Source organism: Paraburkholderia unamae (assembly GCF_003268775.1).
Lineage (GTDB): Bacteria > Pseudomonadota > Gammaproteobacteria > Burkholderiales > Burkholderiaceae > Paraburkholderia > Paraburkholderia unamae.
In genome coordinates, this window is the sequence record NZ_QLSU01000014.1 from 1 (window position 1) to 57,671 (window position 57,671).

The following is a 57,671-nucleotide window of genomic DNA, read 5'->3' on the forward strand; positions in this document are numbered from 1 at the left end:
TAGCCGACTTCGAGACCGTTGCGCACCGAATCGATGACGACCTGGCCTTGCAGGCGGAACGTGCCGAGGCCGAATGCGGGAATAGTGCTCATGAGGTTCTCCACGAGAGAAAAAGCGATGACGGGTTGACTCAAGCCTTCGCGCCAGTGCGCGAGCGGCGGTTCATGACGATCTGCGCGACCACGAGCGCGACGCCTGCGAGCGCAATGAGCGCACCGACGACCGGCACCGCGCCGTAGCCAAGACCGCCCGAGAGCGCGGCGCCGCCGGCTGCGGCGCCCAGTGCGTTGCCGAGATTGAACGCACCTACGTTGACCGAGGAGGCCAGGCCCGGCGCTTCGTGAGCGGCGCGCATCACGCGCATTTGCAGCGGCGGGACGACCGCGAAGGTGGCGATGCCCCACACGAGCAGCGCGACTGCCGCGCCCACATGCGTGGCGGCGAGCACCGGAAACGCGAACATCACGGCGATCAGCAGCGCGAGAAAGCCGAGCAGCGTGCCGTCGAGTGAGCGGTCGGCGAGACGCCCGCCCGCTGCGTTGCCGATGGAAAAGCCCACGCCGATCAGCACGAGCATGGCGGTCACGAAGCCGGGCGTCGCGCCCGTGAGGTGCGTGAGCGTGGGCGTGACGTAGGTGTAGAGCGTGAACATCGCGCCGGCGCCCAGCACCGTGGTGCCAAGCGCGCCGAGTACCACGGGGCGCGTGAGCACGCCGAGTTCCGCGCGCAGGTTGGGCATCTCACCGGGTTCGCCCTTGGGCAGCGCGAACGCGAGACCCGCGATGGCGAGCGCGCCGAGGCCGGCGGTCGCGGCGAACGACATGCGCCAGCCGATCGCCTCGCCAAGCCACGTGGCGGCGGGCACGCCGCCGATGTTCGCGATGGTGAGGCCCATGAACATCGTCGCGACGGCGCTCGCCTGACGCTCGCGCGGCACGAAGCTCGCCGCCACCACCGAGCCGATGCCGAAGAACGCGCCATGATTGAGGCTCGTGACGAGCCGCGCGAGCAGCAGCGTGGTGTAGTCGGGGGCGATTGCCGAAAGCAGGTTGCCGAGCGTGAAGATGCCCATGAGCGCCATGAGCGCGGTGCGGCGGGGCCAGCGCGCGAGGGCGAGCGTCATGAGCGGCGCGCCGAGCATCACGCCGATCGCGTAGGCGCTGATGAGCATGCCGGCCGTCGGGATCGAGACGTGGACGCCTTCGGCGATGACGGGTAGCAGGCCCATGGGCGAGAATTCGGTCGTGCCGATGCCGAACGCGCCCACGGCGAGCGCGAGGAGCGGCAGGGTGGCGCCGCTGCGCGCCACTGGGTTGGCGGGGCGCTGCGGGTGAGCCGTAGCGGGTAGACTGAGGTCGCGTTCGAGCATGGCGGTCGTGCCTTTTTTGTGCCTTTTCGTGCCTTTCCGGTGCCGTTTGGCCCGCGTGGGGCCGAAGTTGGCATCAAGTCGGCATCGAATTAGCATCAGCAAGTTGGGACCGCTGCATTGTGCGGGAATTATTTTTGACTAAAAACCGGTCTATGGACCAAAGTGTTTTGATTTCAGATCAAGAATGAAGATCACTCTGGACGAACTGCAAGCCTTTGCCACGGTGGTGGACAGCGGGTCCATCACGGCGGCCGCGCAGCAACTGGATCTCACGGTGTCGGCCACGAGCCGCACGCTCGCGCGCCTCGAGGAAAAGCTCAAGACCACGCTCTTGCGCCGGACCACGCGGCGGCTCGAACTCACCGAGGAGGGCAAGGCCTTTCTCCAGAACGCGCGCGCCATCATCGAGTCGGTGGAGGGCGCCGAGGAGCAGATGCTCGCGCGGCGCGAGATGCCCGCGGGGCGCTTGCGCGTGGATGCGGCTTCGCCGTTCATGCTCCACGTGATCGTGCCGCTCGTGCGGGGCTATCGCGAGCGCTATCCGCAGGTGGAGCTGGAGCTCAACAGCAACGAGGGCATCATCGACCTGCTGGAGCGGCGCACCGACGTGGCGATCCGCATTGGCCGGCTCAAGGACTCCACGCTGCACAGCCGCCTGATCGGCAATAGCCGCGTGCGCGTGCTGGCCACGCCGGAGTATCTCGCGGCGCGCGGCCGCCCGACACGCGTGGACGATCTGGAAAAGCACACGCTGCTGGGCTTCAATCAACCCGAGTCGCTGAATGTCTGGCCGCTCACGGGCGCCGACGGCGAGCCGCACCGCATCGAGCCCGATGTGTGGTCGTCGAGCGGGGAGACCTTGCGGCAACTGGCGCTCGCGGGCGTGGGCATGGTCTGCCTCTCGGACTTCATGACGGCCCAGGACCGCGCGAACGGCAGCCTCGTGCAGGTGCTCGCGCGTCAAACCCTGGACGTGCGGCAGCCCATTCACGCCGTCTACTACCGCAATACGGCGATTTCGGCGCGCATCGTGTCGTTCGTCGATTATCTGGTCGAGGCCGTGCGCGCGACGGAGTTTGGCGGCGCGGCGCCACGCAAGGGCGCGTGAGCGCCACGCGCGCCGCTCACTTGCCTGGCGGCTTCGTGGCGCTCGTGGCGGTGGGCGGCGGGGATTGCGGGGATTGCGGGGATTGCGTGGGGGGCGCGGGTGCCGCGCCCGACCCCGCAGTTGACCCACCAGCCGAACCGCTCCCCGCAGCGGCGGGCGGCGCGGCTGCCGCGTTGATCTTGGCTTGCGCGGCGGCCGTCGCGCTGCGGATCTCGCCGCCCAGTCCGTCCATGTCGTCGAAGTGCATCACGTCACCGCTTTCTCCGCCGAAATCCACCGCGCCCCAGCGCGACAGCACCTGGCCCATGCCGACCACCACCTCGCGCGGAATCGAGAGGAAGCCGCCCGCCGGGTCGGCGAGGCTGAAGGGCCGCGTGCCGGGCGAGGCGTTCGCCGGCGCCTGGAAGTTCTGCACGCCGCTCGGGCCCGTAGCGGGCACGTTGCCGCCTAGCGCCGCATAGTCCTCCCACATCTGCGTGAGCACGGCGTCGGGGCTCGGCGCGCTTTGCTGGGGATGCGTGGTCTTCCAGTCGCCCTTGAGGAACGCGTCGATCGCCGTGGTGCCGCCCTGCATCAGCTTGAAATACGCCTTCATCGCCTCGCTTTCCTTGTTCAGGCGATCGTAGTATTCGCCCCAGCGCTCGCTGCGCGAGAGTTTCGCGCCGGAGAGCGTCGTGCCCGTTTGCGTGATGAGCTTCGGAATCACCGACTGGTGCGGCCCGCCCGCGGGCGCGGGCAGCGTGAGCGGGTCATTGAGCATGAACTCGGCAATGCGCGTGTAGACCTCCTCCGTTTGCGCGTCGACCTTGCGCTGACCGACGTTGAGCTTCTTGTCGTTGCGGTTTTCGTGCGACAAATAAACGTTGCGCGCACCGTCGATGTCGATGGCGAGCCCCCAGCCGTGCGGCCCCGACTTCGAGCGAAAGCCGCCCACCGAACCGATTCCGTAGCCCTTGGGTTTGGTCGCCCCTGACTTCGTGAACTCGGCGTCGACCTTTTTCTCGGCAGTCCGTAGCTTGGCGAGAAATTCGCTGCGCACGCCACGGTCAATCGAATGGCCGAGGAACGTCGCGGTCGTGTCCATCGACTTGGCGAATGTTTCGTAGTCCGCATAAGGGCCGCCAAGGCCGGGGCCGATCTCCTGCACGATCTGGTCGAAGTCCGGTTTGGGCGGTGGCGGCGGGGGCGATGGCTTGGTGGGCGGCTTGGGCTGGCGGCGCAGCGCGGGCGGCCCGGCCTGCATCGTATGGGCCAGCTCGTGCGCGAGCAGGGCGCGCCCCGCGGGCGAGGACGGCGCGTACTGGCCCGCCGCGAACGCGACGTCGCGCCCCACGGTGTAGGCGAGCGCGCCCACCTCATGCGCGGATTGCGCGGCGCGGGCGTCGGTGTGGATGCGCACGTGGGAGAGGTCGCAGGCAAAGCGCGGCTCGAAGAACGCGCGGGTCGCGCGATCGAGCGGCGCGCCGCCTGAGCGCAGCGCCGGGTGTTGGCCTGGGCCGGCGCGCTCCCGCGGCGCTGCGGGTGGCTCGTGGGCGTCGCGCACTGCCGCCGCTGGCGCGGGCATGTTCAGCACGTGGCTGGCGAGACGATCGGCGTCGCGCTCCTGTGGGTCGTCGATGCCGCCGACCGCGAGCTTGGCCCGCATGCCGTACGGCAGCGGTGTCGCCGCGTCGCGCGCGAACACGGGCAGCCCGGCGAGACTGAGGCGGCGTGCAGGCGGCGCGGCCGTTACGACGTTTTCAATCGAATGCCGCCGCGCGCCCACGCCGGCGCCATCGGGCGTTGCGCGGCCGCGTGTGGCGGCGCGCTGCGCGGGCATCGGGGAGGGCGGAGCGAACATGGCGGCACGCGGGCGGGACCGAAAGGAAGGAGAAAGTCTGTCCAAACACTTTAGGTGCCGGGTTCCGCGACTTCAAGCCGCCGCGCGGCCGTTTTAATTTTTCTGTTGACACAGAAGTTTCGTATACGTACTTTTATGCAACCAAAGTTTCAAAAGGCGATGCCATGACTTCCACGTTGCACGACAGGATTCTCGAGCTTCAGGACCAGTTCACCGAAAGCGAGCGCCGGCTCGCGCAGGTCACGCTCGAATGCATCGGCAACCTCGCCGCGTATACGGGGGCGGAACTCGCGCAGCGCGCGGGCGTTTCGAAGGCGAGCGCCGGGCGCTTCTTCCGCCGCCTCGGCTACGAGAATTTCAACGAGGTGCGCGCGCTCGCGCGCGACGAGGCCGATCGCGGCTCGCCGCTGCACGAACTCGCGCAGGTGGACGGCGCGGCCGCGAATCCGGCTGCGAACCCGGCGGCGCATCACCTCGCCACCGACTTGCAGAACCTGTCGAAGACCTTCGAGCGGCTCGACCCCGCCGACGTGCGCCGCGTGTGCGCGCTGCTCAAGAGCGCGCGCACCGTTTATATCGCGGGCTTTCGCAATGGCCGCGTGGTGGCGCAGTACGCGTGGGCGCTGCTCACGCAGTTGCGCGGCGGCGTGGCGCTCGTGCCCGGCGCGGGCCTGAATCTCGCGGAAGATCTCGCCGATCTCGGCGCGCGCGACGTGCTGCTCGTCATGGACTTCCGCCGCCGCGTGTCGCTGCTGCGCCCCATGGTGGAGCACGCGAACCGCGTGAACGCGAAGGTCGTCATTCTCACCGATCCCACCGCCACGGAACTGCCCGCGCGCTCGGACGTCGTGCTGCGGTGCGTGAATCGCGGCGCGGCGCTGTTCGATTCGTACGTGGCGGCCATCAGCGTCGTGAACCATCTGTGCAGCACGTTTGCGCTCGCGCTCGGCGACACCGCGCGCGAGCGGCTCGAGGGCATCGAGGCGCTGCACGAGCAATACGGCGATCTTCATCGCTGATCCAATCGAAAGGAGACTCACTTGACTCATCCGCTTCCTCACGTCCGGCTTCAGGCCGCGCTCAATCCCGCAGTCGAGCCGCAAGCGCCGTATGGCGACGCGCAGCGCGCCATCCTCGGCGGCGACGCCTGGACGCGCGCACACGCGCAAATCACGCGCTGGCCGGGCTATGCGCCCACGCCGCTCGCGCGCCTCGACGGCCTCGCGCGCGCGGCGGGCGTGGCGCAGATTCTCTACAAGGATGAAGGCGGACGGTTCGGCCTCGGCAGCTTCAAGGCGCTCGGCGGCGCGTATGCGGTGAGCCGCCTGCTGATGCGTGAGATCGCGGCGCGCACTGGCGCGGCGAACGTCGGCATCGACGATCTGCTCAACGGCCGCTATGCGGACATCACGCGCGAGATCACCGTGACCTGCGCGACCGACGGCAACCATGGCCGCTCCGTGGCCTGGGGCGCGCAGCGCTTTGGCTGCGCCTGCGTGATCTATGTGCACGCCACCGTGAGCGAAGGCCGCAAGGCGGCGATCGAGCATTACGGCGCGCAGGTCGTGCGCACCTCCGGCAACTACGACGACTCGGTGCGCGAGGCCGCTGCCGACGCGGCGCGTCTGAACCGCTTTGTCGTTTCCGATACGTCGTACGAAGGCTATATGGACGTGCCGCGCGACGTGATGCAAGGCTACGCGGTGATGGCCGACGAGGCGATCGATCAATTGCCGGACGGCGCGTTGCCCACGCATATCTTTCTGCAAGGCGGCGTGGGCGGCCTGGCCGCCGCCGTGTGCGCGCACTTCTGGGAGCGCTTTGGCGAGCGCCGCCCGCGCGTCGTCGTGGTCGAGCCCGACAAGGCCGCGTGCCTCTACGAGAGCGCGCGTGCGGGCAAGCCGGTGGCCGTGCACGGCGATCTCGACACCGTGATGGCCGGCCTGGCATGCGGCGAGGTTTCGCTGCTCGCGTGGTCGATTCTCAAGCCGGGTGCTTTCGGATTCCTCACGATCGACGATGAATCCGCGCTCGACACGGTGCGCCTGCTCGCCTCGGGGCGATACGGCGACGCGCCGATCGTGGCCGGAGAATCCGCGGTGGCGGGGCTCACAGGCTGTCTTGCCGCGCTGGCGGACGAAACGGTGCGCGCGCAACTGGGTCTGGACGCGGCGAGCCGCGTGCTGGTGTTCGGCAGCGAAGGCGCAACCGACGCCGCGCTTTATCAGCGCATCGTGGGACGGACCGCCGAGGCGGTGAGGATGGCTGCATGAGCGCCGCGCTCGACAATCTCGACAATCCGCGTCATGTCGCGCGGGAGCGCGCTGTGCCGCGCATCGACCTGGCGCGCCTCATCGCCCGCATCGAAGCGCTTGCGCAGGTCGGCGCGATCGCAGGCGGCGGCGTCTGCCGCCTCGCCTTGAGCGACGAGGACCGCCAGGGCCGCGACCTCGTGGCGGGCTGGATGCGCGAACTCGGCCTCGACGTGACGATCGACGCCATCGGCAATGTGGTGGGCGTGCGCGCGGGGCGCGAGGCGCTGCCGCCGGTGATGACCGGCTCGCATATCGACACGGTGCGCACGGGCGGCCGCTACGACGGCAACCTAGGCGTGCTCGCAGGGCTCGAAGTGGTCGCGGCGCTCAACGACGCGGGCGTCGTCACGCGCCGCCCCATTGCCGTGGCGTTCTTCACGAACGAGGAAGGCGCGCGCTTCGCACCCGACATGATGGGCAGCCTCGTGTTCCAGGGCGGCCTCGCGCTCGACGAAGCGTTGCGCACGAAGGGCATCGACGGCACGACGGTCGGCGAGAATCTTGCGCGCATCGGCTACGCGGGGCCGCAGCCGGTGGGTGGCGCGCGCGACGTGCATGCGTTCGTGGAGTTGCATGTGGAGCAAGGGCCGCTGCTGGAGCACGAAGGGCTCACCATTGGCGCGGTGACGGGCGTGCAGGGCATTCACTGGACCGAGTTCGTGGTGGAGGGCACCTCGAATCACGCGGGCACCACGCCGATGGCGCTGCGCCACGACGCGGGCATCGTGGCGATGCAGATTGCCTGCTACGCCCGAGAAGTGGCGCGCGAACTGGGCGGCGGCCAGCTTGCGACGGTGGGGCACGTGAAGCTCACGCCCGACCTCGTCAACGTCATTCCGAACCGCGCCGAGTTCACGCTCGACCTGCGCAATACCGACGCCGACGGGCTCGCGCAGGCCGTGCAGCGCGTGTTCGCCTTCGCACAGGAGGCCGCGAACGCGGAGGGCGTGCGCATCACGCACCGGCCGCTCGCGGACTTCGCGCCGGTTGCGTTCGACGAACGCATCGTGGCGCGCGTGGAGTCGATCGCGCGCGAGCGCGGCCACAGCGTGCGGCGCATGCCGAGCGGCGCGGGTCACGACGCGCAGATGCTCGCGCGCATGTGTCCGGCGGGCATGATCTTCGTGCCGAGCGTGGGCGGCCTCTCGCACAACGTGGCGGAGTACACGCACGAGCACGATATCGAAGCGGGCGCGGGCGTGTTGCTGGATCTGCTCGTCGAACTGGCCGGCTGAGGATTGCCGCAATTTTGTTTAGTGTCTTTTGAAATTCTATTAGTACACCATAGGGACTATCAGGAGGGTTTTTCCATGTCACGCATCATCAACGTCGCCGCCGCGCAACTCGGACCGATCGAGCGCTCGCATTCGCGCCGCGAAGTCGTCGAAAGACTGCTCGCGCACTTGCGCGAGGCGCATGCGATGGGCTGCCAGCTCGTGGTGTTTCCCGAGCTCGCGCTCACCACGTTCTTCCCGCGCTGGTACGCCGAAGATATTGCCGAAATGGACGCGTTTTACGAGCGCCAGATGCCCGGACCCGAAACGCAGATTCTCTTCGACACCGCGAAGAAACTCGGCATCGGCTTCTATCTCGGCTATGCGGAACTCGCGCATGAAGCGGGGCGTGTGCATCGCTACAACACGGCCATTCTGGTTGGCCAGAACGGCGAGATTGTCGGCAAGTACCGCAAGGTGCATTTGCCGGGCCACGCCGCGCACGAGCCGTGGCGCGCTTTCCAGCACCTGGAGAAATACTACTTCGAGCCGGGCGAGCGCTTCGACGTCTGGCGCGCGTTCGGCGGCGTGCTCGGCATGGCGCTGTGCAACGACCGCCGCTGGCCGGAGACCTATCGCGTGATGGGCCTCCAGGGCGCGGAGATGATCCTGCTCGGCTACAACACGCCGGTCCACAACCCGCCCGCGCCCGAGCACGACGACCTTTCGATGTTCCACAACCATCTCGTGATGCAGGCGGGCGCCTACCAGAACGGCACCTGGGTGGTGGGCGTCGCGAAGGCCGGCAACGAGGCGGGCTGCGAGATGATCGGCGGCACCTGCATCATCGCGCCTTCGGGCGAGATCGTCGCGGCGTGCTCGACCAAGGGCGATGAACTCGCCATCGCGCGCTGCGACCTGAGCCTGTGCGACTCGTACAAGAACACCACGTTCAATTTCGAGCGCCACCGCCGCCCCGAAGCCTACGGGCTGATTACCGAACGCCGCGGGGCTGTCCTGCCCGCTCCACTCGCCGCTTAATACCACAGCAAGCGGCACACGCCCTTCTTGTTACGATGGATGCGAGCGCCTTCGGGCGCCCGCAGGGGGGCGTCTTACCTGAAAAAAGCCGAAGGAGAGCCAAAATGAGTGATTCCCTACAGGTTGCGTCGTCGCCGGGCGCCATGTCCGGTGAGCCCCATGCGGGCGTCGTGAGCGATCACGCGCTCTATCGCAAGGTTGCGCGGCGCCTCTTGCCGTTCCTGATGATGTGCTACGTCGCAGCGTTTCTCGACCGCGTGAACGTGGGCTTTGCGAAGCTACAGATGCTCGCCGACCTGAACTTCAGCGAGACGGTGTACGGGCTCGGCGCGGGAATCTTCTTCATCGGCTATTTTTTGTTCGAAGTGCCAAGCAATGTGTTCATGCACCGCATTGGCGCGCGCAAGACGCTCGCGCGCATCATGATCCTGTGGGGCTGCATTTCCGCGTTGATGATGCTCACGCGCACGCCGTGGCAGTTCTATCTGTTGCGCTTCATGCTCGGCGCGGCCGAAGCGGGTTTTTATCCCGCGATCATTCTTTACCTCACGTACTGGTTCCCTTCGAACCGCCGCGCACAGGTGATCGCGACCTTCATGGCCGCCGTGCCGCTCGCGGGCATCATCGGCGGCCCGCTGTCGGGCGGCATCATGAGCGCGCTGCACAGCCATCACGGCATTGCCGGCTGGCAGTGGATGTTCCTCATCGAGGCGGTGCCGTCCGTCCTGCTCGGCATCGCGGTGCTGGGCTACCTCGACAACCGCATTGCCGACGCGCGCTGGCTCAGCGCCGCCGAGAAGTCGCGCCTCGAACACAACCTGCAAGGCGAACGCGGCGCGCGCACCGAGCACGTTTCGCTCTGGCATCTGCTGCGCGACCGCCGTGTGCTGCACATGGCGCTGATCTGCTATTGCACGGTGTCGAGCCTCTCGGGCCTCGCGTTCTGGGTGCCGTCCATCATCAAGTCCACCGGCGTGGTTTCGCTTTTCAACGTGGGCCTGCTCACGGCGATTCCGAACGTCTGCGCGGTGATCTCGATGGTGCTCGTGTGCCGCCATTCGGATGCCACGCGCGAGCGCCGTTGGCACATGATCGTGCCGTTTCTCGTGGGCGGCATGGGCCTCGTGCTGAGCACGCTGTATAGCGACAACCCCGTGTTCGCCGTGGCGATGCTCTCGGTGGCGTCGGCGGGCTGCATGGTGTGTTCGCCGCTGTTCTGGAGCCTGCCCACCGCGTTCCTGGACGGCAAGAGCGCCGCGGCCGGGATTGCGGGCATCAACGCGTTCGCGGGGCTCGCGGCCTTTGCGAGCCCTTACGTGATCGGCTGGTGCAAGGACCTGACCGGCAGCACGAATGCGGGCATGTATTTTCTCGCGAGCTTCACGGTGCTGGGCGCGATTCTCGTGTACCTCACGCCGAGCCGTCTCGTCGACCGTTGAATGATCTTGAGGGAGTGAGGGTATGTTGAGCGATGTAGTGAGGTTGACGCAGGATATGGTGCGCGTGCCGAGCCTTTCGGGCGACGAGGCGCGCGTTTCGGAACTGGTGGCGGGGCGCATGCGCGAAGCCGGCTTCACCGACGTGCGCACGGACCGTAACGGTTCGGTGCTCGGGCTGATCGGTCCTGAGGATGCCGAAGTGGCGCTGCTCTTCGACGGTCATCTCGACGTCGTGCCCGTGGTGGGCGACTGGCGCTTCGACCCGTTCGGCGCGACGCTGCACGAAGGCCGCCTGTACGGGCGCGGCAGCACCGACATGAAAGGCGGTGTCGCCGCCGCGATCTGCGGCGTGGCGGCCGCCGCGCGCGAGGGCAAGCTCACGCGGCGCGTGGGCGTTTCGGCCAGCGTGCTCGAAGAGGTGATCGAAGGGCATGCGCTCGGTTCGGTGCTCGACCTGTGCGAGCCCGCGGCCGTGGTGATTTGCGAGCCGTCGAAGCTCGAAGTGAGGACGGGGCAGAAAGGGCGGCTCGAACTGCTGCTCACGCTGCACGGCAAGCCCGCGCACGCCGCCTCGCCGCATCTGGGCGTGAATCCGCTGCACGCGGCGGCGCGCGCGCTGCTCGCGCTGGAGGCGCTCACGCTGCCAACCGATCCCGTGCTCGGCCGCGCGCTGCTCGTGCCGACCGATATCGTGTCCTCGCCGTATCCGTCGATCTCGATGATTCCTTCGGCCACGACGATCCGCTTCGATCGCCGCACGCTCAGCGGCGAGAACGCCGACGACGTGCTCGGCGAGGTGCGTGCATGCCTCGCCGCCCACGGCATCGACGGCTATACGCTTAGTATCACTGATGATGCCGTGCAGACCTTCACGGGTCTCGAAGCGCGTCCGTCACGCTGGCTGCCGGCATGGAGCCAGCCCGAGGACGCGCCGCTCGTGAAGCAGGCGTTCGAGGCGTTGACGCGCGCGGGCGTTGCGCCGCGTTCGGGTTGCTGGCCGTTCTGCACGAACGGTTCGGAATCGGCGGGGCGCCGCCGCATTCCGACCATCGGGCTCGGGCCGGGCAACGAGGAGGACGCGCATACGATCGACGAGTCGATCGCGCTCGATCAGCTCGAAGCGGCGAAGGAGGTCTACAAGCAGCTCACGTTGCTCGCGTGCGCTGCGTGAAGTCGACTATTCGGTGAGGCACTGGCGCGCTTCCAGCGCGCCTGTCGTCGCTTCGAATTCCTCGACGCCAACCGGGCGGCAGAACAGATAGCCCTGGTACGCATAGCAGCCCGCCGAGGCGAGGAAGGCGCGCTGCTCCTCGGTTTCGACGCCTTCGGCGATCACGCCGATGCCGAGGCTGTGCGCCAGCGCCACGATGGTTCGCGCGATCACGGCGTCGTTGGGGTCGACGAGCACGTCGCGCACGAAGGAGCGGTCGATCTTGAGCTGCGCGAGCGGCAGGCGCTTCAGGTACGACAGCGAGGAATAGCCAATGCCGAAATCGTCGAGCGCGAACACGATGCCTTTCGCCTTGAGCGCTTCCATCTTCTCGATGATTTCCTGCACGTTGTTCACCAGCACGCTTTCGGTGAGTTCCAGCTTCAGCCGGTCCGGCCGCGCGCCGGTGCGCTGGAGGGTGGCGAGCACGGTGTCCACGAAATCGGGCTTGTGAAGCTGCTGAACGCTTACGTTGACCGCAATCGTCAAATGTTCGAGATCGGGCCGCTCCGCCCACCGGGCCAACTGCATGCACGCCGCGTGCAGGACCCACGCGCCCAGTTCGGCGATCAGGCCGGTATCTTCCGCCACCGGAATGAAGTCGGCCGGGTAGACAAGGCCGCGCGCGGGATGGGACCAGCGCACGAGCGCCTCCGCGCCGGTCACGCGCTCGCCGTCGATCTGCGCCTGGTAGTGCAGCAGGAACTGATCGTTCTCGATGGCGTCGCGCAACGCCGCCTCCAGCGCCGCGCGCTCCACCACCACGGTTTGCATCTCGGGATCGAACAGGCGCACGGCGTTGCGGCCGCGCTCCTTCGACTTGTACATGGCGAGGTCGGCCTGCTTCATGAGGTCGTCCGTGGACACCTGGTAGCCGTTGAACACGGTGGCGCCAATACTTGCCGAGCTGCGATAGTCGATTTCGTCGAGATGATACGGACTGCCGAGGACCGAAAGGATCGTCTCGCCGAGCGCCTCGGTTTGCCTTGCCGCCTCGCAGCGATCGGGGTTCAGGTTCCCCACGACGACCACGAACTCGTCGCCGCCCACGCGCGCCACGGTGTCGCTGCGCGGAATGCTCGCCGCAAGCCGCTTGGCCACTTCCTGCAACAGCAGATCGCCCTTGTCGTGGCCCAGTGTGTCGTTGAGCGTCTTGAAGTGATCGAGATCGATGAACAGCAGCGCGCCGCTCGTGCCTTTGCGCGCGCTCACGGCAAGCGCCTGCCGCAGGTTGTCCAGCAGCAGCGTGCGGTTGGGCAGGCCGGTCAGCGCGTCGTAGAAGGCCAGTTCCTTGATCTTCTCGTCGGCGATCTTGCGCTCGGTGATGTCGCGCCCGCTCGTGCGAAAGCCGATGAATTCACCCCGGGAATCGGTGATCGGAACCCACGAGACGGACAGCCACATGAGCGAGCCGTCCTTGCGGATGCAGCGGAATTCGAGGTTGTCGCCGCGCGATCCTTGCTGCGCGTTGCGGAACTGCGGGGCGACGAGGGCGGCGTCGCCCGGATAGATCACCGTGCAGGCGAAGTCGTCCATGACCATGCACTCGTCGACGGTATAGCCGATGTATTCCTCCACCGCGGAATTGATCCAGCGCGGTTTGCCCTCGGGGGACCACCAGATTTCCCAGTTGACCGTGCAGTCCGCAATGGCGCGGAATTTTTCCTCGTTTTCGCGCAGCTCCCTCGTCATGGAGGACGCGAGGCGCATGGCGCGGCTGCGGCCCGTGAGCATGAGCCACGTGAGGAGCGCGAGCAGCAGGCTCAGGCCCGTGCCCGTGATGGCGATGAGCGTGGCGCCGTCGCGGCCGAAGCGCGCCTTGAAGCCGTCGCGCGCCGTCATCGTCAGCATCCAGTCATGGCCGCAGACGACGAGATACTCGCGCGCGGTGAGATCCGCGCTCACGTTGTGGCCGGCCGGGCCCGACGTTTTATAGAGCAGCGCGTCGGGCGACGATTCCACGCCGTCGTAAATGGCGATCGAGAGGCCCGGCGGCTCCTCGCCATACAGGCTCGCGACGACATCGTGCATGCGAAAGGAGGCGTAGACCCAGCCGAGCAGTTGTTCGCGGCGCTCGGTGGCGTTGTCCGGCATCTGGCCGCCCGCGTACACCGGCATGTACATGACGAAGCCCGGCTTGGCGCCGGGGTCGGTGTCGACGGACAGGCGAACCTTGCCGGTGATGGTCGCCATGCCCGTGTCGCGCGCCTGTTCCATGGCGCGGCGCCGGACCGGATCGGCCCACGCGTCGAAGCCGGCCGCCGCGCGATTGGCGCCGATATGCGGCTCGCGCTGGATGATGGGCGCGTAATTGTCGCGCGGGCCATCGGGCTGGATCACATAGTCGGGCAAGCCGCGCCGGTGCATGGAGGCGATATGGGCGGCCTTTTGCGTGGCCGGCACCCACTCGACGATGCCGATGGCCTGGATGCCGGAAAAATTGGCGTCCAGATTGAGCGAGTCGACGTACGCGCGGAACTGGTCGCGATTGACCTCGCCGCTCGCGGCGAAGAGGCTTTGCACGCCGCGCAGCAGCAGCTCGTACGTGCCCATGCGCTGCTCGACGCGGCTCACCACGTCGCCGAGCGAAAAGTCGAACTGCGAGAGGATCTCGTGCCGCGTGGCTTGCCGCTCGTGATTCCAGAGCGCCCACGTCACGCCGAGCGCGGCGGCGAGGACCAGTAGCGGGAGCAGAACGAGGCGCGTCCGGTTCATGGCGGTGTCTAGAAAGGGACCATGGAGTCGGCGAGGTCGGGCTTGAAATACTTCGCGAAGATGCGGCGCACCGTGCCGTCCGCGATCATTTCGTTGACCACCGCGCGCCACTTGTCGCGCTCCTCGGGCGTGAGCGCCTTCTTCGACATGATGAGCCCATGCGGGATGGGCGGGTCATCGAACTCCACGATCGTTGTCACGTCCCGAATCTTCTTGTCGTCGATAGCGGGATAATCGAACGGCTCGATGATCATCCCCTGAATACGCCCGAGCAGCAGCGCCTGATAAAGCGGCTCCAGACCGCCTGCCTGGCTCACGCGGTTTTCGGCCGAGAGCGAGTCGACCAGACGGTTGGCCGAGTCGCTGTAGCGAAAGCTGCGAATCACGCCAAGCTGAAATTTGTTGTTGTGCTCGAAATCGGCAAGCTGATGGATGCCTGAGTCCTTGCGCACCAGCAGATAATACTTGTTGCTGAAGTACCAGGCGAAATCCGCGTATTGATTGCGCTCGTCGTTGGCGATGCCCGAGAGGCTGAAATCCAGCGCGCCGGACTCGATCAGCTTCCAGATGCGCGCGCGCGACATCAGGCTCACGCGGATCTGGCAGCCGCTGCGGCGCTCCAGTTCATCGGCGAAGTCCTTGTCGATGCCCGTGTCGGTGTCGACGGAGTAGAGCAGGCCGTGGTCGTGTAAGGCTAGCGTAAATGAACGCGTGCAGTCCGGGCCCGCGGCGAAAGCGGTGCCAAGACAGCCGAGCGCCAGCAGCAGGCCTGCGAGGCAATGGCGAATCACGGTGTCTCCGTTTTATGCGAGAGGGATAAAGCCGGTGCGTCAGGCGGAAAACTGTCTTCACGACTTATCGGCAGCGCATTGTAATTCTTGAGACGGCCCCGAATAAATTTTTTGCACGGATTTTGTGCGGCGAACGGGTGCATGGCGAAGTCCGATTTCGTGGCGGCCAAAAAAAAGCGCGTTGACGCAAGGTCAACGCGCGATTGTCGCCTGGGACTTCGTTTATGAGTAGGGCGGCGGAGGATCGAAGCGCAATGTTTTCAATCTCCTTAAGCGCCCTCCACCGGGTCACGGTTCAACATGCTCTTCGGAATCGAGAGAATGAGGACGCAACTGACCAGGAGACATGCCCCCAGCGCATACGTGCCGTTGTTGATGTCGCCGGTGAGGTCTTTCGCCACGCTCGTGATCATCGAGCCCGTGAAGCCCGAAAGATTGCCGACCGAATTGATGAGCGCAATGCCTGCCGCCGCCGCCGTGCCCGAGAGAATCTGCCCAGGGAAGGTCCAGAAGATGGGCATCAGGCCCAGAATCGCGCAGGTCGAAATAGTCAGGAATACGATGGAAACCGGCACGCTGTGCGCGAACAGCGCACTCAGGATCAGGCCGACACCGCCGATGCAGGCCGGGATGGCCGCATGCCAGCGGCGCTCGCCCGTCTTGCGCGAGTGCGAGGCGTTCCAGATCATCGCGACGACGGCGCTCAAGTAAGGAATGGCGGTCAGCAGGCCGATGTTGAACGTGCTCTTTACGCCGGATGCCTTGATGATGGAGGGCAGCCAGAACGCGAGACCGTAGAAGCCGGTGTTGAAGGTGAGCAGAATGAACGTGAGCAGCCAGACGCGCGGGCTCTTGAGCGCCGCCGCCACGCTATGCGTCTTCTTCGCGCTTTCCTGCTCCAGATTCCTTTGCAGCACGGCCTTTTCAGCGGCCGTGAGCCACTTCGCGGACTGAATGCCGTCGCCCATGCGAAAGAGCACCACGAAGGCCACGAGGATCGACGGCACGCCTTCGAGCAGCAGCATCCACTGCCAGCCGCCAAGACCGAACGCGCCATGCGTGTTTTCCATCAGCCACCCGGAGATCACGCCGCCGAGCGTGAGGCTCACGGGAATGGCGATCAGGAAGCCCGACATCGCGACGCTCTGGCGGCGCGCGGGAAACCAGTAGTTCAGGTAAAGGATGATGCCGGGAAAGAAACCGGCTTCGCATACGCCCAGCAGAAACCGGAGGATGTAGAACATCGTCGAGGTTTGCACGTGGAAGAAGCTCGCGAGCGGCGAGATGAACGCAAGCGACGAAGACACGATGCCCCACGTCACCATGATGCGCGCGATCCAGAAGCGCGCGCCGTAGCGGTGCAGGAGCAGGTTGCTCGGCATTTCGAAGAGGAAATAGCCCCAGAAGAAAATGCTCGCGCCGACGGCGTAGACGCTGTCGCTCAAGCCGAGCGAGTCGAGCATTTGCAGCTTCGCAAAGCCCACGTTGACGCGATCCAGGTACGCGACGACGTAGCACAGCAGCAACAACGGCAGAATGCGCTTGAGTACCTTGCGGTACAGCAGGTCTTCAGCCTCGTTGACGGCGGCCGGGGAGTCCGCGATCTGGGTCAGGGTTGGCATGGGATTGTCTCCATTTGCGTGTGGCTGTTCTCAACTGCGAGTTTGTGTTACCGATAACATTCGATGATGCAATAACGCACGGGAAATATGTTATCGATAACAAAGTTAGCACGGCGCGCGGTTTTCCCGCAAGCCAGGGGATTCCACCTGGGTGGCCCGCAACGACTGCCTTATGATCGGCGTTCGCCGCCGTGTGCCGTGCAATTCCAACTCTTTCGAACCTGATGGCCCATCTCCGCAATCCACCGCGTGTCGTCGGCGACGCGCCTTCCGGCCCGCCCCGCATGTCCGATGTCGCGCGCCTTGCGGGCGTATCGAAGATGACGGTTTCGCGCGTGCTCGCCGGGCACAGCGTGGCGCTGGCGACGCGCGAGCGCGTGCAGCAAGCCATCGACGAACTCGGCTACGTGGCGGACGCGGCGGCGGGTGCGCTCTCGTCGGGCCGCTCGGAATTCGTGGCCGTGCTCGTGCCGTCGCTGGCCAGTTCCAACTTCTCCGACACGGTGCGCGGCCTCTCGGCGAGGCTCGAACCGCACGGGCTGCAACTGCTGCTGGGCGACACCGACTACGACCTCGCGCGCGAGGAGCGGCTGGTTCGTTCCATGCTGCGTTATCAGCCGCGCTGCATCGCGCTCACGGGCTCGCAGCATACCGATGGCACGCGACGCCTGCTCGAACGCTCGCGCATACCCGTGGTGGAAATGTGGGACATGCCGGCGAGACCCATCGACATGGCCGTGGGCTTTTCAAACGTGCGTGCGGCCCGTGAAATGGTGCGATACTTGAAAGATCGCGGCTACCGGAAAATAGGCTTCCTCGGTGGCGCGAGCGACCTCGACCGGCGTGGTCTCGAACGCCTGAAAGGCTACCAGCAGGAGATCCGGGCGCAAGGGCTTGGCGAGCCGCGCGTCATACGCCTCGGCCAGTCGCCGATCACCATGAGCCACGGCGCACCGGCGCTCGACGCGCTGCTCGCGCAATGGCCCGACACCGACGCGGTCATGTGCGTGAGCGACATGTCGGCGTTCGGCGCGATCATGCAATGCCATCGCCGCGGCATCCGCGTGCCGCACGACATGGCCGTGGCGGGTTTCGGCAATTTCGAACTTGCCGCGTGTTGCCATCCGCCGATCACCACGGTGTCCGTCGACGCCTACGGCATCGGCTCGCGCACCGGCGAGCTGCTGCTCGCGGCCACCATGGCAGCGGGCCTCCCGCTCAAGCCCGAACACCGCAAGGTCGCGATCGATCATGCCGTCGTAGCCCGGGAAAGCGCGTAGTTCGACCTGGTGCACAGGCGCGGCGGCGCGTGATAACATCGAGAAATGTTACCGATAACAGAGCGTTGACGGAACGATAACGGAACGATCGGCAGGGCAGGCAAAAGCGGCCGCCCCAACGTCAGGACAAGGAACAACGGAGCAAGACATATGACCCAGCCCAACGCACGCCGCCTGCGCAGCCAGGAATGGTTCGACGATCCGGCCCACGCCGACATGACCGCGCTTTATGTCGAACGTTTCATGAACTACGGCCTCACGCGCGAAGAACTGCAATCGGGCCGCCCGATTATCGGCATTGCGCAAACGGGCAGCGACCTCGCGCCCTGCAACCGCCACCATATCGAACTCGCGCAGCGCACCAAGGCGGGCATTCGGGACGCGGGCGGCATTCCCATGGAATTCCCCGTTCACCCGCTTGCCGAGCAAAGCCGCCGGCCCACCGCCGCGCTCGACCGCAATCTCGCCTATCTCGGGCTCGTCGAAATTCTGCATGGCTTCCCGCTCGACGGCGTCGTGCTGACCACCGGTTGCGACAAGACCACGCCCGCGTGCCTGATGGCCGCGGCCACGGTCGACATGCCGGCCATCGTGCTGTCCGGCGGCCCGATGCTCGACGGCTGGCACCACGGCCAGCGCGTGGGCTCCGGCACGGTCATCTGGCACGCGCGCAATCTGCTCGCGGCGGGCGAGATCGACTATGAGGGCTTCATGGAGCTGACCACCGCTTCGTCGCCTTCCATCGGCCACTGCAACACCATGGGCACGGCGCTTTCGATGAACAGTCTCGCCGAAGCGCTCGGCATGTCGCTGCCCGGCTGCGCGAGCATTCCGGCGGCCTACCGCGAGCGCGGCCAGATGGCGTATGCAACGGGCAAGCGCATCGTGGACCTCGTGCGCGAAGACGTGCGGCCTTCGCACATCATGACCAAAGAGGCGTTCGAGAACGCCATCGTCGTCGCTTCCGCGCTCGGTGCGTCCACCAACTGCCCGCCGCACCTCATCGCGATTGCGCGGCACATGGGTGTCGAACTGAGCCTGGAAGACTGGCAGCGCGTGGGCGAGCAGGTGCCGCTCATCGTGAACTGCATGCCGGCCGGCGAATACCTTGGCGAAAGCTTCCACCGCGCGGGCGGCGTGCCCGGCGTGATGCGCGAACTCGACCGCGCGGGCCTCGTGCACCGCGAGTGCCTCACGGTATCGGGCCGCAGCATCGGCGCCATCGCCGACGGCACGCCCGAGCCCGACCGTGAAGTCATCAAGACTACTGACGATCCGCTCAAGCACGGTGCGGGCTTCATGGTGCTCTCGGGCAACTTCTTCGACAGCGCGATCATGAAGATGTCGGTGGTGGGCGACGCGTTCCGCCAAACGTATTTGAGCGAGCCGGGCGCGGAGAACAAGTTCGAGGCGAGGGCGATCGTATTTGACGGCCCGGAAGACTATCACGCCCGCATCAACGACCCGTCGCTCGAAATCGACCAGCATTGCATTCTCGTGATTCGCGGCGCGGGCACGGTGGGCTACCCCGGCAGCGCCGAGGTCGTCAACATGGCGCCGCCCGCGGAACTGGTGCGTCAGGGCATCACGTCGCTGCCCACGCTGGGCGACGGCCGCCAGAGCGGCACGTCGGCGAGCCCGTCCATCCTCAACATGTCGCCGGAGGCGGCCGTGGGCGGCGGGCTTGCGCTCCTGAAAACGGGCGACCGCATTCGCGTGGACCTCAACGCGCGCAGCGTGAATGTGCTGGTCGATGAAGCCGAACTCGCGCGCCGCCGCGAAACCGCGAACTTCGAGATTCCGCCCGCACAAACGCCGTGGCAGGAGTTGTACCGCAAGACGGTGGGGCAACTCTCCACGGGCGGCTGCCTCGAACCCGCCACGCTGTACCTGAAGGTGATCGCCGAGCGCGGCAACCCGCGGCACTCCCACTAAACCCGCATCGGGCCGGCGCGCGACACGCGCGGCCGGTCCCGCCGCATCGTCGGCTCCCATGAACTGGAGACACTGCGCACCATGACTTCGAACTCCCAATCAAACTGGCTTCCCGTCGATGTCGAGCAGGCCCTGCTCGTTGGCCGCGTATGGCGTCGCGCGGGCGAGCATGAAGGACCGTCCGTCGTGCTCGTTCGCCACGGCGAAGTGTTCGATATCACGCGCAGTGCGCCGACCACGGCCGATCTGTTCGATCGCGCGGACCTTGCCGCGTTCGCACGCACGGTGCAGGGCGAATCGCTCGGCCCGGTCGGCAAGCTGATCGAAGCGAACCTGCCCGCCGCGAACCTGCCCGACGGAGCGGCACCCGCGCTGCGGCTGCTCGCGCCCAATGACGTTCAGGCGATCAAGGCGTGCGGCGTGACGTTCGCGGTGAGCCTCATCGAGCGTGTGATCGAGGAGCAGGCGGGCGGCGACCCCGCCAAAGCCCAGGAGGTGCGCGCAACCATTGCGGCCACGATCGGCACGGATCTTTCGAAGATCAAGCCGGGTTCGCAAGAGGCGATGAAGCTCAAGGCGGAACTCGAGCGGCGCGGCGCGTGGTCCCAGTACATGGAAGTGGGCATCGGTCCCGACGCCGAAGTGTTTTCGAAATCGCAGCCCATGTCGGCCGTGGGCTTTGGCGCGGACATCGGGCTTCTGCCCGTATCGAGCTGGAACAACCCGGAGCCCGAAATCGTGCTCGCCGTGAACAGCCGTGGCGAGATCGTGGGAGCAACGCTCGGCAACGACGTGAACCTGCGCGACATCGAAGGCCGCTCGGCCTTGCTGCTCGGCAAGTGCAAGGACAACAACGCCTCGTGTGCGATCGGTCCGTTCGTGCGTCTGTTCGACGAGTCGTTCGACCTCGACACCGTGCGGCGCGCCAGCGTGGCGCTGCGCGTGGAAGGCGCGGACGACGGCTTCGTGCTCGAAGGCGTGAGCCACATGAGCGAGATCAGCCGCGATCCGGCCGATCTCGTCGCGCAGACGTGGGGGCGTCACCATCAGTATCCCGATGGTTTCATGCTGTTTCTCGGCACCATGTTCTCGCCGATCAAGGACCGCGATGCGCAAGGCGGCGGCTTCACGCACCACCTCGGCGACACGGTGACGATCACGACCCCGCAACTCGGTGCGCTGACCAACACCGTGCAGTTGAGCACCGAGATCGCGCCGTGGACCTTCGGCGTGCGTGCGCTTTACCGCAATCTGGCCGCGCGCGGCGTGTTGTGACGCGCGGCAGGGCCAATTAACCGATGCGCAGTTTTGGCTACTGCGCTGTCCTCAATTCGGCAGCAGCGCGCCGGTGCGAAGCGGGGTCGCCCCCGCGATCCACGCCACTTCCATGCCCGCGGTCGCGAAGCGCGCGCGCTGCCGCGCGTACAACACGCCGTTGACCGAACTCGTGAGCGTGACGACGCGATCGCCGAGCGGGTCCACGATGTCGGCGATGGGCTGGCCCGGTTCGACCCGCACGCCCACCGGCGCGCGGAATACGAGCACGCCGGAAACCGGCGCATGCAGCGTCTCGGCGCCCGCGAGCGGCGTGGCCGCGAACTCCAGTGGCGGCAGAGGCGCGGGCGTGCCGTCGATCACACCGCGATGCGTGAGGTATTCGACGATCGCGTTTGCGTCGCGCTCGGCGAACGCATAGCTCACGTCGGCCTGGCCGCGCAGCTCGATCGTCACGGAGATCGAGCCGTTCGGAATGGGGTAGCGCTCGCCGTAGCGCGCGCGCAATTCCGACCAGCAGAAGCTGTGGATCTCGTCGAATGGATTGCCGATCGAATTGAGCGCGAAAAGCGACGCTTTTGCGTCGAGGTAGCGCGCGAGCGGCTCGACATCGGGCCACAGTTCGGGGTTCGTGTAGAGATGCAGCGCGGCTTCGAAGTCGCAGTGCAGGTCGAGCACGACATCGGCGTCGTAGGCCAGGCGCTGGAGCGCGAGGCGCTGCGATGCCAGCTCGGTGGTGGGCGTCTGCGCGTCGAGTGCCTCGCGCATGGCCGCGCGCACCGCGAGCAGGTTCCGCTGCGCGTCGTCGCCCAGCCGCGACTCGACGTGCGGGATCACGAGCGTCGCGAGATCATGGAAGTGCCGATTGAAGTTCGACGCCGTACCGCTCTCGAAGCGGCCGAGCATCTGCCCGAGCAGGCGCTGGTTGAGGCCGATCGGATTCGGCACGGGCACGATGACGATTTCGCCGCGCAGCTTGCCCTCGGCCTCCAGCGCGGCCAGCCGTCTGCGCAAGGCCCAGGCGACCAGCATGCCGGGCAGTTCGTCGGCGTGCAGCGACGACTGGATATAGATCTTCTGCGCGCCGCACGGGCCATAGTGATAGCTCGTCAGGTGCCGCTCGGTGCCGAGCGCGGGGGAAATCAGCGGATGAGTCTGTATTTGCATGATGGCGTGAGCGCGCCGGGCGCATGCCGGCGCGCGCAATGAGGAGTTCAGGAGCCGTACACGTCGAACGTGAAGTACCTGGCTTCGATCTTCTTGTAGGTGCCGTCCTTGATCATGTCCGCGAGCGCCTTGTCCACCTTGACCTTGAGGTCGGTGTCTTCCTTGCGCAGGCCAATGGCGGCGCCGCTGCCGAGCGCGCCCTTCGGATCGTCGAGATTGCCGCCCGTGAACGCGAAGCCCGCGCCGCGCGCGGTCTTCAGAAAGCCCATGTCGGCCTGCACGGCGTCCTGTAGCGCGGCGTCGAGGCGCCCCGAGATCAGGTCCGCATAGACCTGGTCCTGATCCTGATAAGGCACGATCTTCACGCCGTTCGGCGCCCAGTTGGCCTTTGCGTAGGATTCCTGAATCGATCCCTGCTCTACGCCGACGGTCTTGCCCTTCAAGGCGTCCGCGGTGGGCTGGAGAGGCGAGCCCTTCTTCGCGACGAGACGGGTCGGCGTATGGAAGACCTTCGACGAGAATGCGATTTGCGCCTCGCGCTGCGGCGTCATCGACATCGACGAGAGCACGGCGTCGAACTTCTTCGCCTTCAGCGCGGGGATCATGCCGTCGAACTCGCTTTCGACCCAGACGCATTTTGCGTTCAGGCGTTTGCAGATTTCATTGCCGAGGTCGACGTCGAAGCCGACCAGCTTGCCATCGGCGCTCTTCGATTCAAACGGGGGGTAACTGGCGTCCACGCCAAAGCGGACAGTGGTCCAGTCCTTCGCGCAGGCGGAGGTTGCGATTGCGAGCATCGCCACGCACAGGGCAAGCTTCTTCATTGACGTTGAGTCTCCAATAGGTGTCGTCCACGCTGCCTCGTGGGCGGCGGCCGGGTCAACAGGAGGCTCGCTTGCCTGCCTTGTTGTATAGACAAGATAAGCAATCTCAAATATTGAAAATAGTAGGGTTTTCGCTGACGAGCGAGATGGATGTAGCGTGAAATGCGGGGGATTGGTGCGGAGGAGGGACTGGGAACTGCCGTGGGACGTGCGGCTTAAGTGTTTATTGTATAGACAACTATGGGGAGATGCGAGGTAGAGCGCCTCGCATCCGGCTGGCTGTGCCTGGGTCGCGCGGACCCGGGCACCGCTCAATCGTCGTCGTCGCCGTGCTTATGCCAGCCACGATGACGGCCGTGGTCGTGCCAGTGGCGTTCGTCCTCGTCGTCGTACCGGTAGCCATAGCCGTAGGCGGGTTGCTGGACATAGACCGGCGGCGGCGCTTCATAAACCACGGGCGGCGCTTCGACCACGGCCGGCGCCACATAGGTCGGGCCGGGAACGCCGAGATACACGCCGATATCGGCATGGGCGAACGCCGCGGTGCTGACGCACGCCCCGGCGAGTCCAGCGAAGAGAGTCAAGGTGAGGCGTTTCATGTGATTGTTTCCACTCGACGGACGCAGTTGTAATTGATGCGGATTCTAGTCGCGCCGGTCGCCAAATAAACTCATGGAATTGTCAATCGTGTAACGGGGGGTAAAACATCGGCCGTTATTGGCGGCTTAGGGGTGCCATAAGGTTCTCATAAGCTAAATCGCCTAGGCCGCGAAAACCGCCGCAACGCGCAATCCCTATTGTCGCCTTCACCCGTCACACTACCTTCAGCACCGAATGCGCGAGCCGCAGGAGATCGTCGAATTGCGTGATCAACTCGAAGCACACGAGAAACGCGATCATCGACGCGGGGCCGGGAAAGCGTAGCGTCCAGTCGAGAACCGGCGCTGCGGTTCGCTTGCGCACGGCGTCGCGCGTCATGATCCAGGTAATCGCCACGCCAATGGCGGCGCCGGCCAGCAAATCGGTCGGGTAGTGAAAGCCGAGATACGCGCGCGGCAAACAAATGAATAGCGCCGTGTAAAGCAGCGCGAGCGTGCCTATGCCGCGCCAGACCAGAAAGATCCCCGTCGCAATGGCCATCCACAGCATGGCGTGATCGCTGGGAAAGGAACTCCAGTTGCTTAGCGCGGCTTCGCGCAGCGCTTCCGAAGCGAAATGCAGATGCAGGTCCGGATTGAAAATCGGCCGCTCGCGAAATGGCAGAAAGTGCGCAAGCAGACGCCCTGCTGCAAGCGCGATCAGACCGCTCGCCACGGTGGCAATCACCATTTCGCGCTGCCAGTCGCGCCGCTTGTTCGGCTGGAACCAGATCCACAGCAATAGCGGGATCAGCAGGAAGCCCTTGAACGTATAAAGGCCCGCAATTACGCGAATCGCGTGATTGAGCAGAGGGCTGAGATGGATTTGTGTGAGGAATCCCAGAATGACGGTATCGAAGCGGGTCATTGATTGTGAGCCATTGCGCTGATTGAATTCGTGAGAAAAACGGCCGGGAACGGCAAGCCAGGCCGCCTTCGTGCGGGTTGCGCAGGGCGCTCCGCATCCTAGTTTTCAAATCACCGCGCATAGGTAAGGAATCGAAAGCAAGTGTAAATTTCACTCTGTCGCGCCGCCCTCCGGCGGGGAGCGCCAGGAAGCCGCCGTTGCGTGCAGGGCCCCGCGCGGCTGTAACTGATCGACACATATCGTTTCGTTTTCAGACGTTTCGAGGTGTCCGCATTGATTGGGGTCCGAGCACATTGGCATACGCGCGTATTTGGTCGAGGAAGGGAACAATGAAAATGACTCGTGCAGCACGGTGGACAGGCGGCGCGCTGATCGCGATCATGGCGTTTGGCGCGCAGGCGCAACCCGGCAGCGGCGTGCTGGCGACGCCGGGCGGGGCGCGGGACATGAACCGGCAACTGGAGTACGCGGTGTCGCGCTCGCTGAGCCGCACGAGCGGTCTCGACGCGACCGGCATTGCGGTGCGCGCGCACGATGGCCGTGTGACGCTACAGGGCCGGGTGCCGGATCAGTCGCAAGCGGCGCTGGCGCTGCGCACGGCGCAACGCGTGCAAGGGGTGAGGTCCGTGCAGAGTCAGCTGGTGGTGCGGGCGAGCGGTCGCTGAGTGCTTGCCGGCGCGCCTCGCTTGAATACGCCGGGCTGTTGCGGCTACCCTAGGCAAGCGGCACTCGCCCGAGACAGGTCCTCTCATGGAAGCCAACGATGCTTCGCCAACGCAAGCCGGCATGCCCGTGTTTCACCAGCGCGGCGATATCTGTTCGTTCGGCAACGACGCCATTGCGTTGCGCTGGACGCTGAAGGACGAACGCCTTGCCGACTTTTCGCTGATCGATGGCATACGGACGCACACGCTGCCCATCGTCGCGCCGTTCGCGTTATCGCGCGCGGACGCGAGCGTCGTGGGCGTCGACGAACTGAGGCTCCTCGCGCCGCTGAGCGAATCCACGCTCGAACCTGATTACCAGGCGTTGCGCCTGGTCGACCGTATCGCCGGCCGGCGCGTGAGCGCCACGCTCGGCGATAAGGAAGGACGCCTAAAGGTGCAATGGAGCGTGGAACAGCGGGAGGGCTCACGATACCTGCGCATGCAGCTTGCAGTGACCGCGCTGCTTCAGGACGAAGCCATTACCGTGGTGTCCTTGCTGGAAGCGCGCGCCGCCAATCCGCAAGCGAGCCTCGAAACAACAGGAACGCCAGTCGTCGCGGATAACTTCTATCTGGGCTTCGAACTGCCGCTGGCGGCCAGTCACGTGGACGGCGAGCGCATCAGCATGACGCTGCGGCGCACATTGCCGCTGGAACGCAGCCGAACTTTGACGTATAGCGCAGTGGCGGGCGTGGCGCGCGACGGGCAATTGCGGCGCGACTTCGCCACTTATCTGGAGCGGGAGCGCGCCCGGCCCTATCGGGCATGTCTGCACTACAACAGTTGGGGCGACATCGGCTACCTCACGCCCTACACGGAGCAGCAGGCGCTTGAACGCATCGAGACGATCGGCCGCGAGTTGCACGCAGCACGCGGGGTGCGCATCGATTCATTCCTGTTCGACGACGGCTGGGACGATCTTGGCGGCGGCTGGCAGTTCAGCAAGGCGTTCCCGCACGGCTTCGCCGCGCTGCGCGAGGCCGCGGCACGCTATGGCGCAGCACCGGGCGTATGGCTTTCCCCCTGGGGCGGCTACGGTGCGCCGAAACAGGAGCGCGTAGCGCACGGTCGCGCGGCCGGGTATGAGGTCATCGATAACGGCTTCGCGCTATCGGGGCCGCGCTATTACCGGCGCTTTCATGAAGTCGTCATGGCGCTGCTCGAGCGCGATGGTGTGAACCAGTTCAAGTTCGACGGCACCGGCAATGCCGACAGCGTGTTTCCCGGCAGCCTCTTCGATAGCGATTGGGACGCGGCCATTCAGCTCATCGGGGACATCCGCGCGGCCAAACCGGACACCTTCGTCAATCTCTCGACAGGCACGCATCCCTCGCCGTTCTGGCTGCGCCATGTCGATTCGATCTGGCGCGGCGGCAGCGACGACGGTCAGGCGGGCAGCGGCGCGAACCGCGAGCGCTGGATCACCTACCGCGACGCGCAGACCTGGCGCAACGTCGTCGCGCGCAGTCCGCTGTTTCCGCTCAATTCGCTGATGCTGCACGGCATTTACTATGCGCAGTGCAATGCGCGCCTCAATACCTCGGCGGGCGGTGCGTTCGCCAACGAAGTGTGGTCCTACTTCGGCAGCGGCACGCAATTGCAGGAGCTATACACCACCCCGGCGCTGCTGGGCGCAAGCGACTGGGACGTGCTCGCGCAAGCCGCCCGCTGGGCGCGCGAGAACGGCGATGTGCTGCGTGACAGCCACTGGATTGGCGGTGCGCCGGACGAGCAGGCGATATACGGCTGGGCGGCGTGGTCGCCTCACAAGGCGATCGTCACGCTGCGCAATCCGGCGAATCGTGCGCAGCGCTTCGCGCTGGAGTTGCGGCATGAGCTTGAGTTGCCCGCCACCGGGACGCAGCGATTTCATACGCGCGTCGTCCGGTGTGCAGGGCGCACCGCGATTCCGCCATTGCTCGATGCCGACAAGCGGCAGGAGGTCCTGCTCGGACCGTTCGAAGTGCTTACGCTGGAACTGACTCCGGCCATTGAGGCGCGACGATAGGGGGCGCGAGGCGCATGCCTATGACAAGCTATCGGCTAACCGAACCGGCTTCGATTCGACCTGGTGCAGGTCGAAAACGAGCACCTCGTTCACGCCTTGCGTGAGCCACGGGGCGGGGCAATAGAGGCGTTGTTGCGGGCCGATATGCCAGTAGCGCCCGAGGTTGTGGCCGTTGACCCACACCACGCCCTTGGTCCAGCGGCTCATGTCGAGCCACGTGTCGCCCACGGTATCGAGAACGAGACTCGCCTTGAAAAAGAGTCCGGGCTTGAGCGGATTCGTGCAACGTTCCTGCAAGTTGGCGATGAACGTTTCATCCATCGGCAGCAGGAAGACTTCCCAGTCCGTGAGCCAGGCCAGCGACCCGTCGGCGTTCTTCAGACTAACCGGTTCGAACAGTCCTTTGCGGTCGACGATCTCGGGCCCGAAATTGACGCGTCCCATGCCTTCGACAAGGATATCTAACGAAAATTCTTCGTCCGGCGTCGCCTCATGGTTCGGTGTTATCGAAGGAAGCGCGAGCGGTGCACGATGCATCACGTTGAGCGCTTGAGCGTGGGCGAGCGGCATGCGCATTCTCGACACGGCGCCCACATAGCGGTCATCGACGAAAACGGTTGCGTAGTCGTGCACGCCGCTAATGTCCAGCGCGCCCGCCGCGTGGGCAGGCAGCGCCTTGCGGTAGAGCGCGAAGCCAAACGCCTGACCATGGTGTTCGAAGGACTGCGGATTGCCGTCTGGCTCGCGCGGCAGCGCGGCGGGCAGGTTATCCCAGATCGACGCGTAGCGCGTTGGCAGCAACGCACCGGACGCGGCGCATGCCAGCGTGGCGATGGCCTCGGGTACGTCGGGCAACGGCTCGCGCAGATAGCCCGCGATGATCTCGCGGTACTTCCTGTACTTGGGCGTTGCCGCGCCTTGCTCGTCGATCGGTGCGCAGTAGTCGTAGCTCGTGATGTCGGGCTGATAATTGCCGGCATCGTCCACGTTCGCGCCGGCATAAAAGCCAAAGTTCGTTCCGCCATGAATGACGTACAGGTTGAACGACAGGTGTCGCTGCATGAATTCGGCGAGCACGCCGGAGAGATCGTAGTCCTTCCCGGCGAAACCGGCTTCGCCCCAATGCGTGAGCCAGCCGGGGTACACCTCGCCAGCCATGACTGGCACCGTGGGAAATGCGCGGCGCGCCGCTGCGATCCTTGCCGCGTCGCCATTGCTCAGCGCAATCGCGCCGCCTGCTACCGTGGTGCGATTGCGTTCGAGTTGCGGGAGTCCGTCTTCGGTATAGAAGGGGCCGCCAATGCCGGCGGCAAGCCAGCGTTGCCGGAGTTCTTCGAGGTAAGCCGGATTGCTTGCGTAAGAGCCGAATTCGTTCTCGATCTGGATCATCAAGATGGGTCCGCCGTGCTCGATCATCAACGGTAGAACGCGGGGAGCCAGTGCGTCGATATAACGGGCCACGGCCGCCATGTAGCGCGGGTCGGTGGCCGAGTCGGTGCGCAAGCGGATATCGGGTTCGCTCAAGAGGTACGAAGGAAGGCCGCCCAGGTCCCATTCGGCGCACACATACGGTCCGGGACGCAGCAGCACCCACATTCCCTCTGACTGGCACAGGCGGATAAAGGCCGCGATATCGCGGTCGGCGCTCTCGAAATCGAATACGCCCTTATGGGTCTCGTGATAATTCCACATGACGTACAGCGCAACGCAGTTCATCCCCATGGCTCTCGTCATGCGAATCCGGTGTTGCCAGTATTCATGCGGGATGCGGGCGGGGTGCAATTCGCCGCTGCGAATCTGCATGGGCTCGCCGTCGAGCAGGAAGTGCTCGCCATGGGCGCTGAAAGTGAAACGGTGGCGGCTTTCGAGGTTCACGATGCACTCGCACTTCGGCGCCGCGAGGCGCGGTTCAACACGGCGTGGCACGGAGCGCGCTTGTATTTGCGGACTCAGGCACTATACTTTCGATTCACGATTGCTAGTAGAACGCTTAATTTCGTAAAGGCCAGCGATTCAACCATTCGACAACCCGACACGCATACGCGCAAGCCAGTGGCGGCCGGCTATGTAACCGTATAGACCCAGTTACATTCGAATATGAAAAAGCGTGCATTCTTCCCTGTCGCGAGTTCCACGCTCCTCGTGGCCGGCGGCATCCTCTGCATCGTCTTGTCGCTGACCAACCGGTCGCTGATCGGCACGCTTTTCATCGCGAGAATGCTGCTGTTCTGCGGCTTCGTGCATGCGTTGAACCTGTTCATGGCGAGAGGCTGGAAGCTCACGCTCAGGCGCATTCCGCCGGTCGTCGTGCCGCTGCTCATTGGTATCCTGATCCTCGTGAATGACAGCGCGCGGGCGCGCGGCCTCACCGTCATGCTGATGATCTTCTTCGTGCTCGACGGCTTCTTCAAGATCATTGCGTCGATCGAGCAGGACGTGAGGATCAACAACATCGGCATTGTCAGCGCCACACTGTCGTTTCTCCTTGCCATCTTGCTTGCCGCCAATTTCCCGAGCGTGCCCGTGCCGCTGCTCGGGCTATTTCTCGGGCTCGATCTCATCGCGATGGGCCTCGCGCCGATTGGCCGGAGCGAGCGCACGCGCGGTCTGGCCTGACGACAGGAACGGCGGTCCGTCCGGGCGCCCTGCATGCCGGCCGGCCGTGAGCAGTCAGGCAGTCAGGCAGTCAAAGTGTACGGCGTCGTCTCGCATCCATGATGCCCGCGTTCGCGCGCCGTTGCGGGTTTCGTCACGCTACCCACGGAGAGCATCCATGATCTTTGCAAATGGATTTACGTTTTCGAACTTTATTATCGATACCTTTTCGATATTCATGTTCATCTTGTGGTTCTGGTTGTTCATCACGATAACGAGCGATCTGTTCCGCAGAAGCGATATATCGGGATTTCTGAAGATTGTCTGGGTGATCTTTCTCATCGTGCTGCCGTATATCGGCATATTCGCCTATATCCTCACGCAGGGCCGGGACATGGCGACGCGCAACCAGGAACGCGCGCAGAAGGCGCGCGACGAACTGCGGCAGGTCGTCGGCTACAGCATTGCCGATGAAATCGAAAAGCTCGACCGTCTGAAATCGACAGGGTCGCTCACGGAGGACGAGTACAAACGCCTCCGCTCACGACTGGTCGACTGATGTGTGCACAGGCATGGCGTTCGTCCATGCCTGGATTCGAGGTCTATCTTCGCGGGGCTACCTTCGCGTAGCCCCCCCGCGTCATTCCGTACCCGAAACGATCTTCGAAATCTTCCAGTTGCTCCGGGTGACCAGCACGTAGTCGCCGTTCACGCCGAGCCATTGCTGACCCCGCTTCGGCGCGTCGAGACTATGTGACTTCCAGTCGTTCATGACGTAGTTGTAATGCCGGTACTTCGACGGAACCTGCTGCCCCTCGTGCCAGTCGCGATGCGGCATGGTCGGCATGACCTGCTGGCGGCCGGTGCCCTGGCTTTGGTCGCCGCCCGATGCCCCTTGTGCGAACACGGAAGGGCTAACGCCGATGAGGAGCGCTGCGATGGCGGAAACGACGAGTTGGCTTTTCATGGTTCGATCTCCAGAGGCAGGAAGAGGAGTGACGCCGCGCATGAGCGCGAGTCTGACCGCGCGTTTGACCGGACAGGAAGCCGGTGTCGAGACCGGTTATGAAACGTCCGGAAAGCCTTGCTTTGCGATTGGGCGAACGGACCCTTAAAAATCTGGGTGAATCGCTCGAAATAGCGGATTTAAGTGTTTGAATTATCTATTCATAGTAGTAGAGAGAATTCCGACTTCAAGAAATTTACATTCGATCGATTTTGTGGCGGTTTCGAGTATTTGTGATGAATAAGCGCGCGTGTTATCCGTTTGATAACACCTGGAGATTGGGGAGACCCATTACGGATGTTGGCTGATTGATTCGGACTGGAGATCAATCCGGAAACCGCGCTAACCGCGCGCCCCCCAAATAGCGGGCGCGCGTTACGCCGCGCAGGTCGCAACCCGGTTCCTGCCGCGCGCCTTGGCGTCGTACAACGCCTGATCGGCCGCCTTGATGACCTGGGTGACGTCGATGTCCTGCTCCGGCGTCCAGCTCGCCGAGCCGATGCTCGCGGTGACGCGGCCATACTCGCTTTCCGAATGCTCGATGGCGAGCTCGCTGATGGCAAGGCGGATTTTCTCGGCAATCGCGTATGCGCCTTCGCGCAGCGTATCGGGCAGCACGACGATGAATTCCTCGCCGCCGTAGCGCGCGGCCGTGTCGGCGGGCCGCCGGATGTTTTCGCCGATGCAGCGCGCCACGGCCGCAAGCGCGTCGTCGCCGGCCTGGTGGCCGTATTTGTCGTTATAGGCCTTGAAGCGGTCGATATCGACGAACAGCAGGGAGAACACGCCGCGCGCGCGCCTCGCGCGCCGCCACTCAAGGTCGAGAATTTCGCCTAGCGTGCGGCGATTGTGCAGGCCGGTGAGGCTGTCGGTTCGGGCGAGCAGCTCCAACTCGGACTCGGCGCGCATTCTGCGCCGCAACTGCGTGCCCAACATGAACGAGAGCGCAACGAAGCCCAGCGCGAAAGCGCCCATGAGCGAGCCGATCGTGAGCGCTCGCCGCCGCCATGCGGCGTAGATATCGGGTTGTGCTTCCGCGACCATGATGATGAGCGGCAACTGCGGAAAATTACGGAAGAAATACAGTCTGCGCACGCCGTCGATCGACGACGTGTCGAGAAAGCTGCCTTCGGCCGCCGAGCGGAATTTGCGGAACGTGCTGGCCTTGCTGATGTTGCGCCCGACGACCGCCGAGTCGTAGGGCTGACGCATGATCATCACGCCGTTTTGCGCGATCACCGAAATCGCGCCATGCGGGCCGAGCGAAAGCCCCGCGAAAAGGCGATGAAAATACTCCAGATTAATGGCGATCATGACGATCCCGGCGAAGCTGCCGTCGGCGTTCGAGAGCCTGCGGCTGAGCGCGATGCTTGGCTCGCCGTTGCGCAGGCGCGAGTGGAACGGCGCGCTGACGAAGAGACCGGCGTTGGGATTGTCGCGCTGGACCGTGAAGTAGTCGCGATCGGCGAAATTGGCCTTGCGCGGCGTGTCGCTTGCCGAGTCCATGACGACGTTGCCCGCCGCGTCGAGCACGAGCATCGAGCCCAGGTAGTCCGCCGTGGCGGCGCGATCGAACAGAAGCTGGCTGCGCAGATGCGGCGGCAGCGCCATCACCTCGGGCTTGCCCAGGCCGTCGACGACCGCTTGCAGCGAAAGCGCGTATAGCTCGAAGTTGCGTTCGATGTCGCGCTCGGCAATGAGCGCGACATTGCGCGAGTTTTCGCGCGCGCGTTCCATTGCGTCGTGGCGGCTTTGGTAGAGCACCGTCGCGCACAGCGACGCCATGACGAAGGCCACCACGAGGCTGCCATAGAAAATGGCGCGCGGCCCTGTGAGCCATTTGATGAGCCTGGCGCGACCAGGCACGGACGGGGGCGCGCTACGATCCTCTCGCGGTGGGTTCATGTCTTTCAGCTACGTTCATCGCCGCCCATTCCTCGCGTGCATTTCCCCGCTCACGGCGGGCAAAGTGGCCATGGCGCGCCCGCCATGCAGGCAGCGAAGGCGCAAACAAGTCCGCGTTTCGGACGCTACTGCCTCAATATCGGGTATTCGTCGTACGGGTTTGATTGGTATTTTTACCTACACGACGCCAGGTGATGCGCAGTGAGTGCGTAGTGAAGCGCGCGCCCATGCCGCGCGCATGTCCCGCTTGTGTATCTCGTGTTTCAATAGGCGGCGCGGCGCACCGCGCCACTGTTCCTGTCATTCTTTCCAGGCACCGTCATGAAGAAACTCGTCAACAGCCCGTCGCTCGTCGTGCGCGAGATGCTCGAAGGCATTGCCCGCACCGCGCCGCATGTCGGCGTTCTCGGCGACGAAAACGTTCTCGTGCGCAAGGGGCTTTCCGCCCCGCCGCAGCGTAGCGTCGCCGTGATTTCGGGCGGCGGTAGCGGTCACGAGCCCGCGCACGGCGGCTATGTGGGCCAGGGAATGCTCAGCGCGGCCGTTTGCGGCGAGGTGTTCACCTCGCCGCCCACCGACGCCGTGCTTGCCGCGATTCGCGCGAGCGCGGGCCCGAACGGTGCGTTGCTCATCGTGAAGAACTACACCGGCGACCGGCTCAATTTCGGTCTCGCGGCCGAATTGGCGAGATCCGTGGGCATCCCCGTGGAAATCGTCATCGTGGCCGACGACGTGTCGCTGCGCGGCCGCACCGAGCGCCACCAGCGGCGCGGCATTGCGGGTACGGTGCTCGTGCACAAGATCGCGGGCGCCGCCGCGGCCAGGGGCGATGCGCTGGCGCAGGTGGCGGCTATCGCGCGCAGCGTGGCCGAGAACCTCGGCACAATGGGAGTGGCGCTCGACGGATGCACGCTGCCCGGCGCGGAACAGGCCGGCTTTCGCCTCGCGGAGAACGAGATCGAACTCGGCATGGGCATTCACGGCGAGAAAGGCGTGGAGCGCACGGTGCCGCTGCCGGCGCGCGAATTGGCGGAAACGCTGCTCGCCAACATCATCGACGAACTCGCATTGAAAAGCGGCGAGCGCGTGGCGCTGCTCGTGAACGGGCTGGGCGCGACGCCCGAAATGGAACTGGCGATCATCATGCGCGATGCATTCGAGAGCCTGAACCGGCGCGGCATCGCCGTCGAACGCGCGTGGACGGGCACCTTCCTTTCGGCGCTCGACATGCCGGGCTGCTCGATCTCCCTGCTGCGACTCGACGATGCGCGCATCGCGCTGCTCGACGCCGATACCGAGGCACGTGCGTGGCCCGGCGTCGGCACGCTCAATCTCCAGATTCGCGTGGAGCCCGCGGATGGCGGGTACGGCTTGCTCGCGGACGACGGTGCGCCGCAAGTGCCGGGAGGCAGCGAAGTGTGGGAGCCGCGCCTGAAGCCCGCGTTCGATGCCGTGGCGCACGCGCTGCTGCAAAACGAGGCGCTGTTCACCGATCTCGACACCCGCGCCGGTGACGGCGATCTCGGCGCGAGCATGAGTCGCGCCGCGCACGCCATCCTCGCCGTGCCGCAAGGTGCGCTCGTCACGCCGCACGGCGCGCTGGCCGCGCTTGGCGCCGCGTTGCGCCGCGCGATTGCGGGCAGCTCGGGGCCGTTCTACGCTACGGCGCTGCTGCGTGCTTCGCGCACGCTCGCGGCGCATGCCGAGCCGGGCGCGCGCGACTGGGCGGCCGCGATGCGCAGTGCGGCCGCAGCGATCACCGAACTGGGCGGCGCGAAGCCGGGCGACCGCACGATGCTGGACGCATTGACGCCCGCGGTCGACGCGTTCGAAAACGGGCTGAACGCGGGACAACCCGTTGGCGAAGCATGGGCCGCTGCGGTGCTCGCCGCCGGGCAGGGCGCCCACAACACGGCTCACATGACGCCTCGCGCGGGCAGGGCGAGCTATCTGGGCGAGCGCGCCAAGGGCTCGCCCGATGGCGGCGCGGTGGTGGTGGCGTGCTGGCTGAAGGCCTTGCAACCGTACATCGGCGCGGCTTGAGAGTCTGGCCGGGCGCGCAGCGCGTCAGCAGTAGCCGGTGCGCAGCGCCCGTTCCCAGTCGGGGCGGCCGTTCGACGCCGCGAGGTCCGCGGCGGCATGCCAGTCATATTCGACGGCGCGAAACTCCACTTCCCAGCCGCGCGGGCTACGGGTGACGCTCGCGTAACGCGCATGCGGCGAGCCCATTTCCATGCGATGCGCGAAGGGCTGGCTGTCTTCGTAGGCGGGCAGGCCGACACTGCCGGGATTCACGATCAGGCGGCCGTCCGCTAGCTTCATCGTGCGCTGGAGATGGGTATGGCCGCACAGGATCAGCGTGGCCTCGACATCCGCCGCGCGGCGGCGAACCTCGTCGTGCGTGGCGGTCCGGCAGCCGCTCGCCATGACGGTTTCGAGGAAATAGGAGAGGTCGTCCTGCGGGGTGCCGTGCACGAGCAGCACGTCGTCATCCAGCCGGAGCGTGGCGGGCAAGTCGCGCACCCAGGCCAGTTGCGCGTTGCTCAGCACGCCGCGCGCGAAGCGGTCCGATGGCCCCATGCGCGCAGGGTCCGCGCCGAGCAACTGCCTTTCATGATTGCCCCGGATCGTGGGCAACCCAAGACGCATGAGGAGGTCGGCGGTTTGCGAGGGATAAAGCGGGCCAGAGAGAATGTCGCCGAGGTTGACGATCACGTCCGCCCCTTGCTGCTGAATATCGGCCAGCACGGCTTCCAGCGCCGCGAGATTGCCGTGAATATCGGAAAGCGCCGCGATTTTCATGGTGCGAACGGAACATGCCGGTGGGAGTTCACGATTCGCCGATTCTCGATGATCCGCCGCGCGATGTCCACGGTTCGATGGCGCGCGTTTGACTCACGGCTGTGCGTTTTCGACTGTTATTGACAGATCAGTCCATTAATTCTATTCTCACCCCATGGTTAGACCACGAGAGTTCGATCGGGACGAAGCGCTGGAGCGCGCACTGCGCGTTTTCTGGGCGAAAGGCTATGCGTCGACGTCCACAGAGGATCTGCTCGCCGCGATGAATATCGGGCGGCAGAGCCTGTATAACGCCTTCGGCGACAAGCGCAGGCTCTACCTCGAAGCGCTGGAACGCTATCAGCGCGAAAGCACGGCGGGGCACCTGGCGCGCCTGAATGGCGAGGCTTCGCCGCTGGACGGCATCGAGGCGCTCTTGCTGGGCCTCGTGGCCGACGACGACGGCGAGCGCGCGCTGGGCTGCATGGGCGTGGGCGCCGTGAGCGAATTCGGCGCGGACGATGTGGAACTCGCGGAACTGCGCGGCAAGGTCGGGCCGAAATTGTCGCGGCGGCTGGCGGAGCGCATTCGCGAGGGCCAGGCGAGCGGAGAAATCGACTCCGGTTTCGACGCGCGCCAGGCCGCCGCCTTCGTGCTGATGACGATGCAGGGCATCCAGCTTGGCGCGCGTGCGGGAAGCGACGCGAAAAGCCTGCGCACGCTGGCCCGCTTTGCCGTCGACCGTTTCAGGGCGCGCTAGCGCAAGTCGATTCACGCAGGACCGCATCAAGCGCGAGCGATGCTCGCGCTTTTATTTGCCTAATTATGGACTGAACTGTCAATAAAGGGGAGATCGATGGAAACCCAGACCAGTCTGGCCGGAAAAACCGCGCTCGTTTTTGGCGGCTCGCGAGGCATCGGCGCTGCCGCCGCGCGACGGCTCGCGCGAGAGGGCGCTGATGTCGCGCTGACCTATGTTTCGGCTCCGCAGCGCGCGGCCGAAACGGTTGTGGCAATCGAAGCCGCGGGGCGCGCCGGTCTCGCCATTCAGGCGGACAGCGCGGACCCGGCCGCGATCAAGGCGGCGGTCGCGAAGACCATGGAGCGCTTCGGCAAGCTCGACATCGCCGTGGTCAACGCGGGCATCCTGATGCTCGGCGACATCGCGACCGTGAGCGTGGAGGATCTCGACCGCATGCTCGATATCAATGTGCGCGGCGTGTTTCTTTCGATCCAGGCCGCCGCCTCGCGGCTTGGCGAAGGCGGGCGCATCATCACGATCGGCAGCAATACGGCGGTGCGCAGCGGCCACCCCGGCTCCAGTGTCTATGCCATGACGAAAGCGGCCGTTGCCGTCATGGTGAAGGGGGCCGCGGTCGATCTGGCGAGCCGCGGCATCACGGTGAACAACATCCAGCCAGGTCCCACGATCACGGACATGACCGCCGATCATATCGAGGCGATCAAACCGCTCATCCCGCTCAAGCGCGCAGCGGACCCGGACGAGATCGCCGGGCTCGTTGCGTGGCTCGCGCGCAAGGAAGCGGGCTACATGACAGGTTCGAGCCTCACCATGGACGGCGGCATGGCACTGTGAGCCGCGCGTGACGGCGGCGATCAGGCGCGCTGCGCGTAGACGTTGCACCAGCCATCGGCCGCCACCGCCTTGCCGGGGAACATCGGGCACGGGCCGGCCGCCTCGCCGGCCGCGCCCGTGTAGAAGCGGCAATTCGCGCAGCGTTGGCCCGCCTGATACTTCGGGAACTTGCCCGCGTCCACGCTGCTCGCCTTGACGCGATAGCCGAGCGACTTCGCTGTGGCGTCGCTTTCGTCAACGGCAGCGGGTGCGGCGAATGCGCTGCCCGTCGTTGCGAGCGCCGCGCACAATCCGGCGGCTTGAAGGATGAAGGTTCTGCGATTGCGGGTAATCATGCGGTGTCCTGACTGATATTGAATGGCAAGAGGTTAGTGGCGCGGGCCGGCGTTCAGCGGCGTCGTCGACGTTTGCGCGACATCGGCAGTCAGCTTGGCATTGCCTGCGTCATACCCGTTGGTGTAGAGCAGGAAGGCCATCAGGTCGGCGTATTCCTGATCGCTCATCTTGCCGGGACGGTCGGCTGGCATGTTGGTCGACATGTACTGGTAGATGCCGCCTATCGTCAGATGCGAATTCGCCGCCGGGGCGAAGGCCGGTCCGCTCAGCGCGGGCGCGGTGATGCCTTCGAGTTTCTCGCCGTGGCATTTTGCACAGGAGTCCGCATAAAGATGCTCGCCGTGTACGACCTGGTCGTGATCGAACGCAGGAGCGGCGCCGCCCGCCGTTGCTGCGACCTTGATGATCGCGCCTGCCGTGCTCTCGCGCGGTGCGCGCGCCGAACGGATGGCGGAATGCGCGTGCGGCAGGTTCGCGCCGTCGAGGTAGGCGACGCTCGTGTGCGCATTGCTCGCGCTCGCCGCGCCTTGCGGCAGCGTCCAGCCGCGCGTGAGCGAGGCGAGGCGGCCATCGTCATTCATTTGCGCGAGCGTGTCGTCAATGCGCTTTTGCAGCGCCTGCATGCCGGGGGCCGAGGCGAACACGAGGTTCCAGTCGGCATAGGGCGACGACGCGGCCGAAATGGCGAACTGATGTTCCGGGTGCTTGCGCTGATAAGCCACGACCGCCGGATACCAGACGATCGCGCGCTGCGCGCGACCCTTGGCGACGGCATCGACGGTGAGCGCCGACGTATTTTCCAGATCGAAGCGCGCGTTCTTCTCCTGCACGGCGATCAGTTGCGACGGGCTGGACCAGGTGGCGGCGATGGTTTCCTTGCCGTCGGGGGAGGTCGGCGCGGCGTGCCCGCTGTGTGCGTCGCGCAACGTGATGCTCACGTAGCCCGAGCGCAGATAGCCTTGCGAGAAGATCATCTGCGAGCCCGATGCGTCGGCGACAGTCGAGCGCGGGAAGCCCACGACGAGGTCGCAGTCGCGGCCGAGCGCGCCTGCGAGTTCGTGGGCCGAGATGCCGTCGTCGCCGCCGTCGTCGTCGATGCCGCGCGTGACGAATGTGGCGGGCACGCCCGCGCTCTTGAGCACGGCGCTCGCCACGCTCTTGTCGAGCGTAGCCGAGGGGCTGCCGGGCAGCGTGCATACGCGCACGGCGGTCGTCGCGGCGCGCACGGGCGCTTGCGCGACGCCTGCCGCGAGTGCGACGGCCACCGCGATATGGGTGAGTCGGATGTTCATGGTCATACGTTCCAGTAAAAGCGGGAGACGCCGCGCACGCGAAGCCGTCGCGCGCGGCGGATAACAGGTGCCGTGCTCAGCCCCGGTCGAGCGCGAACACGTAGAGCGTGCCGCCGCGCGGCACGTCCTTCGCCACGTCGGCCATCGGGCCGCCCCAGATCGGATTCGCGCCGCCGTAGCCTGCGAGCACGGCCACGTATTCCTTGCCGTCCACTTCGAACACCGACGGTTGCGCGATGATGCCGCTCGCCAGTTGCGGGCTCTCCCACAGGACCTTGCCCGTGGAGACGTCGAACGCGTAGAGATGGCCGTCGAGCGAGCCGCTGAACGCGAGACCGCTCGCCGTGGTCGCCACACCGCCGTTCCAGGGCATCTTGCTCCAGTGACCCCAGAGCTTCTTGCCCGTGTTCACGTCGATAGCCTGAAGTTCGCCGAAGCCTTCGCTGCCCGGTTCGGGCTGAATTTCAAAGCCTTCGCCGAGATAGGGCAGGCCTTCCATGTAGCTCACCGACTTGCCCGAAAGGCTCATGCACGCATGTAGCGAGGGCACTACGGCAATATGGCGCTCGGGATCGTAGGACACCGACCACCAGTTCTTGCCGCCCAGAAAGCTCGGGCAGGTGTTGATGGTCGTGCCGGCCTTCGGGTATTTCGACTCGTCCTGCACGGGCTTGCCGTCGGCGGTGTAGCCCGTGACCGAGGTGGCCTTCACGAACGGCTCGGCGTAGATCAGCTTGCCCGTCTGGCGGTCGATCGCGTGGAAGAAGCCGTTGCGGTCGGCGTGGATGATGGCGTCGTAATCCTTGCCCTTGTACTGAATGTTCGCGAGGATCGGCGTGTTGACGCCGTCATAGTCCCAGGTGTCGTTGCTCGTGTATTGATAGTGCCACTTGAGGTCGCCGTTCTTCGGGTCGAGTGCGAGCAATGAATCGGAGTACAGATTATCGCCGGGGCGCAGCGCGGCCAGCCACGGGCCGGGATTGCCCACGCCCCAGTACAGCGTGCGGCTCGCGGCGTCGTACGTGCCGGTGAGCCACGCGGCGCCGCCGCCGTGCGCCTGCATGCCGTCGGGCCAGGTTTCCGCGCCTTTCTCGCCCGAGCCCGGAATGGTGTAGCGCTGCCACTTGATCGCGCCGTCGTTGGGGTCCAGCGCCGCAATATATCCGCGAATGCCGTACTCGCCGCCCGAGGTGCCCACCACGATCGAGCCGTCGAGCGCGAGCGGCGCGAGCGAGAACGCGTAACCCAGGCCCGGCTCGAACATCTGCTTCTTCCAGACCACGTTGCCGCTCTTTGCGTCGAGCGCGGCGATCTCGCCGCTCAGCATGGCGATATAGACGTTCTTGCCGTACAGCGCGACGCCACGGTTCACCACGTCGCAGCAGGCGGTCTTGAACGACTCCGCGCCGAGCTTGGGCTCGTATTTCCAGAGCTGCGTGCCCGTTTTCGCATCGAACGCGTAGACGTTGTCCTTCGGTGTGCTGACAAAGAGATAGTCGCCGTTGACGATCGGTGTCGCCTCGAAGCCCTGCTTCAGCTCGGCGGGGAACTGATAGCTCCATGCCTGTTTCAACTGGCCCACGTTCGAAGCGTCGATCTGCTTGAGCGGCGAATGCGACTGGCCGTTGTAGCTGCGATAGTAGGTGAGCCAGCCGGGATCGCTCTGCGCGCGGGTCAGGCGGTCGTAGGTCACGGGCGGATAGTCCGAGGCGGCATCCACCGGACCGGTGTTCAAGGTCGTCGCCGTGGCGATGACCATTGCGCAGGCCGTGAGCCGGCTTGCCGCAGCCGAGCGTCTCTTCATCTTCGTCTCCTGGGTATTTGTGGGTGCACGGCCGGCAAGCGGTCAGGGGCGATGCATGAAGAGTGGCGCCGATCCGGGTGCGTACCCCGTATCGCAAGTCGTGTGCCATTCGCGCCAACGCCCCGCGCGGCGGGCGATTGCGGGCGATGACGCGCGTGCGGGCCATGCGTTGCGCGGCGGCAGATGTGTTGCATCCCGGTACAGGCCATCGCGAAAAGTGTTGGCGAACGTGACAGTCGATCCTGCGCGAGGGGCAATCGAAAAATAGTTGTGTACGCATCGATATGCGAATGACGGTTCAACACGCCTCGCGAGGACGCGCTCGGTGCGCTCCATTTCGATCGTACGAATCCCTTCGCAAATCGTGGGGCCGTATCCGCTGGATTCGCCGGATTCGCGCGTATCGGGGTGAGCCCGCATTTCGCGCAGCGAGCGATTTGCGGTATTACACAACCTGGCGAATCGACGCTGCGCAAGGTCATTACGTTCATTACGTATGCGCTTTTGCCTACGATTCGCTTACATGGCGTGTTGCGCGTCGCGCGCGCGTTTAGCGCAAACAGGTCGGCTTCCGCCGACAGACGCATGGCCCGGACCTTGCTACTAAAGACACTCAAATGTCCGGCAAGGCACCGGCCAATCGTGGAGGAGAGAATGCGCGACGATGTTCATCCGGCTACCGGGTTTGTGGCCGTTGTGTCCAATGGCTGGCCCACGCCGGCAATCCAGAAAGCGCACGAACGGTCGGAGACGTTCGGTCTGCATGCATCGGGCAGGCCCGATTACGATGTCCTTTCGGGCGTGGGACTCGAACTGAAACGCGAACAGAACCGCGTGCTGTGCGTGCATGCCACGCCGGTGATGGAGACGCTGCACGAGCAGATTGTCAACACGCAAAGCATGATCGTGCTGACCAACGCCGAAGGCTTGATCCTGCATTCGATCGGCGACGACGACTTTCTCCAGCGCGCCGAAAAAGTGGCCTTGCGACCCGGCGCGAACTGGGCCGAAGACCGCCAGGGCACCAATGCCATCGGCACCGCGCTCGCGGAGCGCTGCGCGATGGTGGTTCATGGCGACCAGCATTACCTCGCGGCGAACCGCTTTCTCACCTGCTCCAGCGTGCCGATCTTCGACCCGTACGGCGACGTGGTGGGCGTGCTCGACGTGACGGGCGATCATCGCAGTTATCACCAGCACACCATGGCGCTCGCGCGCATGTCCGTGCAGATGATCGAGAATCATTTGTTCGCGACGACGTTTCAGGAAACGCTTCAGGTGTCGTTTCACGGCCGCCCGGAGTTTCTCGGCACGCTGATGGAAGGCATCGTCGCGTTCACGAGCGACGGGCGCTTTCTCTCGGCCAACCGCAGCGCGCAGTTCCAGCTCGGCATGCCGCTCGCGGCGCTGCGCGCGCATACGCTGTCGTCGTTGTTCCAGACCACGAGCGCGCAACTGATCGACCGCATGCGCGCGAGCCTCGAACCGCATCTGATGCTCAATCTCGCCAATGGCGCGGTCGTATGCGCGCGCGTGCAGTACCGGCGCGCGTCGCTGGCCGAAGGGAGCCGGCCGTTCACCGTGCATGGCGCTGCGCAACCGGCCGCGCGAGCGACGGTGCCCGCGCCGTCCGCGGGGCTTTCGCGCCTGAGCTATCTCGACACGGGCGACCCGCAGGTGGCGCTCGTGATCGCCAAGGTGCGCAAGGTGATCGGCAAGGACATTCCGCTGCTCATCACGGGAGAGACGGGCACGGGCAAGGAACTGCTCGCGCAGGCCATTCACAACGACTCGCCGCGCCGCGACCAGCCGTTCGTGGCTGTGAACTGCGCGTCGATTCCGGAATCGCTGATCGAATCGGAACTGTTCGGCTACGAAGAGGGCGCGTTTACCGGCGCGCGGCGCAAGGGCGCGGCGGGCAAGCTGTTGCAGGCGAACGGCGGCACGCTGTTTCTCGACGAGATCGGCGACATGCCGTATCCGCTTCAAGTGCGGCTCCTGCGCGTGTTGCAGGAGCGCGTGGTCAATCCGCTCGGCTCGACGAAGTCGATTCCCGTGGATATCGCGATCATCTGCGCGACGCACCGCGACCTGCGCGAGATGATCGCGCAGAACCGCTTCCGCGAGGACCTGTATTACCGGCTCAACGGCCTCGTGGTGCGCCTGCCGCCGCTGCGCGAGCGCAGCGATCTCTCGGTCGTGATCCAGAAGCTGCTACAGCGCGAATCGCACGGGTGTGCGAGCAGGCCGCTCAGCGTCGCGCCCGACGTGATGGCGCTGTTCGAGCGCTGCGCCTGGCCCGGCAACTTCCGGCAGCTCGGCAACCTGCTGCGCACCGCCGCCGCGATGGTCGACGAGGATGGCGAGATCAGGCGCGAGCATTTGCCCGATGACTTCTTCGACGACCTGCGTTGCCGCACCGAAGCGCGGCGCCTGCCCGATGCGCCTGAGGCGTCTGCTGCGTCCGCTGCATCGGCGGCATCGGCGGCATCGTCCGGGACGGAATCGTTCGCGATGGAGGACGCCCGGCTCGTGGACGTCACCGCGTCGATGATCGCGGCCACGCTCGCGCGGCACGGCGGTAACGTGTCGGCCGCGGCGCGCGCGCTGGGCGTGTCGCGCAATACCATCTACCGCAAAATGCCCGCCGCCGATTCCAGTCGCGGCTCCGGCGACGCCTGAAGCGTTCGGCGCAAGGCAGCCGCACCGGCTCCTTGCGCCGCTTCCTGTCACACGGGTGTTTCATCCTGTAGCACCCGTGTTCCGAAACGCAACACCACTGAGCACGCGAACGCTGCGGGCGTTGCGTGTTCGTCCCCCCTTACGTCTGCCGAAAGCACCGCGCTTTTGCGAATGCGCTATTCCCGCGTGGAGCGTTCGCTGCGCCGGTGCGGCTTGACGACATCGGCATAACCCTTGCTTTGCACAATGCGGCCGCACATCCAGGCGGCACATCAACCCAATCGCAAACAAGGAGACACGCCATGCAATGGACCACCCCTTCCTACACCGACCTGCGTTTCGGCTTTGAAATCACGATGTATATCGCCAATCGCTGAGCGCGCAGTGGCGTGCCGCTCGCGAAGCCATTCAGGCCAGGCGGGCGGTGCGCGGTTTCCGGCAAGACGATGAATGCATGGACTGCTAACGAACAGGAAGCGGACCGGCCAGGTGCAGTCCGGTTCTCGAAGCGGTCGAAAAAGACATGGCCCGTATGAACTCCATAGAGCCCGATGCAGGCAGCGGCGTGCCGCTGCGTCCGCGCTTGCGCGGCATATACCGCTTGCAGTGGGAGGCGGCCCAGGACGCGTACGTGCTGCTTTATCCCGAGGGGATGGTGAGGCTCAATTCGAGCGCCGGCGAAATACTCGCGCGCTGCGACGGCGCGCACGAACTCGACGAGATCATCGGTGAACTGGAGGGGCTCTACCACACCTCCGAGCTTGCGCCCGACATCTATCGCTTTCTCGATCACGCGCGGCTGCGCGGCTGGCTCGACTGATCCGGCGCCTGGCGAGGCGCTAGATCATGCGCTGCAAGACGCGATCGTTGAGCACGAAACGATGATAGAGCGCGGCCGCCACATGCAGGCAGATGAGCCCGAACAGCACCCACGCCAGCACCCCGTGAACGTCGCCCATGGCGTGCCCGAACGACGAGCCGGAGGGCGAGAGCGCGGGCAGCGGAACGATGCCGAACAGCGTGAGCGCCCACGCGCGCGAGGAGGCATTGATCCACCCGAGCACGGGCACCGCAACGAGCAGCGCATACAAGCCGAAGTGCGTGAGGCCCGACACCGCGCGCAGCAGCGGCGGCTGCGCGTCGGCGGGCGGCCGATGCGTCGCGCGCCAGATCACGCGGCACGCCATCGCGGCAAGGAGCGCGACGCCCACGCCCAGGTGCCACGCGATCTCGCCCGTGGGGCGCGTGTCGCGATGCACGTCGGGCATGGTCCAGCCGATCACGAACTGCGCCGCGACGAGGGCGACGACAAGCCAGTGAAGCAGACGCGCAACGACGTCATAGCGCGAATTGGCGGCACGTTGCATGGGCACTCCTTGCGGCGAGGATTCCGGTTGAAGTCGCCGATTTTAGAGCGCCTCCGCTTAACGGAGCATTAAGCTCACGTGACAGGTGCCACCCTCGCGCTCACAGCCACGTGCCGCCCTGGCGCTCGCTCGGTTCCTCGCCGAGCGCGTCGAAGTCGTGAATCCAGCCGAGATGGTGCATCACGCCCTCGCGCGTTCCGAGGCGTGCATTGCGCGCCTGCGCAGCCGGGCCGTCGGGCAGATGCAGCACGTCCGCCGTGGAGATCGACGCGTACTGCACCTTGCGCGTGCGGCCGCGGCGCAGGCGCTCGTACGCCTCCTGCGCCTCGCGCCAGTTGCCCGGTCCCGCCTTGGCCAGTTGCGCGGCGAGCACCACGGCGTCCTCGATCGACTGGTTCGCGCCCTGGCCGTGGTGCGGCACGAGCGCATGCGCGGCGTCGCCGATCAGGGTCACGCGGCCCTTGCTCCAGCGGCCGAGCGGCGGGCGATGAAAGAGGCCCCAGCGCTGGCTGACCGGCACCGCCGAAATCATCTGCACCACAGCCGGATGCCAGTCCTTGAAATGGCGCAACTGCTCGCCTTCGTTCGCCGGCATGACCCAGTCGCGCGACGGCCACGGCGAGGGATGGCGTTCGACGAGCAGGAAGTTCTGGTCGCCCTTGTCGCCAATCGGATAGTGCAGCAAATGGCCGCCCGGCCCGACCCAGAACTGGATGGTCTCGGGGTCCGGCAGCAGGTCCATGCGTTCGGCCGGCACCACACCGCGAAAGCCCGAGCAACCCGAATACAACACGTCGTCGTAGCCGAGCATCCAGCGCCGTGTGATCGAGCGCGCGCCGTCCGCGCCGATCACGAGATCGGCTTCCACGCGCTCGCCGTTTTCAAACGTGAGGCTCACGTGCTCCGGGTGCTGCGCGAGATCGACTAGACGATGGCTGAGCTTGATGCGATCGAGGCCGACCGCCCTGGAGAGCACCGTTTGCAGATCGGCGCGATGCACGCCCCAATACGAGCCGCCGAATTGCGAGCGGTAATCGGGCTCGCCGCGATGATGGCCGATGAGCGCGCCGCTGCGCCCGTCGCGATAGACGAGGCCGGGCACCTCGGCGCATACCTTTTCGAATTCGGGGCGCAGTCCCATGCGCTCGTAGAAGCGCGTGGCGTTGGCGGAGAGCGCGACGGCCGCGCCCACCTCGCGCAGCTCGTCGGTCTGTTCGTAGAGCCGGGCGTCGATGCCGTGCTCGCGCAGCGCAAGGGCAAGCGTGAGGCCGCCGATGCCCGCGCCGACGATAGCAATCTTCAGATCGATCTGTTTCATGGTGGTGTCTCCAATATCGGGTTTCCAGGCTTGAGCCTTTGACGGTATTGTCGGCACGCAACCTTCATCCCACAATAAAATGGGAGGAATCTGCTTCATCACTGGAATGAATGTATGGAACTGGGCGAGATCGACCTCAACCTGCTGCTGCTGTTTCAGCGGCTCATGCAGGAACGGCGCGTGGCGAGCGTGGCCGAGCAGATGAACATGAGCCAGCCCGGCGTGAGCAACGCGCTCGCGAAACTGCGCCGCCTGCTTGGCGACCCGCTGTTCGTGCGCGGGCCGGGCGGCGTGGTGCCGACGCCCTTCGCGCTGCGGCTCGCGGAGCCGGTGGCGCAGGCGCTCGCCACGCTGCACGCGGCGCTCAACCCCGTCACGGGCTTCGATCCGTTGCGCGCCACGCGCACCATGACGATCGGCATGACCGATATTGGCGAAGTGGTGTTCCTGCCCGAGTTGCTGGAGCGGTTGTCGAGCGTGGCGCCGGGCGTGGCGCTCAACACGGTGCGCAACACGAGCGTCAATTTGAGCGACGAGATGGCCGAGGGCCGCGTCGATCTCGCCATCGGCTTGCTGCCGCAGTTAAAGGGCGGCTTCTACCAGCGGCGCCTGTTCGATCAGCGTTACGTCTGTCTCTTCAGGCGCGGCCATGCGCTCGAAAGCGCGCCGCTCACGCTCGCCGCGTGGCGCGAGGCCGAGCATCTCGTGGTCGTTTCGGCGGGCACGGGCCACGGCCAGGTGGACGACTGGCTCAAGCGGCGGGGCGTGCGCCGCCAGGTGCGGCTCACGGTGCCGCACTTCATGAGCGTGGGCTATATCCTGCAACGCACCGACCTCATCGCCACGGTGCCCGAGCGGCTCGCGCTGCAACTGGCCAGGCCGTTCGCGCTCGGCATGTGCGCGCTGCCCATGACGCTGCCCGCCGCGCCCATCCATCTGCTATGGCACGCGCGCGTTCAGCATGACGAAGGAAATCGCTGGCTGCGCGATCTGGTGATCGAACTGTTTGCCGATACACCCGCGCCTGCGCGCAAGAGTCGATAGAAATAGTAAGGATCACTGATTAGAATGGCCGCGAACCCTTGCTACGGTTTGACGAGCACGCACCGGTTCTTGCCTTGCCGCTTCGCTTCATAAAGCCCGCGATCGGCGAGGCGGAACGTTTCAGGCACGCCGATCTGCCTCGCGATCCGCGCAATGCCGATGCTCACCGTCACGGTGTGCCCGGACCTGCACTCGCTTGCCACGGCGTCGCGAATCCGGTGAGCGAGCGTGTAAGCGCCTTGCCGGTCGCCTGAATAGATCACGCCGAATTCTTCACCGCCCAGGCGTCCGCAAACATGCGGGGTCGCGCAGTGCGCGATCGCCTGGGCTGCCGCAATCAGCACCTGGTCGCCCACGTCGTGCCCGGAGGTGTCGTTGATCTGCTTGAAGTCGTCGACGTCGATGAGCAGCAGCCAGTATTCGGCAGCCGATGGACGGCCACGACACTCGTCGATCGCCAGCATGAAACTGCGGCGATTGGGGATTTCGGTGAGCGCGTCGCGGTAGGCGAGCCGCGCCAGTTCTCGCTGCACGAGGAAGGTCTTTTTGCGCTCCTGTACGAACAGCACATTGAGCAGGAGCCCGAGCGCCAGGCCCGAGAGCGCGAACAGCGCGATCCAGTTGCGCTCCGGCGCGTTCAGCAGTTCGCTCACCGCGCCGCGAGAGATGATGAGCCAGACGACGAGCGCGCTTGCCACGTAGTTGCAGGAGCCCGAGAACACCGGGGCCATGCCCACTATGATGGCAATGCCCATGGGGAGCACCCAGAACGCGGGGTGTTGCGTACCGGGCAGATTGGAGTGAAACGCGAGCGCGGTGAAGGCCGCACAGGCGAAGCGGCCGAACCCGTCCATGCGGCGGCCGCGCGATGCGTACGTGATGCCCATCGAAGCGAGCATGCCGCCGACCGCAATGAGCGTGTCCGGCGTGCTGAACCTCGCATTGGGATTGGCGAGGGCGCGCGACATGAGCCACGCCACGAGCCCGAACAACTGCACCGCTACGGCGAGGTGGCGCGAGCTTTGCGCGGCGCTTTCCCAGAACAACTTTCGTTCTTCATCGTCCTCGAAGCGGCTATGCGTTCCGGGCAATCCGGTTCTCCGTGCGTGCGGCATGCCTGCGACCACCACCATTGAATAGCGTTGCGAATTTGCGCGGCGCATGGGTTGCCTCGCACGAGGCGACGGGCCTTGGCCGTTGAACCGGAGTGCCATGACGGGATATCGACACCCGTCCAGGCAGACTTTAGCGCAGTCCGAGCCCGACGCCGCGCGAGCCTGATCTGGCTCCCAATGGTTCTGCTCGCTGTCGTTCGATCGACACACCCGCTTGCCATTCCGGCGATTTCGTCATTTACATCACAATGTGATATAAATGACGGGGAGGGCGACACCACTGCTGCGCCCGGCAAGGGGAACCATGGGCGATTACAAGGGCGACCATAAAGGCGATCACCGGGGCGATTTCGCAACCGATGTCCGGCTCCTGCGCATCAGCGCCATCGCCGCCGCCGGCGGCGCGCTGAGCACCGTGGCGGCGGACTTCCTCCTGCATCTCATCCACTTCTTCACGAACCTGTTTTTCTTCCAGACGCTCTCCACCGCGAACCTCTCGCCCGCGCAGAATACGCTCGGCCTGCTCGTCGTCGTGGTTCCTGTCGTCGGCGGTCTGGTGGTGGGCTTGATCGCGCGCTACGGCTCGGAGCAGATTCGCGGCCACGGCATTCCCGAAGCCATCGAAGCCATTCTGTTCGGCAAGAGCAGGATGTCGCCGAAGGTGGCGGTGCTCAAGCCGCTCGCCTCGGCCATTGCCATCGGCAGCGGCGGGCCGTTCGGGGCCGAAGGCCCGATCATCATGACGGGTGGCGCGATCGGCTCGCTCATCGCGCAGTTCTTTCACCTTTCCGGCGCGGAGCGCAAGGCGCTTCTGGTCGCGGGCGCGGTGGCGGGCATGACCGCCGTGTTCGGCACGCCGGTTGCCGCCGTGCTGCTCGCCATCGAGCTTCTGCTCTTCGAACTGCGTCCGCGCAGCCTGTTGCCGGTCGCCATCGCCTGCGCCGTGGCGGGCTTCACGCGTCCGCTGCTGCTCGGCGACGGCCCGCTGTTTCCGCTACACACGCTGCCGCTCGGTCCCATTGGCATCGTCTCTGCCGGCATTGCCGGGTTGATCGCGGGCGCGTTGTCCTGGGGTTTGTCCACGTGGCTCTACAAGGTCGAAGACCTCTTCGCCAGGCTGCCGATCCACTGGATGTGGTGGCCGGCGCTGGGCGCGGTCGCGGTCGGCATCGGCGGCTATTTTCAGCCGCGCACGCTGGGCGTGGGCTACGACGTGATCGGCGATCTCCTCCACAACCATCTCGCCATCCAGGTCGTGGTCGGCATCGTCGTCGTCAAGGCAATCATCTGGGTCATCGCATTGGCCTCCGGCACCTCGGGCGGCGTGCTCGCTCCGTTGCTCATGATGGGCGCGGGCGTCGGCGCGCTCGCTGCGCCGTACATGCCCGGCAACGAACCGGCGGTGTGGCCGCTCATCTTCATGGCGGCGGCGCTCGGCGGCATGATGCGCGCGCCCGTGATGGCCGCCGTGTTCGCGTTCGAGTTGACGGGCGACGCCAACGCGCTGCTGCCACTGCTCGCTTCGGCCGCCGTGGCATACGGCTTCACGGTGCTGCTGATGCGCCGCTCGATCCTGACCGAGAAAATCGCGCGCCGCGGCTATCACATCTATCGCGAATACAGTATCGACCCGCTGGAACGGCACTATGTGGAAGAGGTGATGACGAAAGGCGTCCAGACGATCGATGCGCGCTTGAGCGTGGCCGAGGTGCTGCGCGATTATTTCGGCGCGCAGCAAAAGTTCCGCGCGTTTCCCGTCGTGGCCGACGGCGTGCTCGTGGGCATGGCCGACCGCGCCTTGCTGGACCGCTCACCCGCCGGCATGAAGGAAGCGCCCATTGGCGGTCTGTTTTCCCAAGGCAGGCCCGAGATCGCGTTGCCCGGCGAGACATGCCGAAACGTGGCCGCGCGGCTCGCCATCACGGGCCTTGACCGCGTTCCCGTGGTTGAGGATGACAAGACTTTCCGCCTGCTCGGCATCGTATCCCGCCACGACCTGGTCAAGCCTTCCTTGTCGGTGTTCACGGAGGAGCGTGAACGGGAGCAGTTCCGGCGCGTGTGGGTGCCGCGCAGCGAGCGCTTCGCGCCCACCGGCAAACGGCCGGGCGCAACCGACGAGCACGCCGATGCGAATCGTTAGTGACCACTGGCAGCGTCCCACACCGGAGAAATAGATGCCTGATGAAGACAAAGCGGCGGGAAAAACAAAACGCGCAATCGGCTCCTTCCTGAAGTCGGTTGCGGCAAGCGTGATGTCCGAGCGCGACGCGCACCTGGGCGATGTGCCGAACGAATACTATGCGATGTGGCTCGACCCCAGAATGGTCTATTCGTGTGCATGGTTCGAAAACGGCGACGAAGACCTCACTACCGCGCAACTCAAGAAAATCGACCACGTGCTCACGAAAATCGGTTTGCGGCCGGACCACCGCCTGCTCGATGTCGATTGCGGCTGGGGGGCGCTCGTGATCCGCGCCGCCGAAAAGTTCGGCGCACGCTGCACGGGCATCACGCAGTCGAGGAACCAGTTCGAATGGGCCACCGAGTGCGTCAAGGCGGCGGGCCTTGCCGACCGGGTCGACATCCGTCTGCAATCGTACGCCGATGTGAGAGGCCGATTCGACCGTATTACGAGCCTGGGCGTGTTCGAGTGCGAGGGCCGCAGCGATCTTCAGGATTACGTGACAGTCTTGCAGGAGCGTCTCGCGGCCGACGGCGTGCTCGTGAGTCACGGCATCACGACAACGGGGCCGGGCAGCATCGACTCGCGCTTCGGGCTCGACAACGGCGCGTATCTCGCGCGCCATCTTTACCCCGACGACGAACTGCCCGACCTGGGCTATGCGTTGACGGCGATGCGCGAAAGCGGCATCGAAGTGTCGAACATCCAGAACCTGCGGCGCCATTGCGTGAGGACGCTGCACTTGTGGGAGGCGAACTTCCGCGCGAAGGAACTGGCGTTGCGCCAGCTCGTGAACGACCGCAAGTATCAGACATGGTGCACGTATCTGCGCGACTGGGCCACGGCGTTCGAGCGCGACGACGTGTCGATCTACGAGATCGTGGGCCGCAAGGTGGGCACGCGCGCGAGCGCATTGCCCTGGCCGGGCGCGGCGGGCTGAACGGCCGCGCCCGTATTCGCAACGAGCGCGTCCCGCAGGCGCCCTAACGCGTTTCGCGCACCGAACGCGGATGCCACAGGCGCGCGCCGCCCTCGATGCCCCGGTCGTTCGACACGGTGGCCACGTTCGGCGGCAGCTCGAACGTGAGGCGCGATGCGTTGCCGCCGCCTATCCACAGCTTGTCGTAGTGCACGAGCGAGTCGAGAACGCCGATGATCTTCTCGACGCGCTTGTTCCAGCGTTTTTTGCCCGCCTTGCGTCGCGCGGCGTCGCCGATGTACTCGTCGTACGCGTGGTTCTTGCTGACCGGGTGATGCGCGAGTTCGAGGTGGGGCATGAGCTCGCCGTCGCGGAACATCGCCGTGCCCACGCCCGTGCCGAGCGTCATGACGAACTCCAGACCGCGCCCTTCGATGGCGGCGAGGCCCTGCATTTCCGCGTCATTGATCATGCGCACGGAAGGGATGCCGAGACGCTCGCCGAGCATCTGGGCGAGCGGCACGTCGTTCCAGCCCTCGGGCCCGAGATGCGGGGCGGTGAGCACGCGATTGTTGCGCACGAAACCAGGGAAGCCGATCGAAACATGCGTGGGCGGATACGCCTCGACCAACGGCGCGACGAGCGTGCAAAGCGTTTCGACGAGCAGCGCGGGCGGGCAGGGGTGGGGCGTCGCCACGCGCGCACGCGAGGTGCGCATATTGCCGTCCGCATCGATGATCGCGGCCTTCAGGCCGGTGCCGCCGATGTCGATGGCGAGAATGTTTTCGATGCCGCTCGATGCGCGCGATTGGCGTGCGGGCGCTTTTGCGGTCTTCTTTGCAGCGGCTTTCAGCGGTTTCTTCGCGGGGGCTTTCGCCGCTTTTTTCGCCGGGGCTTTCACCGCGGCTTTCACATTGGCCATGCATCCTCCATTGCTGTCGGGTTCACTGCTTTTCGGGGGCTTGCGGCTTGTGCGGCTCGTGCGGCTCATCCGGCGCCAACGAGCGCCAGGCGTGGCCGTCGCGCGCGAGCAGCGCATCGGCTTGCGCCGGGCCGGCGCTGCCCGCCGCATAGTCGTGCACCGCAACCGATGCGCCGTGTGGTGGATGCAGCACGCCATCCACGGCCGCCCAGGCGGCTTCCACGCCGTCGGCGCGCTGAAAGAGCGTCGGGTCTCCGAGCATGCAATCGTACAGCAGTGTCTCGTAGCCGACATTGGCGTGTTCCGCGAAGAAGTCGTCGTAGTCGAAGGTGGAGTGCACCGCGCCGATCTGCACGACCGGCCCCGGCGTCTTGACGTTGAAGTCGAAGCTCGTGCCATGCGTGGGGTCGATGCGCAGCGTCAGCACGTTGGGCGTGAGCGCGTCCACGGGCGTGTCGCGGAAAAGGCGAAACGGCACGCGCTTGAGCTGCACCGAGATTTCCGTGCGCCGCGAGGCGAGCCGCTTGCCGGTGCGCAGGTAGAACGGCACGCCCGCCCAGCGCCAGTTGTCGATCTGCACGCGCGCGGCGGCGTAGGTTTCGGTGCGGCTGTCCTTCGCGACATCGGGTTCGTCGCGGTAGGCCACGCCCGCCGCGCCCTGGCCGTACTGCCCGAACACCACGTCGTCGGGCGTGAGCGGCTTGAGCGCGTCGAATATTTCCGCTTTGCGGTTGCGCACCGCTTCGGCGTCGAAGGAATTGGGCGGCTCCATCGCGACCATGCCGAGCAACTGGAACAGATGGTTCGGCACCATGTCGCGAAACGCGCCGGTCTGCTCGTAGAAGCGGCCGCGCCCCTCCACGCCGATCACCTCGGAAGCCGTGATCTGCACGCAGTCGATGTATTCGCGCCGCCACACCGGCTCGAACAGCGCGTTGGCGAAGCGCACGGCGAGAATGCTCTGCACGGTGTCCTTGCCGAGGAAATGGTCGATGCGGTAGACCTGCGATTCGTTCATGAAGCTCAGCAGGTGAGCGTTCAGGTCGCGGGCGGAGGCGAGGTCGGCGCCAAACGGCTTTTCGATCACGACGCGGCGAAACGCGCCGTTGCCCGCCTGGCTTTCGTCGAGCAAACCGGCCTTGCCGAGCCGTTCGATGATCGGCTTGAAGAAGCGCGCGCCCACGGCGAGGTAGAACACGACGTTGCCGGCGCCCTGGCCGGCCGTCTTGCCGCCCAGTTGCTGCGCGAGACGCGCATACGTCGCGTCGTCCTCGAATTCGCCCGCCATGTATTGCAGGCGGTCGCCAACCCAGTTCCAGGCCTCTTCGTCGAGCTTGCCGGCGTGGAAGGTGCTCGCCTTGTCGGCGGCGAAGGTTTGCAGCGCGCCGTGCAGGTCGTCGCGCCAGGCCTGCGTTGCGCGCTCGCCATGATTGACGCCGATGATCTTCGTGGCGTCGTCGAGCAGGCGGTCGACGGCGAGGTTGTACAGCGCGGGCATCAGCAGGCGCTGGGTGAGGTCGCCGCCCGCGCCGAAGATGACGAGCGTGCAGGGCGGTGCCGGGTGCTTGCCGGCCGGCGAGGCGGGCGCGCCATGGGGATGGGAGGCCACTTTGGCGCTCGGCGTGGCAGGCGTGGATCTGGCGTAATGGCGGGTGGGCGGATTCGTCGGCATGATCGGGCTTCAGTGGATTGGGAGGTCGGAACCTTCACGGGTAGCAAATGCGATGCCTCGAATCGCCGCGCGCCTGTAGGTGTTCTGTAATGCGCCCGGAGATTCGACGGCGACGCAAGCGGCCAGGGCGGTGTAAAGTCGGCGTTCGTCCGCAACGCATCCTGGCAAGGAGAAACGATGAGCGAGCCGCACGACGGGAAACCAGCAGGCTTTGCCAAAGGGCTCACGAACTATGGCGACCGTGAGTTCAGCGTCTATCTGCGCCGCACGTTCGCAAGCTCGATGGGCTACAGCCGCGAGATGCTCGATCGTCCCATTGTAGGCATTGCGCATTCGGCCAGCGGCTTCAACAACTGCCATCGCCACTTTCCCGAGATGATCGAAGCGGTCAAGCGCGGCGTGCTGGCCGCGGGCGGCCTGCCGATCGAGTTTCCGACCATCTCGCTCGGCGAGACGTTTCTCACGCCCACGAGCCTTAAATTCCGCAACCTGATGTCGATGGACGTCGAGGAAATGACGCGCGCGCAGCCCATGGACGCGGTCGTGCTGCTGGGCGGCTGCGACAAGACCGTGCCCGCGCAGCTCATGGGCGCGGCTTCGGCGAACCTGCCCGCCGTGCAGCTCGTGGCGGGGCCGATGTCCACGAGCCGGCATCGCGGCGAGCGGCTTGGCGCCTGCACCGATTGCCGCCGCTTCTGGGCGAAGTTCCGCGCCGGGGATATCGACGCCGACGAGATCGACACCGTGGAGCGGCGTCTCGCCTCGACGGCGGGCACCTGTGCGGTGATGGGCACGGCCAGCACGATGGCGATCATCGCCGAAACGCTCGGCATGATGCCCGCGAACAGCGCCGCCTGCCCGGCCGTGGATGCCGACCGCCTGCGCATTGCCGAGGAAACCGGCCGCGTGGCGTTCAACCTGATCGCGAACCCCATCCTGCCGAGTGAGATCATCACGCCGCGCTCGGTGGAGAACGCGCTGCGCGTGCTGCTCGCGATCGGCGGCTCGACCAATGCGGTGATCCACCTCACGGCGATCGCGGGGCGCCTTGGCATCCAGGTCGATCTCCGGCACCTGAACGCGCTGAGCGAAACGACGCCGGTGCTGGTCGACCTGAAACCGACCGGTCAGCACTACATGGAAGACCTGTACGCGGCGGGCGGCGTGCCCGCGATCCTGCGCGAACTCAAGCCGCTGCTGCATCTGGATTGCCGCATGGTGACGGGCGAGACGCTCGGCGAGCGGCTCGACGCGGTGAGCTGGGTGGATCGCGAGGTGGTGCGGCCCGCCGCGCAGCCGGTGCGCGAAACCGGCGGGCTCGTCGCGCTGTTCGGCAATCTTGCGCCGCGCGGGGCGATCCTCAAGCGCTCGGCCGCCGACCCGGCGCTGTTCGAGAAGGAAGGGCGCGCCGTGGTGTTCAGTTCGCTGGAGGACCTGGCAAACCGCATCGACAGCGACGCGCTCGACGTCACGCCCGACGACTTTCTGGTGCTGCAAAACGCCGGACCCACGAGCGAGGCGGCGATGCCCGAGGCGGGCTATCTGCCGATTCCGCGCAAGCTCGCGCGCGCGGGCGTGAAGGACATGGTGCGCCTGTCCGATGCGCGCATGAGCGGCACCGCCTACGGCACGATCGTGCTGCACATCACGCCCGATGCGGCCTCGGGCGGCCCGCTCGGCCTCGTGCGCAGCGGCGACCGCATCCGTCTGAGCGTGTCGAAGCGCTCGCTCGAACTGCTCGTGCCCGACGACGAACTCGCGCGGCGGCGCGAAGCGCAACCGCCGCGCGCACTGCCGCGGCATGCGCGCGGCTATGCGAGTCTTTACGAGCGCGAGATCCTCCAGGCCGACGAGGGCTGCGATTTCCGCTTCCTCAAGTCTTCAGGATGACTGATCAAGCAGCAGTGGCAGGCATCGGGTTGGCGGCGCTTGCCGTTACGCTTGCGCGAAACGCGCCTGGTCGAGATCGGCGATGAGCGTCGGCCCCGTGGGACGCCAGCCAAGGCGTGCCTGGGTGAGCGCGCTCGAAGCGGGCATGTCCATGCCGACGAACATGCCCATCCAGCCGAAATGCGCGGCGGCTTCTTCGGGCGCGATCGACACGGCGGGCAGGTTCAGTCCGCGGCCCAGCGCTTCGGCAATGACGCGGCTTGCTACGCCTTCCTCGCCCACCGCGTGATAGCGTGCCCCCGCCGCGCCCTTCTCGACGGCGAGACGGTACAGCCGCACGACGTCCGAGAGATGCCCGGCCGGCCAGCGGTTCTGGCCGTCGCCCACATAGGCGCACACGCCCTTCTCGCGCGCGATGGCGACGAGCGGCGTGATGAGCCCCTGCCGGAACGGGTTGTGCACTTGCGGCAGGCGCATCACGCCTACGTTGAGCCCTTGCTCCAGCAGCGCTTGCGCGGCGAGTTCGGAGGCGAGACGCGGATTGCGATGGCCCGGATTGAAGACGTCCTCGCTGGCGGGCTCGCCGTGCTCGCCCAGGCCCGCGCCGGTGCCGGAGGTGACGATCAGCGCGCGGTTCGAACCCGCGAGCGCCGCGCCGAGCGCCGCGATGGCGCGCCGGTCCTTCTCGCAGTTTTCGAGGAAGCGCGAGAAGTCGTGATCGAAGGCCGCGTGGATCACGGCGTCCGCGCGCGCCGCGCCGCTGCGCAGGCTTTCCGGGTCCTCCAGCGTGCCGTGGTGGACTTCGGCGCCCGCTTTGGCCAGCGCTTGCGCGCCCGCCTCGGAACGGGTCATGCCGGTCACCTCGTGGCCGGCGCCGATGAGTTCGGGCACGAGCGCCGAGCCGATGAAACCGGTCGCTCCGGTCAGAAAAATACGCATGGTCAACTCCCTGGTGGTGACGTGACGTGCGTACTATCCTTGGAATTCTTATACCGTTAAAGTAGTGAGATCATCATAGTAAGATGACTAACAGGCTTTCCATTCCCATCCATTCGGCCAGCTCGCTCGGCGACTTTCTCAGGCGTTGCCGCACGCGCCTGGACCCCGCCAGCTTTGGCTTTAGCGGGCGCAGGCGCACGCCGGGGCTGCGCCGCGAAGAAGTCGCGCAGCGCGCCAACATCAGCCCGACCTGGTACACGTGGCTGGAGCAGGGGCGCGGCGGCGCGCCTTCGGCGGAGGTGCTCGAGCGCATTTGCAGCGCGTTGATGCTCACCGACCCCGAACGCGAACACCTCTTCATGCTGGGCCTCGGGCGGCCGCCCGAAGTGCGCTACCGGCCGGTTGACGGGGTCAATCCACGGCTGCAACGCCTGCTCGATTCGCTCAGCTTCAGTCCCGCCATCGTCAAGACCGCCACGTGGGATGTCGTGGCGTGGAATCGCGCGGCCGCCGTCGTGTTGACCGACTACGGCAAGCTGCCCGCCGGCCAGCGCAATATCCTGCGTTTCCTGTTCTGCAACCCCGACGTGCGCGCGAAACAGCACGACTGGGACAGCGTGGCGCGTTTCGTGGTGGGGGCGTTTCGCGCCGATGTCGCGCGCGCGGGGGGCGTGTCGGCAGTGGGCGAGCTGGTGGATGAGCTGTGCAGCGTGAGCCCCGAGTTCGACGCCCTGTGGCGAGACAACGAAGTGCATACGCATGGCGAAGCGGCCGCGGTCAAACGCTTGCACCATCCGACGCTCGGGCTGGTGGAGCTGGAGCAGTCGGCGTTTTCCGTCGATGGCCGCCCGGACCTGCACATGATCGTCTACAACCCGACCGATGCGGGCCAGGCCGCGCACATCCGCGCACTGATCGAGGAGGCGGCCGGGGCGGTGG

At 65.7% G+C, this 57,671-nt stretch carries 47 protein-coding genes and 1 pseudogene (1 of these 48 running past the window's edge); 25 read left to right on the plus strand and 23 right to left on the minus strand.

Annotated features, from left to right (window positions below; translation table 11 throughout):
- Together dkgB and C7401_RS22645 are read right to left on the minus strand one after the other, a co-directional pair.
- Window positions 1-92 (minus strand): annotated as a pseudogene (gene dkgB, locus C7401_RS22640) (2,5-didehydrogluconate reductase DkgB); the annotation flags it as partial.
- A 38-nt stretch (window positions 93-130) separates the two neighbouring features.
- Entirely contained in the window at window positions 131-1,369 is a 1,239-nt protein-coding gene (locus C7401_RS22645; RefSeq protein WP_112173648.1) for an MFS transporter, read from the minus strand.
- A gap of 184 nt (window positions 1,370-1,553) precedes the next feature.
- On the opposite strand from C7401_RS22645, the gene C7401_RS22650 reads away from it, so the two are divergent.
- Complete coding sequence (locus C7401_RS22650; protein ID WP_112173649.1) at window positions 1,554-2,477, plus strand: LysR family transcriptional regulator; 924 nt, start codon at window positions 1,554-1,556, stop codon at window positions 2,475-2,477.
- A 16-nt stretch (window positions 2,478-2,493) separates the two neighbouring features.
- On the opposite strand, the gene C7401_RS22655 is transcribed toward C7401_RS22650, so the two are convergent.
- Window positions 2,494-4,317: an eCIS core domain-containing protein gene (locus C7401_RS22655; protein ID WP_181565653.1), complete on the minus strand. Its 1,824-nt coding sequence runs from the start codon at window positions 4,315-4,317 to the stop codon at window positions 2,494-2,496.
- A 164-nt stretch (window positions 4,318-4,481) separates the two neighbouring features.
- On the opposite strand from C7401_RS22655, the gene C7401_RS22660 reads away from it, so the two are divergent.
- The 6 genes from C7401_RS22660 to C7401_RS22685 all read left to right on the plus strand — a co-directional run bounded on the left by C7401_RS22660 (window position 4,482) and on the right by C7401_RS22685 (window position 11,497).
- Complete coding sequence (locus C7401_RS22660) at window positions 4,482-5,336, plus strand: MurR/RpiR family transcriptional regulator (RefSeq protein ID WP_112173650.1); 855 nt, start codon at window positions 4,482-4,484, stop codon at window positions 5,334-5,336.
- A gap of 21 nt (window positions 5,337-5,357) precedes the next feature.
- Window positions 5,358-6,590, plus strand: a complete 1,233-nt coding sequence (locus C7401_RS22665; protein WP_112173651.1) for a diaminopropionate ammonia-lyase — start codon at window positions 5,358-5,360, stop codon at window positions 6,588-6,590.
- Window positions 6,587-7,867 carry a M20 family metallo-hydrolase gene (locus tag C7401_RS22670; RefSeq protein ID WP_112173652.1) on the plus strand — a complete coding sequence of 427 codons (1,281 nt, stop codon included), beginning with the start codon at window positions 6,587-6,589 and terminating at the stop codon, window positions 7,865-7,867. The genes C7401_RS22665 and C7401_RS22670 overlap by 4 nt, the downstream gene beginning before the upstream one ends.
- Before the next feature lie 75 nt (window positions 7,868-7,942).
- A complete protein-coding gene (locus C7401_RS22675; RefSeq protein WP_112173653.1) occupies window positions 7,943-8,887 on the plus strand; it encodes an N-carbamoyl-D-amino-acid hydrolase in 945 nt (314 codons plus the stop codon).
- A 104-nt stretch (window positions 8,888-8,991) separates the two neighbouring features.
- Window positions 8,992-10,326 carry an MFS transporter gene (locus C7401_RS22680; protein WP_112173654.1) on the plus strand — a complete coding sequence of 445 codons (1,335 nt, stop codon included), beginning with the start codon at window positions 8,992-8,994 and terminating at the stop codon, window positions 10,324-10,326.
- Between the two features lie 22 nt (window positions 10,327-10,348).
- Window positions 10,349-11,497, plus strand: a complete 1,149-nt coding sequence (locus tag C7401_RS22685) for a YgeY family selenium metabolism-linked hydrolase (protein ID WP_112173655.1) — start codon at window positions 10,349-10,351, stop codon at window positions 11,495-11,497.
- A 6-nt stretch (window positions 11,498-11,503) separates the two neighbouring features.
- Here the strand turns inward: C7401_RS22685 and C7401_RS22690 are convergent, their stop codons facing one another.
- The 3 genes from C7401_RS22690 to C7401_RS22700 form a co-directional block, all read right to left on the minus strand.
- The gene (locus tag C7401_RS22690) at window positions 11,504-14,251 is read right to left on the minus strand and encodes a bifunctional diguanylate cyclase/phosphodiesterase (protein WP_112173656.1); all 2,748 of its coding nucleotides are present in this window, start codon (window positions 14,249-14,251) and stop codon (window positions 11,504-11,506) included.
- 8 nt (window positions 14,252-14,259) lie between these two features.
- Window positions 14,260-15,042 (minus strand): substrate-binding periplasmic protein, encoded by a 783-nt coding sequence (locus C7401_RS22695; RefSeq protein WP_112173657.1) that lies wholly within the window; start codon window positions 15,040-15,042, stop codon window positions 14,260-14,262.
- Between the two features lie 269 nt (window positions 15,043-15,311).
- Window positions 15,312-16,664, minus strand: coding sequence for an MFS transporter (locus C7401_RS22700; RefSeq protein ID WP_112173658.1), 1,353 nt, complete (start codon window positions 16,662-16,664; stop codon window positions 15,312-15,314).
- Between the two features lie 284 nt (window positions 16,665-16,948).
- On the opposite strand from C7401_RS22700, the gene C7401_RS22705 reads away from it, so the two are divergent.
- The 3 genes from C7401_RS22705 to C7401_RS22715 all read left to right on the plus strand — a co-directional run bounded on the left by C7401_RS22705 (window position 16,949) and on the right by C7401_RS22715 (window position 21,154).
- Window positions 16,949-17,944, plus strand: a complete 996-nt coding sequence (locus tag C7401_RS22705; RefSeq protein WP_112173835.1) for a LacI family DNA-binding transcriptional regulator — start codon at window positions 16,949-16,951, stop codon at window positions 17,942-17,944.
- 150 nt (window positions 17,945-18,094) lie between these two features.
- Complete coding sequence (locus tag C7401_RS22710) at window positions 18,095-19,879, plus strand: IlvD/Edd family dehydratase (protein WP_112173659.1); 1,785 nt, start codon at window positions 18,095-18,097, stop codon at window positions 19,877-19,879.
- Between the two features lie 81 nt (window positions 19,880-19,960).
- Entirely contained in the window at window positions 19,961-21,154 is a 1,194-nt protein-coding gene (locus C7401_RS22715) for a fumarylacetoacetate hydrolase family protein (RefSeq protein ID WP_112173660.1), read from the plus strand.
- Between the two features lie 51 nt (window positions 21,155-21,205).
- Here the strand turns inward: C7401_RS22715 and C7401_RS22720 are convergent, their stop codons facing one another.
- The 4 genes from C7401_RS22720 to C7401_RS22735 form a co-directional block, all read right to left on the minus strand.
- A complete protein-coding gene (locus tag C7401_RS22720) occupies window positions 21,206-22,321 on the minus strand; it encodes a succinylglutamate desuccinylase/aspartoacylase family protein (RefSeq protein WP_112173661.1) in 1,116 nt (371 codons plus the stop codon).
- 47 nt (window positions 22,322-22,368) lie between these two features.
- Window positions 22,369-23,145, minus strand: coding sequence for an ABC transporter substrate-binding protein (locus C7401_RS22725; RefSeq protein ID WP_112173662.1), 777 nt, complete (start codon window positions 23,143-23,145; stop codon window positions 22,369-22,371).
- Window positions 23,146-23,456: 311 nt separating this feature from the next.
- The gene (locus C7401_RS22730; protein ID WP_112173663.1) at window positions 23,457-23,744 is read right to left on the minus strand and encodes a hypothetical protein; all 288 of its coding nucleotides are present in this window, start codon (window positions 23,742-23,744) and stop codon (window positions 23,457-23,459) included.
- Window positions 23,745-23,958: 214 nt separating this feature from the next.
- On the minus strand, window positions 23,959-24,651 hold the full coding sequence (locus C7401_RS22735; RefSeq protein WP_112173664.1) for a phosphatase PAP2 family protein: 693 nt from the start codon (window positions 24,649-24,651) through the stop codon (window positions 23,959-23,961).
- A gap of 329 nt (window positions 24,652-24,980) precedes the next feature.
- On the opposite strand from C7401_RS22735, the gene C7401_RS22740 reads away from it, so the two are divergent.
- Complete coding sequence (locus tag C7401_RS22740; protein WP_112173665.1) at window positions 24,981-25,316, plus strand: BON domain-containing protein; 336 nt, start codon at window positions 24,981-24,983, stop codon at window positions 25,314-25,316.
- Between the two features lie 85 nt (window positions 25,317-25,401).
- Entirely contained in the window at window positions 25,402-27,366 is a 1,965-nt protein-coding gene (locus C7401_RS22745) for an enterotoxin (protein ID WP_112173666.1), read from the plus strand.
- Between the two features lie 18 nt (window positions 27,367-27,384).
- On the opposite strand, the gene C7401_RS22750 is transcribed toward C7401_RS22745, so the two are convergent.
- Entirely contained in the window at window positions 27,385-29,241 is a 1,857-nt protein-coding gene (locus tag C7401_RS22750; RefSeq protein WP_181565654.1) for a beta-galactosidase, read from the minus strand.
- Between the two features lie 222 nt (window positions 29,242-29,463).
- Here C7401_RS22750 and C7401_RS22755 point away from each other — a divergent pair, with 222 nt between their 5' ends.
- The gene (locus tag C7401_RS22755) at window positions 29,464-29,982 is read left to right on the plus strand and encodes a DUF308 domain-containing protein (RefSeq protein ID WP_112173667.1); all 519 of its coding nucleotides are present in this window, start codon (window positions 29,464-29,466) and stop codon (window positions 29,980-29,982) included.
- Window positions 29,983-30,139: 157 nt separating this feature from the next.
- Window positions 30,140-30,520, plus strand: coding sequence for a PLDc N-terminal domain-containing protein (locus tag C7401_RS22760; RefSeq protein ID WP_112173668.1), 381 nt, complete (start codon window positions 30,140-30,142; stop codon window positions 30,518-30,520).
- 81 nt (window positions 30,521-30,601) lie between these two features.
- On the opposite strand, the gene C7401_RS22765 is transcribed toward C7401_RS22760, so the two are convergent.
- A complete protein-coding gene (locus C7401_RS22765; RefSeq protein WP_112173669.1) occupies window positions 30,602-30,928 on the minus strand; it encodes an RcnB family protein in 327 nt (108 codons plus the stop codon).
- Window positions 30,929-31,342: 414 nt separating this feature from the next.
- Window positions 31,343-32,872, minus strand: a complete 1,530-nt coding sequence (locus tag C7401_RS22770) for a sensor domain-containing diguanylate cyclase (RefSeq protein ID WP_112173670.1) — start codon at window positions 32,870-32,872, stop codon at window positions 31,343-31,345.
- A gap of 321 nt (window positions 32,873-33,193) precedes the next feature.
- Here C7401_RS22770 and C7401_RS22775 point away from each other — a divergent pair, with 321 nt between their 5' ends.
- Entirely contained in the window at window positions 33,194-34,915 is a 1,722-nt protein-coding gene (locus C7401_RS22775; protein WP_112173671.1) for a dihydroxyacetone kinase family protein, read from the plus strand.
- Between the two features lie 24 nt (window positions 34,916-34,939).
- Here the strand turns inward: C7401_RS22775 and C7401_RS22780 are convergent, their stop codons facing one another.
- A complete protein-coding gene (locus C7401_RS22780) occupies window positions 34,940-35,674 on the minus strand; it encodes a metallophosphoesterase family protein (RefSeq protein ID WP_112173672.1) in 735 nt (244 codons plus the stop codon).
- Between the two features lie 154 nt (window positions 35,675-35,828).
- Between C7401_RS22780 and C7401_RS22785 the strand changes: the two genes are divergently transcribed.
- Entirely contained in the window at window positions 35,829-36,413 is a 585-nt protein-coding gene (locus C7401_RS22785; protein WP_112173673.1) for a TetR/AcrR family transcriptional regulator, read from the plus strand.
- 96 nt (window positions 36,414-36,509) lie between these two features.
- Window positions 36,510-37,250 (plus strand): SDR family oxidoreductase, encoded by a 741-nt coding sequence (locus tag C7401_RS22790; protein WP_112173674.1) that lies wholly within the window; start codon window positions 36,510-36,512, stop codon window positions 37,248-37,250.
- Window positions 37,251-37,270: 20 nt separating this feature from the next.
- On the opposite strand, the gene C7401_RS22795 is transcribed toward C7401_RS22790, so the two are convergent.
- The 3 genes from C7401_RS22795 to C7401_RS22805 form a co-directional block, all read right to left on the minus strand.
- Complete coding sequence (locus tag C7401_RS22795; RefSeq protein ID WP_112173675.1) at window positions 37,271-37,585, minus strand: high-potential iron-sulfur protein; 315 nt, start codon at window positions 37,583-37,585, stop codon at window positions 37,271-37,273.
- Window positions 37,586-37,618: 33 nt separating this feature from the next.
- Window positions 37,619-38,878, minus strand: a complete 1,260-nt coding sequence (locus C7401_RS22800) for a c-type cytochrome (RefSeq protein ID WP_112173676.1) — start codon at window positions 38,876-38,878, stop codon at window positions 37,619-37,621.
- Window positions 38,879-38,954: 76 nt separating this feature from the next.
- On the minus strand, window positions 38,955-40,682 hold the full coding sequence (locus tag C7401_RS22805) for a methanol/ethanol family PQQ-dependent dehydrogenase (protein WP_112173677.1): 1,728 nt from the start codon (window positions 40,680-40,682) through the stop codon (window positions 38,955-38,957).
- Window positions 40,683-41,336: 654 nt separating this feature from the next.
- Here C7401_RS22805 and C7401_RS22810 point away from each other — a divergent pair.
- From C7401_RS22810 to pqqD, 3 genes are all read left to right on the plus strand, one after another.
- The gene (locus C7401_RS22810; RefSeq protein WP_112173678.1) at window positions 41,337-43,364 is read left to right on the plus strand and encodes a sigma-54-dependent Fis family transcriptional regulator; all 2,028 of its coding nucleotides are present in this window, start codon (window positions 41,337-41,339) and stop codon (window positions 43,362-43,364) included.
- Window positions 43,365-43,666: 302 nt separating this feature from the next.
- Window positions 43,667-43,741 (plus strand): pyrroloquinoline quinone precursor peptide PqqA, encoded by a 75-nt coding sequence (gene pqqA, locus C7401_RS22815; protein WP_006485436.1) that lies wholly within the window; start codon window positions 43,667-43,669, stop codon window positions 43,739-43,741.
- A gap of 155 nt (window positions 43,742-43,896) precedes the next feature.
- A complete protein-coding gene (gene pqqD, locus C7401_RS22820; protein ID WP_112173679.1) occupies window positions 43,897-44,184 on the plus strand; it encodes a pyrroloquinoline quinone biosynthesis peptide chaperone PqqD in 288 nt (95 codons plus the stop codon).
- A gap of 19 nt (window positions 44,185-44,203) precedes the next feature.
- On the opposite strand, the gene C7401_RS22825 is transcribed toward pqqD, so the two are convergent.
- Together C7401_RS22825 and C7401_RS22830 are read right to left on the minus strand one after the other, a co-directional pair.
- Window positions 44,204-44,731: a cytochrome b gene (locus C7401_RS22825; RefSeq protein WP_112173680.1), complete on the minus strand. Its 528-nt coding sequence runs from the start codon at window positions 44,729-44,731 to the stop codon at window positions 44,204-44,206.
- A 100-nt stretch (window positions 44,732-44,831) separates the two neighbouring features.
- Window positions 44,832-46,049: an FAD-dependent monooxygenase gene (locus C7401_RS22830; RefSeq protein WP_112173681.1), complete on the minus strand. Its 1,218-nt coding sequence runs from the start codon at window positions 46,047-46,049 to the stop codon at window positions 44,832-44,834.
- Between the two features lie 114 nt (window positions 46,050-46,163).
- On the opposite strand from C7401_RS22830, the gene C7401_RS22835 reads away from it, so the two are divergent.
- Complete coding sequence (locus C7401_RS22835; protein ID WP_112173682.1) at window positions 46,164-47,093, plus strand: LysR family transcriptional regulator; 930 nt, start codon at window positions 46,164-46,166, stop codon at window positions 47,091-47,093.
- Window positions 47,094-47,134: 41 nt separating this feature from the next.
- On the opposite strand, the gene C7401_RS22840 is transcribed toward C7401_RS22835, so the two are convergent.
- Window positions 47,135-48,184, minus strand: coding sequence for a GGDEF domain-containing protein (locus C7401_RS22840; protein WP_181565655.1), 1,050 nt, complete (start codon window positions 48,182-48,184; stop codon window positions 47,135-47,137).
- A 328-nt stretch (window positions 48,185-48,512) separates the two neighbouring features.
- Between C7401_RS22840 and C7401_RS22845 the strand changes: the two genes are divergently transcribed.
- Complete coding sequence (locus tag C7401_RS22845; RefSeq protein WP_112173684.1) at window positions 48,513-50,348, plus strand: chloride channel protein; 1,836 nt, start codon at window positions 48,513-48,515, stop codon at window positions 50,346-50,348.
- Between the two features lie 34 nt (window positions 50,349-50,382).
- A complete protein-coding gene (locus C7401_RS22850) occupies window positions 50,383-51,330 on the plus strand; it encodes a class I SAM-dependent methyltransferase (RefSeq protein WP_112173685.1) in 948 nt (315 codons plus the stop codon).
- A gap of 43 nt (window positions 51,331-51,373) precedes the next feature.
- Here the strand turns inward: C7401_RS22850 and C7401_RS22855 are convergent, their stop codons facing one another.
- Both C7401_RS22855 and zwf read right to left on the minus strand, forming a co-directional pair.
- Entirely contained in the window at window positions 51,374-52,231 is an 858-nt protein-coding gene (locus C7401_RS22855; protein WP_112173686.1) for an ROK family protein, read from the minus strand.
- A gap of 22 nt (window positions 52,232-52,253) precedes the next feature.
- The gene (zwf, locus tag C7401_RS22860; RefSeq protein ID WP_112173687.1) at window positions 52,254-53,903 is read right to left on the minus strand and encodes a glucose-6-phosphate dehydrogenase; all 1,650 of its coding nucleotides are present in this window, start codon (window positions 53,901-53,903) and stop codon (window positions 52,254-52,256) included.
- A gap of 177 nt (window positions 53,904-54,080) precedes the next feature.
- Between zwf and C7401_RS22865 the strand changes: the two genes are divergently transcribed.
- Window positions 54,081-55,793 (plus strand): dihydroxy-acid dehydratase, encoded by a 1,713-nt coding sequence (locus tag C7401_RS22865; RefSeq protein WP_112173688.1) that lies wholly within the window; start codon window positions 54,081-54,083, stop codon window positions 55,791-55,793.
- A 45-nt stretch (window positions 55,794-55,838) separates the two neighbouring features.
- Here C7401_RS22865 and C7401_RS22870 read toward each other — a convergent pair whose 3' ends face one another.
- Window positions 55,839-56,732, minus strand: coding sequence for an SDR family oxidoreductase (locus C7401_RS22870; protein ID WP_112173689.1), 894 nt, complete (start codon window positions 56,730-56,732; stop codon window positions 55,839-55,841).
- Between the two features lie 83 nt (window positions 56,733-56,815).
- On the opposite strand from C7401_RS22870, the gene C7401_RS22875 reads away from it, so the two are divergent.
- Window positions 56,816-57,671 carry the 5' portion of a helix-turn-helix transcriptional regulator gene (locus C7401_RS22875; RefSeq protein ID WP_112173690.1) on the plus strand. It continues 5 nt past the right edge of the window, so 856 of the gene's 861 nt are visible here — the first part of the coding sequence; its start codon is at window positions 56,816-56,818; its stop codon lies off the right edge, out of view.

Bases quoted from the DNA above. Each gene is read 5' to 3' on its own strand.
- C7401_RS22645 (WP_112173648.1), bottom strand. From the start codon at position 1,369: ATGCTCGAACGCGACCTCAGTCTACCCGCTACGGCTCACCCGCAGCGC.
- C7401_RS22650 (WP_112173649.1), top strand. From the start codon at position 1,554: ATGAAGATCACTCTGGACGAACTGCAAGCCTTTGCCACGGTGGTGGAC.
- C7401_RS22655 (WP_181565653.1), bottom strand. From the start codon at position 4,317: ATGTTCGCTCCGCCCTCCCCGATGCCCGCGCAGCGCGCCGCCACACGC.
- C7401_RS22660 (WP_112173650.1), top strand. From the start codon at position 4,482: ATGACTTCCACGTTGCACGACAGGATTCTCGAGCTTCAGGACCAGTTC.
- C7401_RS22670 (WP_112173652.1), top strand. From the start codon at position 6,587: ATGAGCGCCGCGCTCGACAATCTCGACAATCCGCGTCATGTCGCGCGG.
- C7401_RS22675 (WP_112173653.1), top strand. From the start codon at position 7,943: ATGTCACGCATCATCAACGTCGCCGCCGCGCAACTCGGACCGATCGAG.
- C7401_RS22680 (WP_112173654.1), top strand. From the start codon at position 8,992: ATGAGTGATTCCCTACAGGTTGCGTCGTCGCCGGGCGCCATGTCCGGT.
- C7401_RS22685 (WP_112173655.1), top strand. From the start codon at position 10,349: ATGTTGAGCGATGTAGTGAGGTTGACGCAGGATATGGTGCGCGTGCCG.
- C7401_RS22690 (WP_112173656.1), bottom strand. From the start codon at position 14,251: ATGAACCGGACGCGCCTCGTTCTGCTCCCGCTACTGGTCCTCGCCGCC.
- C7401_RS22700 (WP_112173658.1), bottom strand. From the start codon at position 16,664: ATGCCAACCCTGACCCAGATCGCGGACTCCCCGGCCGCCGTCAACGAG.
- C7401_RS22705 (WP_112173835.1), top strand. From the start codon at position 16,949: ATGTCCGATGTCGCGCGCCTTGCGGGCGTATCGAAGATGACGGTTTCG.
- C7401_RS22710 (WP_112173659.1), top strand. From the start codon at position 18,095: ATGACCCAGCCCAACGCACGCCGCCTGCGCAGCCAGGAATGGTTCGAC.
- C7401_RS22715 (WP_112173660.1), top strand. From the start codon at position 19,961: ATGACTTCGAACTCCCAATCAAACTGGCTTCCCGTCGATGTCGAGCAG.
- C7401_RS22720 (WP_112173661.1), bottom strand. From the start codon at position 22,321: ATGCAAATACAGACTCATCCGCTGATTTCCCCCGCGCTCGGCACCGAG.
- C7401_RS22725 (WP_112173662.1), bottom strand. From the start codon at position 23,145: ATGAAGAAGCTTGCCCTGTGCGTGGCGATGCTCGCAATCGCAACCTCC.
- C7401_RS22730 (WP_112173663.1), bottom strand. From the start codon at position 23,744: ATGAAACGCCTCACCTTGACTCTCTTCGCTGGACTCGCCGGGGCGTGC.
- C7401_RS22735 (WP_112173664.1), bottom strand. From the start codon at position 24,651: ATGACCCGCTTCGATACCGTCATTCTGGGATTCCTCACACAAATCCAT.
- C7401_RS22740 (WP_112173665.1), top strand. From the start codon at position 24,981: ATGAAAATGACTCGTGCAGCACGGTGGACAGGCGGCGCGCTGATCGCG.
- C7401_RS22745 (WP_112173666.1), top strand. From the start codon at position 25,402: ATGGAAGCCAACGATGCTTCGCCAACGCAAGCCGGCATGCCCGTGTTT.
- C7401_RS22755 (WP_112173667.1), top strand. From the start codon at position 29,464: ATGAAAAAGCGTGCATTCTTCCCTGTCGCGAGTTCCACGCTCCTCGTG.
- C7401_RS22760 (WP_112173668.1), top strand. From the start codon at position 30,140: ATGATCTTTGCAAATGGATTTACGTTTTCGAACTTTATTATCGATACC.
- C7401_RS22765 (WP_112173669.1), bottom strand. From the start codon at position 30,928: ATGAAAAGCCAACTCGTCGTTTCCGCCATCGCAGCGCTCCTCATCGGC.
- C7401_RS22770 (WP_112173670.1), bottom strand. From the start codon at position 32,872: ATGAACCCACCGCGAGAGGATCGTAGCGCGCCCCCGTCCGTGCCTGGT.
- C7401_RS22775 (WP_112173671.1), top strand. From the start codon at position 33,194: ATGAAGAAACTCGTCAACAGCCCGTCGCTCGTCGTGCGCGAGATGCTC.
- C7401_RS22780 (WP_112173672.1), bottom strand. From the start codon at position 35,674: ATGAAAATCGCGGCGCTTTCCGATATTCACGGCAATCTCGCGGCGCTG.
- C7401_RS22785 (WP_112173673.1), top strand. From the start codon at position 35,829: ATGGTTAGACCACGAGAGTTCGATCGGGACGAAGCGCTGGAGCGCGCA.
- C7401_RS22790 (WP_112173674.1), top strand. From the start codon at position 36,510: ATGGAAACCCAGACCAGTCTGGCCGGAAAAACCGCGCTCGTTTTTGGC.
- C7401_RS22795 (WP_112173675.1), bottom strand. From the start codon at position 37,585: ATGATTACCCGCAATCGCAGAACCTTCATCCTTCAAGCCGCCGGATTG.
- C7401_RS22800 (WP_112173676.1), bottom strand. From the start codon at position 38,878: ATGAACATCCGACTCACCCATATCGCGGTGGCCGTCGCACTCGCGGCA.
- C7401_RS22805 (WP_112173677.1), bottom strand. From the start codon at position 40,682: ATGAAGAGACGCTCGGCTGCGGCAAGCCGGCTCACGGCCTGCGCAATG.
- C7401_RS22810 (WP_112173678.1), top strand. From the start codon at position 41,337: ATGCGCGACGATGTTCATCCGGCTACCGGGTTTGTGGCCGTTGTGTCC.
- pqqD (WP_112173679.1), top strand. From the start codon at position 43,897: ATGAACTCCATAGAGCCCGATGCAGGCAGCGGCGTGCCGCTGCGTCCG.
- C7401_RS22825 (WP_112173680.1), bottom strand. From the start codon at position 44,731: ATGCAACGTGCCGCCAATTCGCGCTATGACGTCGTTGCGCGTCTGCTT.
- C7401_RS22830 (WP_112173681.1), bottom strand. From the start codon at position 46,049: ATGAAACAGATCGATCTGAAGATTGCTATCGTCGGCGCGGGCATCGGC.
- C7401_RS22835 (WP_112173682.1), top strand. From the start codon at position 46,164: ATGGAACTGGGCGAGATCGACCTCAACCTGCTGCTGCTGTTTCAGCGG.
- C7401_RS22845 (WP_112173684.1), top strand. From the start codon at position 48,513: ATGGGCGATTACAAGGGCGACCATAAAGGCGATCACCGGGGCGATTTC.
- C7401_RS22850 (WP_112173685.1), top strand. From the start codon at position 50,383: ATGCCTGATGAAGACAAAGCGGCGGGAAAAACAAAACGCGCAATCGGC.
- C7401_RS22855 (WP_112173686.1), bottom strand. From the start codon at position 52,231: ATGGCCAATGTGAAAGCCGCGGTGAAAGCCCCGGCGAAAAAAGCGGCG.
- zwf (WP_112173687.1), bottom strand. From the start codon at position 53,903: ATGCCGACGAATCCGCCCACCCGCCATTACGCCAGATCCACGCCTGCC.
- C7401_RS22865 (WP_112173688.1), top strand. From the start codon at position 54,081: ATGAGCGAGCCGCACGACGGGAAACCAGCAGGCTTTGCCAAAGGGCTC.
- C7401_RS22870 (WP_112173689.1), bottom strand. From the start codon at position 56,732: ATGCGTATTTTTCTGACCGGAGCGACCGGTTTCATCGGCTCGGCGCTC.